Below are 57522 nucleotides of genomic sequence, written 5' to 3' on the forward strand. Positions count from 1 at the left end.
CAGCCATCCCGTCACCCTGGACTTGCACAACTGGCGCCTGTGTTCGGCTGTCCTGCGCTCGGGCGACATCGGCTTTGCCGAAACGTTTATCGGGGCGACGGCAGCGGGGGCGGCGGCAGGGACGGCCGCATCGAGACGGGCCTTGGCCGAGGCCAGCAATTCAGCCTGGGTGCTCGAGGCGATGCCGAACAGCTGGCGGCTGTACGCGAGCACGCTTTCGATATTCGGCTGCGCCTGGCTGGTGCTGTAGCTGAAGAAATCGCGCGGATCCTGCGTTTCCAGCAGGTGCTGCGCGGTTTCCGCCGTCTGCGACAGGGCCGCCTTGCCGGCGTTCAGGTTCAGGGCGATGATCTTTTCGGCGCTTTCGAAGACTTTGCTGGTCAGGGTGCTGAAGATTTGCAGCTGGTTTTCCAGTTGCGATTTGGCGGCGCTGGAAATTTGTTCTGGAAGCGGAAACATATTTACTCCTTTGTACGGATTAAAATGCTGGCAAAACGCTCTGCAAAATCCCGAAAACCAGAGTTGGCCGCGTTTTGTAAAGTGGGTAGCGTGCTGAGTAACGGGTCAGAGCCTGATTATGATGCAACGCAATATGAATATTCTAGCGGTGATTCGAGTTAGTTGAAAGTTATTTTATTTGACCCGTGCGGCGCCTGCCCGCCCTATTCATGGGCCCAGCAGCATTTGCAGGAAGTTTGCGCAGGCGCAAGGTGTTGCCAACGAATCTATGGCTACGCTTTTGGGAGTAGCTCCATTCTTGCACTGCAACATTGTGGGGAAGTGGATAAGATGGCAATCAGCTGGCAGCGCCAGGCACCGTAGTCAACCGAAGGAGTGTCCGCATGGACCTAGTCATCCGCAATGCCAGCCTGCCCGATGGGCGCCGCGCCATCGATATCGCCATCGAGGGCGGCCGCATCGCCGCCGTCGGCCCCGCCTTGCCAGTGACGGGCGCGCGGGAGATCGACGCGGCCGGCGACCTGGTCACGCCGCCGTTCGTCGACGCGCACTTCCACATGGACGCCACGCTCAGCTATGGCTTGCCGCGCGTGAACGCGTCCGGCACCCTGCTGGAAGGCATTGCCCTGTGGGGCGAGCTGAAACCGCAGCTGACGCAGGATGCACTGGTGGAGCGCGCCCTGCAGTATTGCGACTGGGCCGTGGCGCGCGGCTTGCTGGCCATCCGCTCGCACGTGGATATCTGCGACCCGCGCCTGCTGGCCGTGGAAGCGCTGCTCGATGTGAAACGCCAGGTGGCGCCCTACCTGGACCTGCAGCTGGTGGCCTTTCCGCAGGATGGCATCCTGCGCAGCCCCGGCGCCTTCGACAACCTGAAACGCGCGATTGCCATGGGCGTCGACGTGGTGGGTGGCATCCCGCATTTCGAGCGCACGATGGCCGACGGCGCGGAATCCGTGCGCCTGCTGTGCGAATTCGCCTGCGAGCGGGGCCTGATGGTCGACATGCATTGCGACGAGTCGGACGATCCGCTGTCGCGCCACATCGAAACCCTGGCCTTCCACAGCCAGCGCCTGGGCATGCAGGGCAGGGTCACGGGTTCGCACCTGACGTCCATGCACTCGATGGACAATTATTATGTGAGCAAGCTCCTGCCCCTGATCCGCGAGGCGGGCGTAGCGGCGATTGCCAACCCCCTCATCAACATCACCCTGCAGGCGCGCCACGATACGTATCCGAAGCGGCGCGGCATGACGCGCGTGCCCGAGATGCTGGCGGCCGGCATTCCCGTCGCCTTTGGCCACGACTGCGTGATGGACCCGTGGTACAGCCTCGGTTCGGGCGACATGCTGGAAGTGGCGCACATGGGATTGCACGTGGCGCAGATGACGGGCCAGCAAGCGATGCACGACTGCTTCCTGGCCGTCACCGAGACGCCGGCGCGCATCCTGGGCCTGGACGGCTATGGCATCGCACCGGGCTGCCATGCGGATCTGCTGATCCTCGATTGCGGCAGTACCGTGGAAGCGCTGCGCCTGCGCGCGGCGCGGCGCCTGGTGCTGCGGCGGGGGAACATCGTCAGCGAGGCGCCGCGCGCGCAATCGCGCCTGCACCTGCCGGGCCGCCCGGACAGCGTGAATTTCCGCCTGGGGCGTTGACCCATGGATGCGCGTGCCACTGGACGGCCCAGCGCAAATCCCCGACAATCGTTGCACACTTTTGCTGCTGGAGCCGCACCTTGAAAGAAATTGACATCCGTCCCGCCCAGGAATCCGACTTCGAGGCCATGTGGCCCATTTTCCAGACGCTGGTGGCCGGCGGCGACACCTACACCTTCCCCGCCGATACCTCGCGCGAAGAGTGCCACGCCTACTGGTTCGGCCCCGGCGTGCAAAGCTTTGTCGCCATGATGGGCACGGAGCGCCTGCTGGGCATGTACAAGCTGGTGGCGAACCAGCCGGGCCACGGATCGCACGTGGCCAATGCCTCGTTCATGGTCGACCCGGCCGCGCAGGGCGTGGGCGTGGGCCGCCTGCTGGGCGTGCACTGCATGGAAGAAGCGCGCCGCGCGGGCTACCTGGCGATGCAGTTCAACTTCGTCGTCAGCACCAACCTGGCTGCCGTCACCCTGTGGAAAAAGCTGGGCTTCAGCGTGGTCGCCACCCTGCCGCTGGCCTACCGCCACGCGCAGCTGGGCTATGTCGACGCCTACGTGATGTACCAGCTGCTCAGCGATCCGATGCAGTGGCCGGCATGAGCGGCGCCTTGACGGTCATCGAGACGCCCCGGCTGCGGCTGCGCACCGTCGCGGAAGACGACGCGGCGTTCTACTTGAAACTGGTGAACGACCCGTCGTGGGTCGCCAATATCGGCCAGCGCAATCTGCACACCGTGGCAGCGGCCCGCGCGGCCCTGGAGGCGGGCGCGATAGCGCAGTTCCGCCAGCATGGCTATTCCTTCTGCATCGTCGAACGGCGCAGCGACGGCATGGCCATGGGCATCTGCGGCCTGATACTGCGCGCCAGCCTGCCCGGGCCCGACATCGGCTACGCCCTCCTGCCCGACTACTGGGGGCAGGGCTATGCCTACGAGGCGGCTGCCGCCGTCATGCGCCATGCGCAGCACGTGCTGCGCCTGCCCACCGTGTACGGCATCACCTCGCCGCAGAACCAGGCGTCGAACAATCTGCTCAACAAGCTGGGACTGCGTTTCGAACGCTTTGCGCGGCTGCCGCCCGATGGCAAGGATACGAATGTGTACCGGCGCGACTTCCGCCAGCATGGCTGACGGCGCTGGCTGGCGCGTATCGGCAAAGTGCGGAAAAGTATGCGGAAAGGCGCGCTGCCGGCGGCGCCGGGCGATTACCATACGGTGACATCGCCGCCGCGCGCGGCCGCCCATTCACTTTTCATGGAACCATCGTGACCTATCTCGGTATCGATATCGGCACTTCCGAAGTCAAGGCCATCCTCACCGATGACGCGCAGACCATCCTCGCCAGCAGCGGCGTGGCCCTGCGCGTCGCCAGCCCCCATCCCGGCTGGTCGGAACAGCATCCCGAAGACTGGTGGCGCGCCACCCTGGACGTGATCGCCGCCATCCGCGCCGCGCAGCCCGTGGCGTTTTCCGGCTTGCGCGGCATCGCGCTGTCGGGCCAGATGCATGGCGCCACCCTGCTCGACGAGCAGCAGCACGTGCTGCGCCCGGCCATCCTGTGGAACGACACGCGCGCGTTTGCCGAATGCGCGGAGCTCGAGGCGCTGGTGCCCGAGTCGCGCGCCATCACGGGCAACCAGGCCATGCCCGGCTTCACGGCACCCAAGCTGCTGTGGCTGCGAAAGCACGAAGCGGCGCTGTTCCGCGCCACGGCCAAGGTCCTGCTGCCCAAGGACTACGTGGCCTTGCGCCTGACGGGCGAGTACGTATCCGACCTGTCCGACGCTTCCGGTACCCTGTGGCTGGACGTGGCCAGGCGCGACTGGTCCGAACGCATGCTGGCCGCGACAGGCCTGACGCGCGAACACATGCCGCGCCTCGTCGAAGGCAGCGCCGCCGCCGCGCAGGTGCGCCCGTCCCTGTGCCAGGAATGGGGCATCGCGCATACGGTGCTGCTGGCCGGCGGCGCGGGCGACAACGCGGCCGCCGCCGTGGGCCTGGGCGTGGTGGAGCCGGGCGCCGGCCTGCTGTCGCTGGGCACGTCCGGCGTGCTGTTTGCCGGCAGCGACGGTTTTGCGCCCAATCCGGGCCAGGGCGTGCATGCGTTCTGCCATTGCCTGCCCGGGCGCTGGCATCAGATGAGCGTGATCCTCAGCGCCGCGTCCAGCCTCGCCTGGGTGGCGCGGCTGACGCAGTCGGCCGACATCGGCGCACTGGTGACCCTGGCCGAAGGCGTCGAGGCGCGCGCGGCGCCCATCTTTTTGCCGTATTTGAGCGGCGAGCGTACGCCGCACAATGACGCCACGGCGCGCGGCGTGTTCTTTGGCCTGTCGACGGAACACGGGCGCGCGGAGCTGGCCTACAGCGTGATGGAAGGCGTGGTCTTCGCCATGGCCGACGGCAATGCGGCCCTGCGCAGCGCCGGCACGCAGCTGCGCGAAGCGTCGTTCGTGGGCGGCGGTTCGCGCAGCCGCTTCTGGGCGCAGCTGTGCGCGACTGCCTCGGGCTTGCACGTGCTGCGCCACGACCACGGCGTGGCGGGCGGCACCCTGGGCGCGGCGCGCCTGGCGCAGATGGCGGTGACGGGCTTGCCGCCGTCCCAGGTGTGCACGCGGCCTGCGGTGCAGGAAACCATCGCGCCGCAGGCGTCCGGCGTGCTCGACGATCGCCTGGCGCGCTATCGGCGCCTGTATCCGCTGCTGCGCGCGGAGTTCGCGGGCGCAGCCGAGGCGGCGCGCTAGCGCTGCGGCAAGATTGCCGGCCCGACCATGCTGCACGCGTGGCAATATGGCCAGACAGTTAAGCTTTCTGTGTAATTTGTTGTTTCTATGCTGAAAGTGTTTCACTAGCGAAAGCGCCGCTTGGTTTTTCACGGGGCACGCTGCATGATTTCCCCATTTGGTGAGAATTGGATAGTTTTGGCAACCCCTTTGTTGCCATCCTGTTCTTGCCGCAAGGAGAAACACATGCAACTCGCGAATCTGAAAATCTCCGTCCGCCTGGGTCTGTTGGGCGCCTTCTTCTTTCTCGCGCTGGTGTTCGTCGGCGTGCGCGGCTGGAGCGCGCTCGACGCGGCCAGCGTGCGCAGCGCGGACGCCATGCAGCGTTCCGTGGCTCTGACGGAAGCGGTCGACGCGGCGCGCAGTGCGCAGGTGGAGTTCAAGATCCAGGTACAGGAATGGAAAAACATCCTGCTGCGCGGCGGCGATGCGGTCGCCTTCCAGCGCTACCGCGAAGCGTTCGTTGCCAGCGGCGCGCAGACGCGCAAGGAACTGGCGGGCCTGCAAACCATGATGGCCGCGCTGAAGCTCGATACGGCGCCCGTGGCGCAAGCCATGCAGGCGCACGACGCGCTGGGCGTCAGCTACCTGGCGGCGCTGCAAAAGTATGACGGCGCGCGCGCCGACAGCGCGCAGGCCGTCGATGCGCTGGTCAAGGGCATGGACCGTGAACCGACGCGCCAGATCGACGCCATCGTCACGGCCATCGGCAAGCAGTCGCACAGCCTGATGGCGCAGATGAAGGAGCAGGATGACGCCGCGCACCGCAGCGCCAGCATCGCCATGCTGGCCACCGTGCTGGTAACCCTGGTCGTGGGGTCCGTCACCGTGTGGTGGCTGATCCGCAGCATCACGGTGCCGCTGGGCGCGGCCGTGGGCATCGCCCAGCAGGTGGCGGCCGGCGACTTGCGCGCCGTGGTGGCCGACAGCAGCCGCGATGAAATCGGCGACCTGCTGCGCGCCTTGAAAGCGATGAGCGGCAACCTGGCTGCCATCGTGGGACGGGTGCGCGCCGGCACGGACGCCATCGCCACGGCGTCCGGCGAAATCGCCAGCGGCAATATGGACCTGTCGTCGCGCACGGAGGAGCAGGCCAGCTCGCTGGAAGAAACGGCCGCTTCGATGATCGAGCTCACTTCCACCGTGCGGCAGAATAACGACAATGCGGACCAGGCGCGCCAGCTGGCCGGCGGTGCGTCCGACGTGGCGCAGCGCGGCGGCGAGGCCGTGGCGCAGGTGGTGCAGACCATGAGCCATATCAATGCCTCGTCGAAGCGCATCGTCGACATCATCGCCGTCATCGACGGCATCGCGTTCCAGACGAATATCCTGGCCCTGAACGCGGCCGTGGAAGCGGCGCGCGCGGGCGAGCAGGGACGCGGTTTCGCCGTGGTGGCGACGGAAGTGCGCAGCCTGGCGCAGCGCTCGGCAGAGGCGGCGCGCGAGATCAAGCAGCTGATCGGCGAATCCGTGCGCACGGTGGAAGAGGGCAGCGTGCTGGCCGGCCAGGCGGGGCGCACGATGGACGACGTGGTGAGCAGCGTGCAGCGCGTGAACGCCATCATCGGCGAGATCGCCGTGGCCAGCGTGGAGCAGCGCGACGGCATCGAGCAGATCAGCATCGCCATCAGCCAGATGGACGGCGTGACGCAGCAGAATGCGGCCCTGGTGGAGCAGGCCGCCGCCGCCGCGGACGCGCTGCAGCAGCAGGCGGCCAGCCTGGCCGACGCCGTCAGCATCTTCAAGCTGCATGGCACGCCCGGCGCGCCCGCGCCGGCGGGGGCCGCCCTGGCCCGGACGCTGTCGCTGGCGTAACGCAAGCCCTGTCCCGCGCCGCTTGATGCCAGTCAAGCGGTGCCCGATCAGGCAAAAAGTTCGGCGAAATTCTTATACTATTTCCTTTCCGCATGTATCTGCGCCCGGCCGCATGGCGCGCGTTGCAAAGGAAAACCATGTTCCTCACTTTCCGCCTGCCGGGTGACGCATGACGGCGCTGCTGCTGGCACTGTGCCTGAGTCTGGCCGTGGTGCTGAGCGTGCTGCTGGCCTGCCAGTGGCAGGCGGCACGCACGTGGCGCATGCGCCATGCGACCGGCGTGGTGCGGCAGGCGGCGCAGGCACAGGTGGCGGCAGAGGCGCTGGCGCTGCTGCACGCGCTGCCGGCGGCCGTCATCGGTACCGACCAGGAGGGCGTCGTGCGCTACCTCAATCCCCGCGCCAGCGCCATGGGCGGCTTGCCGGGCGGCGATGGACTGGGCCAGCCCGTGATGCAGCTGCTGCCGCTGTTCCACGACGGCACGCCCATCGATGCGGCGCGCCAGGTGCGCGATTGCGTGGCGCAGCAGGAAGTGCTGGAGGTGGCGCGCGGCGCCGTGCTGCTGCGCCACCTCGACGGCAAGCGCATCGACGTGCAATACAGCTGCGCGCCGCTGGCGCAGGGCGGCGCGGTACTGCTGCTGCACGACGTGTCGGCCCGCCGGCGCGCCGAGCAGCAGCTGGAATTCATCGCCCACCACGACGGCCTGACGGGCCTGCCCAACCGGCTGCATTTCCAGATCCGCTTCGAGCACGGCATCGCCTACGCGCGCCGCCACCAGGGCTTGCTGGCCGTGCTGTTCGTCGACATCGACCGCTTCAAGTCCATCAACGACAGCCTGGGACACGACGTGGGCGACCAGGTGCTGACGGAGTTTGCGCGCCGGGTGCAGCAGTGCGTGCGCAAGGTCGATACGGTGGCGCGCCAGGGCGGCGATGAATTCATCATTCTGCTGACGGAACTGCGCACGGCGCACGATGCCGAGCGGGTGGCCGAGAAGATCGTCGCCGCCATCGCCGCGCCCTTCGTCATCGGCGAATACAGCCTGTCGGTGGCGGCCAGCGTGGGCGTGGCCCTGTATCCGGATGACGACGACGATGTCAATGCGCTGATCGAAAAGGCCGACCTGGCCATGTATGCAGCCAAGCGCCACGCGCCGGGCACCTGCCTGCGCTACGCCGCGCGCATGCAGGCGCAATCGTATTCGCGCACCATCCTCGAGACGGCCCTGCGCCATGCGCTCGAGCGCGACGAATTCGCGCTGTTCTACCAGCCGCGCATGGACCTGAAGACGCGCAGGATCACGGGCGTGAAGGCGCTGCTGCGCTGGAAGCACCCGGAACTGGGCCTGATGATGCCGCTCGACTTTTTACCGGTACTGGAGGAAAGCGCCTTGATCCTGCCGGTGGGGGCCTGGGTGATGGCCACGGCGGTGGAACAGGCGCGCAGCTGGATCGCGCAGGGGCAGATGCTGACGGTGTCCGTCAGCCTGTCGGCGCGCCAGTTCTACCAGCGCGATATCGCGCGCAATTTTGCCGCCGCGCTGCAGGCGGCCGGCGTGCCGGGACATTGCATCGAGCTGGAAATCGCTGCCGGCATCCTGATCGACCGCAACCAGAACTGCGAACTGATACTGCGCCAGTTCCGCCAGCTGGGCATGGCGATCGCCATCAGCGATTTCGGCACGGGCGACGCTTCGCTCAATTACCTGAAGCGCTTTCCCACGGATGCCGTGAAGATCGAAAAGTGCTTCGTCGACGACGTGGGCAAGCCGGGCGGCGACGGCGCCATGGTGCGGGCCATCGTGGCGATGGCGCGCACGCTGGGATTGCGCACCATCGCCGGCGGCGTGGAAAGCGGCGAGCAGCTGGAACTGCTGGCCGAGATGGGTTGCGACGAGGCGTTTGGCTATTTCCTGGGCCGCGCCATGGCGCCCGAGGGCGTCGAGGCGCTGCTCAAAAGCAGTGAAGCCATTCAGAACTGATAGCGCAGCGACAGCATGGCGTTGCGCGGATCGCCGTAGTAGCCGCCCATGCCCGTCGAGTAGTACTTCTTGTCGAAGACATTATTCACGTTCAGGGTCGCCACCAGCTGCGGCGTGAGCTGGTACTGCGCCATCAGTCCCGCCACCGCATACGCCTTCTGCGTGAAGCGTTCGCCGTTCGGCCCGCGGTCATCCATGTAGATATCGCTCTGCCAGTTCACGCCGCCGCCCAGCACCAGGCCAGGCACGCCCTGCGCCAGGCGCCACGTGGTCCACAGCTTGGCCATGTTCTGCGGCTGGTTGGTCTGGATGCGCTTGCCGGCGGCGTTGCGGATGCGGTTATACGCATAGCTGGCCGTCAGTTGCCAGTCGGGGCGCAGCTGGCCCGATACCTCCGCCTCGAAGCCGCGCGTGGTGGCGCCCTTCACCGTGTGATAGGCGTAGGAGCCGCCGCCCGTGCCGATGATCCAGATGTTGCCCGGATCGGCTTCGGCCAGGTTTTCCTGCTTCAGCTGGAACAGGGCCGCGCTGGTGGTGAGCTTGCCGCCGAAGAATTCGCCCTTGGCGCCCACTTCGTAGTTCTTGCCTTCCAGCGGCGCCAGGAAGCGGCTGTTGACGTCGCGCTGGCTTTGCGGCGTGAAGATGCTGGTGTAGCTGGCGTAGGCCGACCAGTGCTGGCCCAGGTCGTAGACCACGCCCGCATACGGCGTGATCTTGCCGTTTTCGCGCATGGCGTCGTACAGGTCCGTGTCGTTGAAATAATCGCTGCGGATATCGCGCTTCCAGTACGACAGGCGCGCCCCGACAATCACCGACAGCGCGTCCGTCGGGCGCAGGCGCAGGGTCGAATACACGCCGCTTTCCCGTTCCTTGTCGTACGAGGAGCCCAGGCGCGTGCCGCTGTAGTCGGGCACGGGCATGGCGCCATGCCAGGCGTGGATGTCCGGCACCGTGTAGTCGTAGCCGTCGAGGCGCCAGTTCGGGTAGATGGGGCTATCCGTCTTCAGTTCCGAGGCGCTCACGCCCAGCACCAGTTCATGCTGGCGGCCGAAGGCCTGGAACGGGCCGCTCACGTACGCGTCGAGCGAGGTCTGTTGCGGCTTGCTGTGCCAGTTGGCCAGCCACAGCTTCATGCCGCCGCCCGTCACGCGGTCCGGGTAGCCGTTGCCGGAAAAACCCTGCAGGGCGTCGTACTGGTTGCTGCTGCGGCTGACGGCCACCTTGGCGATCCAGTCGTTGTCGAAATAGTGGTCGAGCGTGGCGAACAGCATGTTCTGTTCGCGGTCATACGTGCTCCACGCGGCCGTGCCGTTCATCGAACGGGAAAAATGGGTCTGCGCGCCGTCGGCGTAGAACACGGGGAATTCACGCCCCGCGCCCTTGAGCTTTTCCTTCTGGTAGTTGATGCCGGCGCTGAGCACCGTCGACGGCGACAGGTCCGCTTCGACGATGGCGTACAGCACATCCTTTTTCTGCTGGTAGCGGTCGATGAACGAGCGCTGGTCTTCATGCGCGGCGACGAGGCGCGCGCGCACCTTGGCGTCCGCCGTCAGGGGCGTCGAGACGTCGCCCTCGATGCGGTAGCGGTCCCACGATCCCAGCTGCGCGCCGGCCGTGGCGGCAAACGTGCGGCCCGGGCGCTTGCGCACCAGGTTGACGGCGGCCGACGGGCTGCCCGTGCCGCTGATCAGGCCCGTGGCGCCGCGGATGATCTCGACGCGGTCGTAGATGGCCATGTCGTAGGTGCGCGCTTCCAGGTTCTTGCTGGTCGGGATGCCGTCGAACATGTACGAGGTCACTTCGAAGCCGCGTGAGAACACCTGGTCGTATTCGCGCGTGCTCGAGGAATGGTCGACGGTGATGCCGGGCGATTGCACCAGCACGTCCTGCAGGGTTTTCAAACCCTGGTCTTCGATCTGCTGGCGCGTGATGACGCTGACGGCTTGCGGCGTTTCGCGCAGCGACAGGTTCAGGCGCGTGGCGCTGGTCAGGCCCGCGTAGCTGCGCTTGCCTTCCGTGGTGCCGTCGCGCAGGGCGCTGGAACTGACGGCGACCTCTCCCAGTGTGGCGGCGATGTGCGCGGCGGGCGATGCGGCGCCCGCCCTGCGCAGCACATAGCTGCGTTCCCCGCTGGGCAGCGCTTCCAGGCCCGTGCCGGCCAGCAGGCGGGCCAGCGCCTGCGGCACCGTGTAGCTGCCGCTCAGGCCCGGCGTGCGCATGCCTTGCAGCAGTTCGGCTGCCGCGCCCACGCTCACCTTTGCCTCGATGGCAAAGCTGGCGATGGCGGCGGACAGTTCGCCGGCCGGAACGTTGAAGGCCGTGTGCGCGGCGGCCGGCGCGGCAGGCATGTCTGCCGCCGTGGCGGGCGCCTGCGCCAGCGACAGCAGGAACACGGCGCTGCCGACGGCGCGCGCGAGGGGAGTCAAACGAGGTTGGTACATGGTCTTGCCTTTCCGGTGGAGTGACGTTGCAATACCCACAGGACAGGCGATGGCGAAAAAAAGGGCCAACTTTTCACGCTTATTTTTTGCGGGCCGCGATGGTGACCCAGTACGGGGTGCGGTACAGCACGTCCACGGGCAGCATGCGCACCAGGCTTTTCAGCACGGCGTCGGTGTCGTCGAGCTGGAAGGCGCCCGACAGGCGCAGGCCCGCCGCCTGCGGCTCCACGCGCAGCAGGCCGGGGCGGTAGCGCGACAATTCGGCAGCGAAGGCGTCGAGGCGCATGTCCTGCACTGCCAGCATGCCGCTCGCCCACGCATCGGCTTGCAGCGGTGCCGGCGTGGGCAGGTTGGCGTGCTTGGCATCGAAGCGGCTTTGCTGGCCTGCCGCGACGGTGCGCACGGTGGCCGAGGGCGCGCGCGGCGTGATTTCCACCGCATGCTCGAGCACCGTCACGCGGCTGCTGTCGTCATCGACGCGCACGATGAAGCGCGTGCCCAGCGCGCGGATGCGGCCATGGCAGGTGGCGACGATGAGGGGCCGGCTGCCCGCGTGGTCCGGGCGCGTCTGCACCAACAGTTCGCCGCGGCGCAGTGTCAGCAGGCGCTCGGCGGCGCCATACGCCACGTCGACGGCGCTGTCCGTATTGAGCACCAGCGTGCCGCCATCGGGCAGGGAGACGTCGCGCCGTTCGCCCACGCCGCTGCGGTAGTCGGCCAGCATCTCGTGGCGCGCCAGCAGCCAGGCGGCGGGCGCCGCCATCAGCGCCAGCAGCACCTGCATGGCCACGCGGCGCTGGGGCCGGCGCAGCACGGGCACGGCCAGGTCCGGCGGCAGCAGGCTGGCCGTCTGGCCCACCTGCTGCACCTTGCTCCAGGCGCGCGCATGTTCGGGGTCGCGCGCGCGCCATTGGGCGCTGGCGGCCAGGTCGTCCGGCGTGGCCTGGCCCGATTGCTCCAGCAGATACCATTCGACGGCCTGGCGCGCCACCTTGCGCGACAGGGGCATGGCCGCGCTCATGCGGGCCGGTCCGGCGCCTGCAGCACGCACTCGGTCAGCGCCTCGGCCATGTAGCGCTTCACGGAGCGCTCGCCCATGCCCAGCAGCGCGGCGATTTCCGCATACGCATAGCCTTCGATCTGCGCCATGATGAAGACGGCGCGCACCTTCGGCTTCAGGCCGTCGAGCATGGCATCGACGGCTTGCAGCGCCTGCAGGATTTCCGCGCGCTGCTCGGCCGATGGCACATGGTGTTCGGGCAGGGCAGCGAGCGCGTCCAGCCACGCGCGTTCCAGCGACTGGCGGCGCAAGTGGTTGATCAGCAGATGTTTGGCGACCGTCGCCAGGTAGGCTTTCGGCGCGCGCAGGGCCGGCGTTTGCGGCTGCATCGGCGCGCCGGCCAGCAGGCGCGCGAAGGTATCCTGCATCAGGTCGGCGGCCTCGGCAGCATTGCCCAGGCGCCGCTGCAGCCAGTGTGCCAGCCAGCCGTGGTGTGCGCTGTAGTAGCTTTCCAGCTGCGTGGGCAGCAGGGGGGAGGGCGCGAACGGACTGCCTGGCATGGTCGAGAAAGCCTTAATGCAAATAAGAATTATTCTCATTTTAGCGCGGCAGCGCGGGCGATGCAATCTGCTGTTGCTATGCCGCCACGCGCTTGCCGCCCAGGTATGCCGCCCGCGCATGCCGTCGCGCATGACGGCATGGCGGCTACAGCACTGCCAGCGCAATGGCGGCCAGCACGGCCGCGCCGCCGACGAGGCGGGCCAGGCGCATGGCCTGGTGCGGCGCATAGGGCAGCAGCCAGATCAGCAGCAAGCCGCAGCCCGTCAGGCTGCCGGTCCAGTAGACGAGGCCATAGCCGCCGCCGGCGATGTGCATGGCCCAGGCCAGGCCGGCCGCCAGCGCCAGCGACCCCGTCCACTGCAAGCGGCGGCGCAGGGGGGCGGGCGGTTCGGCGCCGCGTCCGTGCAGGTCGGCGTAGTGGCGGTCCATGGCCAGGCACAGCGCCGACAGGCCCGCATAGCACAGGGCAAAGACGAGGAAGTTCGACAGCAGCTCCATCACGCGGCCTCCATCGTCGTTGCCGGCTTGGCGGCAGGCGCCGGCTTGGGCGCCTTCACGGGCAGCGGCTTCAATTTGAACGCCGCATACGCGAGGCCCAGGCCCAGCACCAGCACCACCAGGTCGAAGGCGGCCACCGCCACGGGGCCGCGGCCCAGGAACAGGGTCACCCCGAGGTGCGACCCCGTGGTGAAGACGTTCAGCACGGGCAGGGACGCCAGCATGAACGCGCCCACACCCAGCTGCATGCGCCACATGGCGCGCGACGGGCGCAACTGGGCGATGATGGCGGCCAGGGCCCAGGCGCCGAAGAAGCAGGCGATTTCCTCTTTCGGCCGGTCTTCCATCGTCACCGACAGCAGGCGGTTGGCCCAGAAATAGGCGCCGAAGGCGATCGGAATGCCGGCGATGGCGCCGATGTTGAGCGCTTCGACCAGGCGCAGGCCGAAGCTGGGGCGCTTGCCGGCGGCCAGCGCCTTGGCCTGCTTCTGGCGCGTCTTGACGGCCCACAGCAAGGCGCCCGTGGCCACCATGGCGCAGCCGGCCAGGCCGGACAGGAAGAACAGCGCGCGCAGCAGCGGGCCGCCGAAACGGGCGATGTGCAAGCCATACATCACGCCATGCGTGGCGGCCGCACCGGGCAGCGCGTCGCCGTCCGATGACAGCAGCTTGCCCGTGACGCCATCGAATTCCATCGATGGCTGCTTCGACGAGATGTCGCGTCCGGCCGCGCGCGACAGGGTCACGGTGGCGTGGGCGTCGCCCGGATGATTCACGGAGATGCGCTCGACCTTGCCGCCCCACTGCTGCTCCGCCTGGCGCACGAGCGGCGCCAGCGGCGTCAGGGGCGCGGCCACGCCGGCCGCCTTGCGCTCGTCCGAGCGGCCCGGGAAGGCTTCGGCAAAGAAGGCATCCTGGTCTCCCTTGTAGGCGGCCGTGGCGCCGGACGGCATGTACAGGAACATCAGGGTGACGAGGCCCGTGTAGGTGATCATCATGTGATAGGGCAGGGCCAGCACGGCCGTCACGTTGTGCGCGTCCAGCCACGAGCGCTGGCCCTTTTTCGGCCGGAACGTAAACAGGTCCTTGAAGATGCGCTTGTGCGTGACGATGCCGCTGATGATGGAGACGAACATGAACATGGCGCAGAAGCCCACGATCCAGCGGCCCCAGATGGCGGACATGTAGTGCAGGTCGAAATGCAGGCGGTAGAGGAATTCGCCGCCCCGCGTGTCGCGCGGCTTGGACAGCACTTCGCCCGTGGCCGGGTCGGCCGCTTCGCTATGGAAGTTGCCGCGCCGTCCGCGCTTCTTTTCACCCGGTTGCGATGGCTTGCTCCAGCCCAGCTGCAGCGAGGGGTTGCGCTCGCCGGGCAGGCCGATGAACCAGCGCGTGGCGCCCGTGGCCCGCTCCTGCATCGCCTGCTGTGCCACCGTGGCCGCTTCTGGCGTCGTCACCTGGCTGGCGGCGGCGCCATGCAGTTCGGGCTGCATCCACAAGGTGATTTCGTTGCGGTAATAGCTGGCCGTGCCGGCGCAAAACACCAGCAGCAAGATCCAGCAGACGAGCAGCCCGGACCAGGTGTGCAGCCATGCCATCGACTGGCGGAAACCTTCTTTCATGCGAGACTCCAGGATAGTGCGTCCATCCACTGCAGGATGGCGGCGATGACGGCGGCGGGGATCGCGAGGCCCAGCCAGGCGCGCAGGGCGCTGCGCGTGGCGAAGACCCACATCACCACGCAGGTGTAGATGGCAAACGACAGCAAAGTGGCCGTCATGACGGCTTCGGAGCGGGCCATGGGCAGGCTCACCGACAGCAGCATGGTGACCAGCGCGGCCAGCACGTAGCCGCCAACGATGGCGGCCACGCTGCGCGAGGCCACGCCGAGCCGGTACACGGCATTGGCGGACAGGCGCAGGCGCGGCGCTTTTTCAGCGGTATCAGGATGGGCAGGCGCTTGCATGGTCAGTCGTGGTCCTTGCTTGGCGGCAGGGCCGGGCCGGCCGGCAGCGGCGCCACGCCCTGCGGCTGCACCAGGCTCAGGGTGGTGACGTACATGGCCTTGTCATAGTGTTCGGCGCCGCGCTGGCCGGCCGTCTTGTCCGTGTGCTGCACTTCCAGCACATACGTGCCCTTCCATGGCAGCGGGAAGCTGACCAGGCCTTGCGCATCGCTCCACGCTTCCTTGCCCCAGCCCGACTGCACCACGGCGTTGACCTTGGCTTCGGCCAGCGGCTTGCCTTTGTAGCTGACCTGGAACTGGCCCGGTTTGCCCGTCGGCACCAGGTCCAGCGCCAGCGCGGGCGCTTGCGCCTTGCCGTCGGCCACCAGGCGCGCGGCGGGGATCCATACGGTGCGCGTGGCCTTGCCATCCTTTTTCTCTTCCCACGACGGGTAGGCGTTTTCCTCGACGATGATGCTTTCGCCGGCCGCCACCTTGCCGTTCAGCACGAAGGCGCCGGCCGTCTTGTTCGCCTGCAGCGGCTTGCTGCCGGACGGCGCAATCCACGTCGCGCTCTGGATGCGGAACTTGTCGAGCTGGCCGGGCGACGCTTCGCGCAGGTTGTCGCCGAATTCGCCGAAGTACACGTGGGCCGCCTGGCCCTTCTGTTCGAGCCAGATCTGGTGCGCGCCGGCGTTGCCGCAGACGGTGGCCGCGCCCAGCAGGGCGGCGGCGAGGGCGCCGAGGCGCGCGATGGAAGTGAGGTGCATGGTGTATCCCTTGTATTTTTTTATGTGTAAAACAGTCAAAACGGCCGCGCTCCCGAAGAAGGCGGCCGGCACGGTGCATCAGTACTGGTAACGCAGGTTCAGCGCCACGCTGCGCGGTTCGCCGTAATAGCCGCCGTTATAGAAACCCACGCGGCGGAAATACGTCTTGTCGAACAGGTTGTTGACATTCAGGCTGGCCGACAGTTTCGGGCTGATCTGGTAGCGCGCCATCAGGTTGGCCAGCGCATAGCTGCCCTGGCTGACCCGCGTCTTCGTCTTGTTCGGCAGGGTGGCCGTCGTGTAGATCTCGTTCTGCCAGTTCAAGCCGCCGCCGATGGTGAGGTCTTGCCACTGGCCCGGCAGGCGGTAGGTGGTCGAGACGCGCAGCATGTTGCTCGGCTGGATGGTGTTGGTCAGCACGCCCTTGCCCGTCTTCGAGGTGCTGTGGGTAAAGCCGGCGAACAGCTGCCAGCCCGCCAGCGGGCTGCCCGACACTTCCGCTTCGTAGCCGCGGCTTTTCGTGCCCTTGCCCGTCGAGACATATGGACGGCTGCCGTCGGGCAGCAGGAAGGTCAGCGGCACGGAGCTGTCTTCCTCGCCCAGATTGTCCTGCCTGGCTTCATACACGGCGAACGAGGCATTGACGGCGCCATCGAAGAATTCGCTTTTCACGCCGCCCTCGATGTTGCTGCCAGTGATCGGGTCGAGGAAGGCATTGTTCTTGTCCTTCAGGTTCTGCGGCTTGAACAGGTCCGTGTAGCTGGCGTACAGCGAGGTGCTCTTGCTCACGTCCAGCACCACGCCCGCATACGGCGTGACCACATCGTCCGTCTTGTAGGCCGAGCTGCGCTTGGCAAAGCGGCCCTGCGTGTCGTAGCGGTCGTTATACGTTTCCCACTTCGAGATGCGCGCGCCGGCCAGCACCTTCAGATTGTCCGTGACGTTGATGCGCGTGGCGATGAAGGCGCCCGACTGCTTGGTGGTGGCGACGTCGCGCGCGCCCGTGCGCAGCATGGCCGGCTCGGGCACGTCGCCCGTCCAGTGGCGGAAATCGGGAATGGTGGTGGCGAAGGGCAGCGGGTCCTCGAACTGCGTTTCATTCGTCGTGCCCGTGCGCTTCCAGCCGTTGGCGCCCAGCACCAGGTCGTGCCGGCGGCCGAACAGGGGGAAGGTGCCGTTGGCCGACAGGTCGAAGTTGTCCTGCTTTTCATCGTAGGGGAAGGCGCTGCTCCACACGCCCAGGCCGGAGCCGTCGCGGTTCGGGTAGCCGCTGCCGCCGTAGAACAGCTTGCCGTTCGAGGAGCTGTCCAGGCGGCCATACGCGGCCTTGACCTTCCAGTCGTTGGCGAAGCGGTGTTCGAGGTAGACGTATTTGTTTTCGAACGCGCGCTCCCAGCTGCTCCACTTGGCCGCCATGTTGAACGAGCGCGGCATGTTCGCTGGCGTGCCGTCCGAGAAGAACAGGGGCGTGGTGCCCCAGCTCGTGCCTTTCGGCGTGTTTTTCTGGTAATCGATGCCTGCCGTCAGCAAGGTGTCCGGCGTCAGGTCCGCCTCGACGATGACGGCGCCCACCAGCTTGCGCTCCTTGTACAGGTCGAGGTGGGAATGGCGGTTCTGGCCCGCCACCACGACGCGCCCGCGGATGCTGCCATCGGCATTGAGCGGCGCGCCGATGTCGCCTTCGAGCCGGACCTTGCTCCAGGAACCGACGGTCAGGCCGGCCGAGGCGGCGAACTCCTTGCCCGGACGCTTGTGCAGCATGTTGATGGTGGCCGACGGGTCGCCATTGCCGCTGACCAGGCCCGTGGCGCCGCGCACGATTTCGATGCGGTCATAGATGGCCGTGTCGAACAGCGCATTGCTGCCTGAATTGACGGCCACGCCGTCGATCTGGTAATTGCCGATGGAAAAGCCGCGCGCCGAAAAGTTCGTGCGTTCGCTGTCGTTTTCCTGCACCGTCACGCCCGTCGACTGCACCAGCACCTCGGCCAGGCTGTTCAAGCCCATGTCGTCCATGCGCTGGCGCGTCACCACGGAGATCGATTGCGGCGTTTCGCGGATGGACAGGCCCATGCGCGTGGCCGTGGCCATCTCTTTCGTCGTGTAGGAACCCGTGTTTTCCGTCGATGCTTTGTCTTGCTGGCCCAGCACCTTGATCTCGCTCAAGGTGGCGACCTCGGGATTGGCCGGCGCGTCGGCGGCCAGGGCCGCGCCTGCGCCCAGCGCCGCCGTCAGCAGGGCCGAATGCACGGCGCAGGCCAGCGGGCGGATGCGCAATGGGGGGACGGCGGGGGACATCGTGGCGGCAACGGTGCCGGCCAGCGAACGTGTTCGTGCCATGAAGCATCCTTCTTCTCGTGTGCCTGCCGTCATGCGGCAGGCTTGTTATGGGTATGGAATGCTTGCTTGGCGGCGATGCCTGGCTGGCGCAGCGTGTCATCCAGCCGCGTGCCAGTCATGTGGGCCCGGCGGCACATCGTCGATGGGCGCAGGCGGAAGCGGCGTTGTGCGGGCCCTGGTCGAGGCCTAAATGTGAATGAGAACTATTCTTATTATAGTGCGGGGTTGCGAGACATGCAAGAGTGCGATGTTGTAAACGAGCACGGCCACCGCATCGCTGCGGTGGCCGTGCACCGGCCCGGCTGGCGGGCGCTTACAGCTGGCCGCGCAGGGTCAGCATGGCGTTGCGCGGTTCGCCGTAGAAGTTGGAGCCATAGGCGGCCCACACGCGCGTGTAGTATTTCTTGTCGAACAGATTGTTCACCGTCAAGGACAACTCCAGCTTGGGACTGAGGCGGTAGCCCGCCTGCAAGCCCACCGTGGTGACGGGACCCTGTTCGAACTTCACGGGACCGTTCAGGCGGTACATGCTGCTGATGCTGCGCAAGCCGCCGCCCACGCTGACCTTGTCGAGCGCGCCGGCCAGCCGGTAAGTGGTCCACACGTTGAAGTTATGGCGCGGCGCGATGAAGGTGTACAGCTGGGCTTTCTGGTCGTCGCTGCCTTCCAGGGTGCGCGTGCTGGTGTAGGAATAGCCGCTCGTGACGTTCCAGCCCGGCAGGGGGCTGCCGCTCAGTTCGGCTTCCACGCCCTGGCTGCGCATCTTGCCCGCGCCGATCGAAAACAGGGGGTTGGCCGGGTTGGGCATCACGCGGTTTTCGTCTTCCATGCGGAACAGGGCCGCATGCGCATTGACGTTCTTGTCGAACAGCTCCGCCTTCAGGCCCAGCTCGAATTGCTGGCCCGTGCGCGGCTTCAGCGTCTGGCCGGCCGCATCCGTGGTGGACTGGGGCGAGAAGATGCGCGTGTAGCTGCCGTAGGCCGACAATTGCTTGTCGAGTTCGTAGACCAGGCCCGCATACGGCGTGAATTTGGCCTCGATGGTGTTGCTGACGTCGGTGAACTGGTTGAAATACGCGTTGCGGTTGACGGTATGGTTGTCCCAGTGCGTCAGGCGTCCGCCCAGGTTGACGGCCAGCCGGTCCGTTGCCTGCAGGCGGGTGCGCGCGTACAGGCCGAACTGCTTGGTGCGGTTGTCATTGCCGTTGGAAAAGGTATAGCTGGGCTGCGCGATATTGTTATCCGGATGGAAGATGTTGATCGGTGCATTGTCGCCGCCGCCGTACTGGAAATGCTTGTGCACCTGGCGGTAGTCGGCGCCCACGATCAGGTCGTGGCTGCGGCCGAAGGCCTGGAACGGCGTGGCCAGCCAGGCATCGAGTCCCTGCGTCTTCCAGTGGCTGCGGTAGTTCCAGCTGACCAGGCAGCTGTCGCCCGTGACGGGATCGGCCGAGCAGTCGGACCAGCCGAAGTTGCGCGACGGCTCGTCCTGTTCGCGGTACAGGGCCGTCACCTTGAACTGGCCGCCGTTGTCCAGCTTGTGATCGAGTTCGGCAAAATATTCCGTGACCTGTTCCGTGATGTGGTTCCAGGCCGGGTCCAGGTAGGTGGAGCGGGGCACGTCGAGCAGGCGCCCGTCTTCGTACGCGGGCAGGCCGAAGGCGGGACGGCCCCTGTATTGCTGCCAGGTGACGCCGCCCGTCAGCACGGTGCCGGGCGCCACGTCGACGGCGACGGTGCCATACAGCAGCGGTTTTTCCGCATACACATGGTCGACGAACGAGCGCCGGTGTTCGTAGGCGGCCACCAGGCGGCCGCGCACCTTGCCGTCCGCGCTCAGGGGACCCGTGACGTCCGCTTCTGCGTAGTAGCGGTCCCAGGAACCCGTGCTGAGCACGCCGCTGGCGGCAAAGGTGTCGCGCGCGCGCTTGCGCACGAGGTTGATGGTGCCGCCCGGGTCGCCCGCACCCTGGAACAGCCCGGCGGGGCCGCGCAGCACTTCCACCCGGTCATAGATGGCCAGGCCGAAGCCGGCCGACAGGTCGTTGCCCGTGCTGGCCGGCGTCATCACGCCATCGACCTGCACCGCATCGAGCGCATAGCCGCGCGAATAAAAATTGCCGTGGTTGCCGCCCGTGCTGCTGGCCTCGACGGTGATGCCCGTCACGCCGCGCATGGCGTCGTCCAGGCTCAGCAGATTCTGGTCGTTCAGCTGCTGGCGCGTCAGCACGGAAACGGACTGGGGAATCTCGCGCAGGCTTTGCTGGCCCTTGCCGATGCTCACCGCCTGCGCCGCGTACGACTTCGTCAGCTCGGTATCGGTCGCCGCGTCCTGGCGGGCGCTGACGGTGATTTCCGCCAGGGTCGCCACCTTGCCCGTGGCGGCGGGCGCAGGGCGGATGATGACGCTGCTGCCATCGATGCTGGCCGCCAGGCCGCTGCCGGCCAGCAGGCGCTCGAGGCTGTCGGCCACGCTGAACTTGCCGTTGACGGCGGGTGCCGTCTTGCCTGCCACGAGCTCGGGCGCGAACAGCAGCTGCAGATTGGCTTGCCGCGCCAGTTCATTGAGGGCCGTTCCCAGCGGCTGGGCGGCGATGGCCAGTGCGACGGTGGGGGCCGTTTGCGCCTGGGCCAGGGAAGGAGTGCCGAGGGCCAGCATGGCGGCCAGGGCGATGGGGGCGGGTGTCGGATTGAAGCGGGGGGACCACATGCTGCATTTCTCCAGGTTAATTTATTGCCGATTAACTTGGTAGACGCGGCAGCGGGGAAAATCCTCACCTGCGAATGCGAATTATTTTCATTTATTTTTTGGGAGCTGCATGGCCGGCGGCTGCGCAGCGGCTTTCGGCGCCATGCTGATGGTGCTGGTGGCGCCGCTGCGCACTATCTGCACGGGCAACAGCTGCGGCAGGGCGGCGGCGAAGCGGTCCAGCTGGGTCAGGCTGAAACTGCCGCCGATGCGCAGCCGCGCCACGGCGGGATCGCGCACGACCAGGCCCGTGTCGCCGTAGCGCTCGAATTCGGCCAGCGCCGCGCCCAGCGGCACATTGCCGAAGGTGACCCTGCCGGTGCGCCAGGGCGCCACGCTGTCCGGCGCCAGGCTGGCGACCGCAGACAGGCGGCCGCCGGCGTCGGCAGTGACGCCCTGGCCGGCCGTAAGCGCGACCTGCTCCTGCCGCGCGCCCGCCACGCGCACATGGCCGTGCTGCACGGCCACGCGCAGCTGGCCATCGTGCGCCAGGGTGTTGCGTACGGAAAACTGCGTGCCCACCACCGTCACCGTCACGGGACCGCTGAGCACGTTAAACGGCTGGCCCTGCTTCGACTGCACCTGGAACAGCGCCTCGCCGTGCGCCAGGCGCACTTCGCGGCGCTGGCGGTACAGCGTGACATGCAGCTGCGTGGCCGTGTCGAGCTGCAGCGTGCTGCCGTCGGGCAGCGCGACGGCCAGGCGCTGGCCGCGCGCGCTGGCATACGACTGGCTGAACACGGGTTGCTGCCGCCACTGGTAGCCGCCCGCGCCCACGCCGAGTACCAGCATGGCGGCCGCCGCATATGGCAGCAGGGAGCGCAGAAACGGGCGGCGGGGCGCTTGTGCTGGCGCTGGCGCCGGCTGCGGCACGGCCCAGCGCGCGGCGATGTGCGCAGGAATCCGGCGCGCCGCGCCGTGCGCGTGCTGCAGTTGCGCATACGCGTGGGCGTGCAGCGGGTCGGCCGCCAGCCAGGCGGCCAAGTTGGCCTGTTCCTGCGCATCGAGATGCTGGCGGCGGCTGAACCAGGTGGCGGCCGCCAGCGCCACGCCGTCCTGTGTGGCGGCAAAGTCGGCGTACTCGCGCAAGTCTGCCTGCTCCTGGGCGGAGGGGCCGAAAGCGTGGCGGGACGGGAGAGCGGTCATGGGCGCCATTATGTGGCTTTCCGCAGGGAATGCAACTGCGCCTGGCAACTGAGCATGCCGCGCGCGATATGCTTTTCCACCATGCTCACGGAAATGCCCATGCGCGTGGCGATCTGCGCGTGCGGCAATTCCTCGAACACGTGCAGCACGAACGCGTCGCGGCAGCGGGGCGGCAGGGCGTCGATGGCGGCCACGCAGGCTTGCCAGTCCTGGCGCTGTTCCAGCGCCTGTTCCGGCTGCAGATGCCATGGCGCGGCCGGATGCGCCGCGTCGGGCAGGGCGTCGAGTTCCTCGTGCTGGCGCACGGCGGCGCGGCGGTGGCTGTCGACCAGCAGGTTGCGCGCCGTGTGGTACAGCAGCGCGCGCGGTTCGCGCACGGCCTGTTCGCCCAGCACGCGCACATAGCTTTCCTGCACCAGGTCGGCAGCAGCCTCGCGGTTGCGCAAGCTGCGCCAGCAAAAGTTCAACAGTTCTTGGTAATAGCGTGCAACCACGGCGTCCGATGTTCTTGTGATCCTGCAGCCTGGGAGCGCCACATATGAGAATGATTCTCATTATATTGCAAGAGTTGTCCCGGTGGGATGCCTTGCTAAGCGGTTTGGCGCACCGTGGCAGGCGTACAACGCTTTGTCCGGCGGCCCGCATCGATTAGCATTGGAAGTTAATGGGGAGATAACATGGCTATTCAAATCATCAATACGGCGCCGATTGCCGGCCAGCGGCCCGGCACCTCGGGCTTGCGCAAGAAAGTGGCGGTCTTCAGCGCGCCCCAATACCTGGAAAACTTCGTCCAGAGCGTGTTCGATACCGTGGGCGACTGCCGCGGCCAGACCCTGGTGCTGGGCGGCGACGGCCGCTTCTACAACCGCGCGGCCATCCAGACGGTGCTGCGCATGGCGGCCGCGCACGGCTATGCGCGCGTGCTGCTGGGGCAGGGCGGCATCCTGTCGACGCCGGCCGTCAGCTGCGTGATCCGCAAGCATGGCGCCAGCGGCGGCATCATCCTGTCGGCCAGCCATAATCCGGGCGGCCCCGACGGCGATTTCGGCATCAAGTACAACATCGCCAATGGCGGACCGGCGCCCGAAAAGGTCACGGAAGCCATGTTCGCGCGCACGCAGGCCCTCACCGAATATCGCATCAGCGATGCCGCCGACATCGACCTCGACCAGCTGGGCACCGTACGCATCGAGCAGATGGAGGTCGAAGTGATCGACCCGGTTCTCGATTACGCGGAACTGATGCAGCAGCTGTTCGATTTCGACGCCATCCGCGCCCTGTTCGCGGGCGGTCTGCGCATCTGCTTTGACGGCATGCACGCCGTCTCCGGACCGTATGCGACGGCCATCCTGGAAGGCATGCTGGGCGCGCCCAAGGGCAGCGTCATCAACGGCGTGCCCCTGGAAGACTTCGGCGGCGGCCATCCCGACCCGAATCCCGTCAACGCGCAGGAATTGATCGCCATCATGGCGGCGGACGATGGGCCGGACTTCGGCGCCGCCTCGGACGGCGACGGCGACCGCAACATGATCGTGGGGCGCCGCTTCGACGTCACGCCCTCGGACAGCCTGGCCATCCTGGCCGCCAACGCGGCCGTGGCGCCCGGCTACCGCGGGGGATTGGCGGGCATCGCCCGTTCCATGCCCACGTCGGGCGCGGCCGACCGGGTCGCTGGCGCGCTGGGCATTCCCTGCTTCGAGACGCCGACGGGCTGGAAATTCTTCGGCACCCTGCTCGACGCGGGCATGGCGACCTTGTGCGGAGAGGAAAGCTACGGCACGGGTTCGCACCACGTGCGCGAAAAGGATGGCGTGTGGGCCGTGCTGTTCTGGCTCAACCTGCTGGCAGCGAAAGGACAGTCCGTGGAAGCCATCGTGCGCGCCCACTGGGCCGCCCATGGCCGCAACTACTATTCGCGCCACGACTACGAAGACATCGACAGCGCCGGTGCGCAGCAGCTGATGGAGGCCGTGCGGGGCCGGTTGGCCGCCTTGCCGGGCCAGGTGTTCGACGGCTACACGGTGGCGCTGGCCGACGATTTCAGCTACACGGACCCCGTCGACGGTTCCGTGGCCACGCAGCAGGGCATCCGCATCGTCATGACGGATGGCGCGCGCATTGTGCTGCGCCTGTCCGGCACGGGCACCGAAGGCGCCACCCTGCGCCTGTACCTGGAGCGCTACGCAGCCGATCCGGCGCAGCACGCCATTCCCACGCAGGACGCGCTGGCGGGCTTGATCGGCGTGGCGGAAACCGTGGCGCAGATCCGCGCGCGCACGGGGCGCGACGCACCCACGGTGACGACGTAAAAAAGGCGCCCGAAGGCGCCCTTTTGCGTCAGCTCACACCGGCATCACGCTTTTGCCGGGATGGCTGCCTGGCGGTAGTTGTCGACCATCTTGTAGCGCTTCGCATACAGGCCGAAGGCCAGCATGGCGACGGCGGCAAACGCGGCGAAGAAGAACATCTGGAAGGCCGTCACGCTGATGCCGCTCTCGGCGATCTTGCCGATCACGCCTTCGTTCATGACGCTGCGGTTGACGATCAGCACCCACAGGTTGCCCACCGTGGTCGACAGGTTCCAGAAGCTCATGATGGCGCCTTTCATGGACACGGGCGCCTGGCTGTACGCAAACTCCAGGCCCGTGGCCGAGACCAGCACTTCGCCGAACGTCAGCAGCGCATACGGCAGGATCTGCCACATGATGGAGACGGCATTGCCGCTGTCGAGGGCCAGCTGCAGCAGACCGATGACGATCCAGGCCAGCGAGGAAAAACCGATACCGGCCGTCATGCGGCGCAGGGCCGTCGCTTCCAGACCGAAGCGGTTCAGCATCGGGTACAGCACCAGGTTGTTGAACGGGATCAGGAGCATCACCAGCATCGGGTTCAGCGCCTGCATCTGCGCCGGCAGGAACCAGCTTGGTTTTTCCATGGTGTTCGCCTGCACGATCCACGTCGAGGCTTTCTGGTCGAACAGCGAGAAGAACGGCGTGACGAGGGCGAAGATGACGAGGATGCGCAGCACGGCGCGTACGCCTTCGACGGCTTCGTCCGGGTGGATGCCGCGCGCGCGTTCCAGCTGCATGGCCGTGCCGATGCTGCCGAAGGCCAGCAGCAATACCAGCGCCGTACACGCGGAAATCACGAAGCCCCATTCGGGAATGCTGTAGAACGCATACAGGGCGCCGATCACGCCCACATACGCCACGTACAGGCCGGGACGCGAGCCGCCGTCGACGCGGGCCAGCAGGGCCGTGCGGGCCACGCGGGTGAACGAGTCGGGATTGGGCGGCGCCGGCGGCACGTGCACGTATTTCTTGGCGCCCATCCAGAAGACGACGGTGGCGGCCAGCATCATCAGGCCGGGGATGCCGAAGGCGATCGACGGACCGTAGTCGCGCAGGAATATCGGCATCAGCAGCGAGGCGAAGAAGGAGCCGAAGTTGATGATCCAGTAAAACATGTCGAAGACCAGCTTGGCCTTGTGCTTGTTGGTCTGGTCGAACTGGTCGCCGACAAACGAAGCGACGAGCGGCTTGATGCCGCCGGAGCCGAAGGCGATCAGGAACAGGCCGAAATAGAAGCCGTTGACGCTGTTTTCAAAGATGGCCAGGCAGGCATGGCCGGCGCAGTACACGAGGCTGAGCCAGAAGATGGTGTTGTATTTGCCAAAGAAGCGGTCGGCCAGCCAGCCGCCCAGCAGCGGGAAGAAATACACGCCGATGACGAAGGTGTGGAACACATGCTTGGCTTCGCCCGTGCGCTGGTCGATCGGGATCATCAGCAGCAGGGTGCTGATGAGGAATGGCGTCAGGATGTTGCGCATGCCATAAAAGCTGAAGCGTTCGCAGCCTTCGTTGGCAATGATGTACGGTATTTGCCGGGGCATTTTGCCCGTGGCGGTTTGTGTCTCGGCCGATGACATTGGCTCTCCCCAAGTTTTTTTTGTAAGCCGCGATGCTAAGGCCTGCCGCGTTTGCTTGCAACAGAAAAAACGGCCTGTCCGCTATTTCGCAGGGATTTGTAAGGTATTGATTTTCATAAAGACATTACTTTCGGCACTTGCGCTTGCACTGGCACGCGCCGGGCGGGGCAGCATCAGCTGCATTTGCAGCATGCCGTCCGTTGCGGGACTGTCCTCCAGGGTAAAACCGCAGCTCAGGTACAGGGTCAATGCGGCCAGGTTGTCCTGCGCCACGGCCAGGCGCACGCGGCCCAGCTCGGGGATGGTGCAGGCATGGGCGATGGCCGCCTGCACCAGCTGCCGTCCCGCGCCGCGTCCGCGCGCCTGCGGCGCCACGTACACGCCCCACAGGCTGGCTTTGTCATGCACGACGGCGATCGGTTCGCGGCGCAGGCCGGCAATGGCGATCAATTGTTCCCCGTCGAAAACGCCAAATATTATTTGGTGCGGAGTGGTGCGCAAGCGCTGGGCTATCTGTGCCAGCGGCAAGCCGCTTTCCGCTGCGTGCGTGGTGCAGAAGGTGGCGGGCAGTTCGGCGATGCCGGCCAGGCGCAGCGCGCGGTAGGCGCGGGCGTCGTCAGGCGTGAGGGGGCGGACAGTGGTGGCGGGCATGTGGGCGAGTATCGGGCTTCGATGCCATAAAGTAAAGCTTGCGCTGCAAGGCAAGCGTCCCTGGCCATCGCGTCCGCAGATGGCGCAGGAGCGTTACTGGGTGGCGACGCGCTGCATGGGCGCATTGTCCTTGCGCCATTGTTCCAGGCTGATCAGTTCAGCGCTGACGATGTCGTCGACGAGGATGCGCTTGCCGTCTGGCGAGACGACAAAGCTTTCCCAGCGGTGGGCGGCGTCCGGCGTGTTTTCGAAAAAGCTCAGCTGATAGTAGGCGGCGCCATCGACGAGGCGCGTCTCGGGCGACGTTTCCATCACGGCGCCATGGGCGCGGCCGCCCGACGCCTTTTCGATATGCGCGGACCACGCCTTGATTTCCGGCAAGGCCATCAGCGCATCGATGGCGCGCGCGTTCTGTTCCGGCGCCGCCGTCTGGCTGCTCGCGGCCGGCGCTTTGTCTGCCTGCGGCGCGGACTGCTGGTGCAGGTAGAAAGCGCCGAGCCCGGCGGCCAGCAAGCCGGCCAGAATGCCGGCGATGACGGTGGTTTTGGAAGAGGAAGCGCGTGGCGGCATGATGGTGGCGTGAGAAAGAGGGACGATGGCGGCCATGCTAAAGCAAAACGCCCAGGCCGGCAATCGGCAGGCTTGCCACATGGGCTTGCCACACGGGCCAGCCTGGCGGGCAGGCTAGATCGACAGGCGAAAAAAAAGCTACCTTCCGTAGAAGATAGCTTTCGGGGCCGCCGGGCAGGTGCACGCAGCTTTTGGTCTGCCTGTCCTGTCCCGGCGTAGGCGTCCCTGCGCGCCGTCGCCTGCGCGCGGGGACGCCGGACATTACATCATGCCGTCCATGCCGCCCATGCCGCCCATACCACCCATGCCGCCGCCCATGCCGCCGGCTGCCTTGTCGTCAGCGATTTCGCAGACCATGCAGTCGGTCGTCAGCATCAGCGAAGCGATCGAAGCGGCGTTTTGCAGCGCCGAACGGGTCACTTTGGCTGGGTCCAGGACGCCCATTTCAACCATGTCGCCATACGTGCCGTTGGCAGCGTTGTAGCCGTAGTTGCCCGAGCCAGCCAGTACGGCTGCCACGACGACCGAAGCTTCTTCGCCAGCGTTTTGCACGATCATGCGCAGTGGCTCTTCCATTGCGCGCAGGACGATCTTGATACCAGCGTCTTGATCAGGATTGTCGCCCTTGACCGTGATGTTGGCGCGTGCGCGCAGCAGGGCTACGCCGCCGCCTGGCACGATGCCTTCTTCCACGGCAGCGCGGGTTGCGTGCAGTGCATCTTCAACGCGGGCTTTCTTCTCTTTCATTTCGACTTCGGTGGCTGCGCCAACCTTGATCACGGCAACGCCGCCAGCCAGTTTGGCTACGCGCTCTTGCAGTTTTTCACGGTCGTAGTCCGAGGTCGCTTCTTCGATCTGTACACGCACTTGTTTCACGCGTGCTTCGATCGAGGCAGCTTCGCCGGCGCCATCGATAACGATGGTGTTTTCCTTGCCCACTTCGATGCGTTTCGCTTGGCCCAGTTCGGCCAGGGTCACTTTTTCCAGGGTCAGGCCGACTTCTTCAGCGATCACTTGGCCGCCGGTCAGGACAGCGATGTCTTCCAGCATGGCCTTGCGGCGGTCGCCGAAGCCAGGGGCTTTCACTGCGCAGGTTTTCAGGATGCCGCGGATGTTGTTCACAACCAGGGTGGCCAGCGCTTCGCCTTCGATGTCTTCTGCGATGATCAGCAGTGGACGGCCAGCTTTGGCGACTTGTTCCAGTACCGGCAGCAGGTCACGGATGTTCGAGATTTTCTTGTCGCACAGCAGGACGAATGGGCTGTCCAGTACGGCAACTTGTTTCTCTGGGTTGTTGATGAAGTATGGCGACAGGTAGCCGCGGTCGAACTGCATGCCTTCAACGATGTCCAGCTCGTCGTTCAGCGACTTGCCGTCTTCTACGGTGATGACGCCTTCCTTGCCGACTTTTTCCATCGCTTCAGCGATACGCTCGCCGATCGATGCATCCGAGTTGGCCGAGATCGAACCGACTTGGGCGATTTCCTTGGTCGTGGTGCAAGGACGGGCGATTTTCGCCAGTTCTTCGACGGTGGCGGCAACGGCTTTGTCGATACCGCGCTTCAGGTCCATCGGGTTCATGCCGGCGGCAACGAACTTCATGCCTTCGCGCACGATGGCTTGTGCCAGCACGGTGGCGGTGGTGGTGCCGTCGCCGGCGTTGTCGCTGGTGCGGGAAGCAACTTCCTTGACCATTTGCGCGCCCATGTTCATGAGCTTGTCTTTGAGTTCAACTTCTTTCGCTACCGACACACCATCCTTGGTGACGGTAGGGGCGCCGAACGAGCGCTCCAGGACCACGTTGCGGCCTTTCGGGCCCAGCGTTACTTTGACTGCGTTGGCGAGGATGTTGACGCCTTCGACCATCTTGGCGCGCGCTGCGTCGCCGAATACTACTTCTTTAGCTGCCATGTTCAATTCTCCTGAGTTTCGGGATGTATCTGTCTACAACGTGGAAACAATTACTTGACGACGATCGCCATGATGTCTTCTTCGCGCATGACCAGCAGCTCATCGCCGTCAACTTTGACGGTTTGGCCGGCGTACTTGCCGAACAGGACGCGGTCGCCCACTTTGACATCCAGAGGACGGACTTTGCCGTCGTCGAGAATCTTGCCATTGCCTACGGCAAGGACTTCGCCTTGATCCGGTTTTTCAGCAGCTGCATCAGGAATGATGAGGCCGGACGCAGTCTTGGTTTCCTGGTCGAGGCGTTTGACGATGACGCGATCGTTCAATGGGCGCAGATTCATACAAAACTCCTTAAAGTTCAATGGATAAGTGTTGCTAAATGAATACATGCCTGGCACAGCGCCAGACGTGCTTTCACTGACCGCCGTTGAAAGCAGCCCGCAACGGTCAAGCAAACCCCCGGTCATCCTGTCCTTGCCCGTATCCGGCAGTGGTGCATCGCGGCGTCGCCCGCCGCGTAGCGTTCCCTGCAGTTGCCTGGCAAGCACCATCAGTCCTGAGGATTGCTACGAAAGAGTTTGTTAGCACTCTCTACTAACGAGTGCTAATTATAGGGACGGTAGGGGGCTTATTCAAGGGCTTATTCTCCGGGGAGATATGCATAGACGTTCTGCGCAGCCTGCATTTACGCAGGGTTTGCGCTGGCGCAAGCCAACTCCCCGGGCGTCAGCAACAGGCGCGACTCTAGCATGTCGTCCGGCAGGGGGGCGTTCCTGTACGCACGGGAAACAGAGTTTTACTATGGGATTTGATAAGATGATTGTAATTGCATATCAATATCGCCACACATCACCACTTGCACGAGAAAGCACACCATGCCACTCCCCCTTTCCCATCCCGCGCTGCGCCTGCTGGGCGCCACCGCCATCGGCCTGGCCTGCCTGGGCAATGCCGCCGCACAGGCGCCCACCATCGTCGACGAGATCACCGTGGCGGCCCTGACGCCGCTGGAAAAAGAAATGCTGCTCAATGACTTGTTCAACGATTTGAACAAGGATGACGACGACCAGCAAGCCCATGTGTGGGACAACGGCGGCGACCGCGGCGTGCTGGTGAAAGTCACGTATAACTTCAGCAACTCCGGCATGACGGAGCACAGCCTGAAGGCGCATGTCTGCCGCGACCTGACATTCGTCGTCACGGCGGGCGGCAAATCGCAGGACCTGAGCCGCCGCACCTGTTCGCAGAACAGCGGCCGCTGGGATGTGCAGGGCAAGGATCCGGCGCCCGTCGTATCTCCGCCTTTCCTGTCCGACGTCACCATCGCCAAGCTCAATGTCAAGGAAAAAAAAGCCTTGCTGACGGCTGCCGTGCGCACCTTGAAGGATGAAGAGGATGGCAAGACGCGCCAGTGGAGCAACAAGGGTCTGGGCAATGCGGTGCCGCTGGCAGTGCGCCTGACGCCTTCGGGGACGGACGCCAAACCCGGCAGCTACCGCCAGACTTGCCGCGACTTGACGATGGTGCTTGACGGCAAGGGCGGACAACAGACGCTGACGCGCCGCTCGTGCGAAAACCGCTATGGCGGACTCGATATCGAACCCGATTACGTCGACGAGTAAAACGCTGCCATCGCGGCGCTGGCGGATGCGCGCAGATGGCGAAAAGCGCCGGAAAAAGCGTGTATTGTCCGCCAACTGCCCTGCATTGATGTAAATATGTGTGACAGCGGCGTGATTCGATTGACGCCCATGGAGCGTCCGCCCTATAGTGGCGGGATGATTTCCGAATTCAACGAATTATCCGACAAAATAGGCCTGCTGGCCGAAATGACCCATGCGCTGCGCCGTGAAAACGCGCAACTGCGCAAGGACAATGCCGCGCTGGCCGCCGACAACGCCCTGTATGTGCAACGCATGCGCGAGGCGCAGGAGCGGGTGGAAGCGTTGCTGGAGAAAATTCCCGAACTGGTGCAAGCCGGCCTGGAGCAAGCCGCTTCGGAAGCGGGCGCCTATATTGCCGAGAACGAGAAGGAAGCGTAATGCCGCGTGTCGATGTCAATATCATGGGCCAGTCCTACAGCATGGTGTGCCGCGACGGCGAAGAGCGCGCGCTGCGCGAAGCGGCGATCTATCTCGATAGCAAAATGAAAGCCATCCGCGACGCGGGCAAGGTCAAGGGCAATGACCGCATCGCCGTACTGGCCGCCCTAGGCGTGGCCGCGGAATTCCTGTCCGTGAAGTCGCCGCAAGGTCCGCTGTCGGAATTGACGATACTGGAAGTGAAGCAGAAAATCTCGGCCATGCACACCGTCCTGGACAGCGCGCTGACGCCCCAGGAAAATCTTTTTTAAACACCGAACCAAACCTGCGGCGCGTCGCGACTTGCGGCCTGCGATGCTCTCTGTGCATTCGCACAGTTGCGCTTCTCGACCACAATTCACTTCCGCTCGCTACGGTTTTGTTCGGTGTTATTAATTGGATTTTAAGCGGGCACGGTACGATTTGTCTTTGCGATGCGCGATCAAAGGAGTAAACTTGCGTCTACCCTGCGGTGTTCGCGATTGCCATATATTCCTTGAACCATTTATGCGCATCGGTTGCGAATTTTGTTTGATGGGAGTGAGCGTCGCTCGTTCGACGAACCCGAAATTGAACTAACGTGACCACCTTGAACCGTTTGGTTCGGGATGCCGGCATAGCGGCACAGGCGGGGCCCAATTTGCAGTACAAAGAAAACGGTTGCAGCATCATGCTCAACCGTTTTTTTACGCCTGTTGCTTTTGATAGGGAGTGAACATGAAACAATACTGGCTGATGAAGTCCGAACCCGATGAAGTGAGCATCGACGACCTGATGGCCGCGCCCGCGCACACCATGCCCTGGTTCGGCGTGCGCAACTACCAGGCGCGCAACTTCATGCGCGACGACATGCGCGTGGGCGATGGCGTGCTGTTCTACCATTCCAGCTGCCCGCAGCCGGGCGTGGCGGGCGTGGCCGAAGTGGCCAGTGCGGCCTATCCCGATCACAGCCAGTTTGAAGCGGGCGGTAAATATTTCGATGCCAAGGCCACGCCGGAACAGCCGCGCTGGATCAGCGTCGATGTGCGGGGCGTGAAAAAGACGGCGCTGCTGCCCCTGTCCGAGATGCGCCAGATGCCGGAGCTGGAAGACATGCTGCTGCTGAAGAAGGGCAGCCGCCTGTCCATCACGCCCGTGACGCCGGCGCAATGGAAGGTCATTACCGGCAAGTTGAAGGCCTAGTTCAGGCCGAGTCCTCGATCCGGTTGCGGCCGTTCTGCTTGGCCCGGTACAGGGCCTGGTCGGCGGCCGCCAGCAGCTGTGCCGGCGTCGGTACGCCGTCGCTCAGGGCCAGGCCGATGCTGGCCGTCACCAGGCCGCCGCGCGACGGCGCGTGGGCGATGGCGGCAGCGGCGATCGCTTCCTGCATCTTGTGCGCCACGGCCAGCGCGCCCGCGCGGTCGGTGGCGGGCAGGATGGCGGCAAATTCCTCGCCGCCGAAGCGTCCCACCAGGTCGCTGGCACGGGGCAGCGCCGAATTCAGGGCCGCCGCGATCTGCACCAGGCAGGCGTCGCCATATGGGTGGCCGAAGGTATCGTTGAGGCTTTTGAAGAAATCGATATCGATGATCAGCAGCGCCAGCGCTTGCTGGTTGCGCACGGCGCGCTGCCACTCGGCCTGCAAGGCCTGGTCCAGGCAGCGCCGGTTGGCGATGCCCGTCAAGCCATCCGTCAGCGACAGCTTTTCCAGCTTGTCGTGCGCCGCGCGCAAGGCCAGTTCGCTTTGCATGTAGCGGCTTTGCAGGGTGGCCGAGCGCAGCGCGTGGACGGCCAGCGCGACAAACAGGGCGCTGGCCGCCAGGTAGAAATGCTCGCGCAGCACGACGAATCCCAGACCCAGCAGGGCCGCCGTGAAGAAGATGGGACTGAAGTTGTCAATCAGCAAGGTCAACGGCCGCGGCGGCCGCGTTTCTTCCTCGCCCGGCTGCACGCGCATGGCCAGCACCGCCAGCAGCAGGAAGGGCAGGCTGGGCAGTACCTCGCTGGGGCCGGCTTCGGCCAGCGCATGCAGGGTCAGGTAATTATAGGCGCCCGCGCAGGCCGCGTAGCACCACAGGAACACGCTGAGCAGCAGGTAGAAACGCCCTTGTGCCCCATCGCGGCGGTGCGCCAGCAGGCGCAGCGAGGCGCAGCAGGCCAGTACGAGGTTTTCCACGTTGTACGTCGTCACCAGCAGGCTGGCGGGTATCGGCGCGATCGAGCGCTGGTCGAAGGGCGAGACGGAAAAGATGGCCGTATAGGTCAGATAGGCGGCCAGCAGCACTTGCACGGCGTCCAGCCACTGCAGGGTGCGCGAAGGGTGGCGGTCGCTGACGGAGGAAATGGCCAGCAGCAAGGGCGCGCCATACATGAAGTAGGCAAAGTCGGAGAAATACGTCGTGTCGGAAGCCACATGGCCGCTCAGGTCTTGCCAGGCGGACAGCGCCATGCCCCCGCTCCAGAACAGCATGGCGGCCGCAAACAGGCCCCAGCCCGTGCGCACGACGCCGGGCGCGCTCAGGCAGGCGTTGCGGCAGCAGGCGGCCAGCGCCAGCAGCGGCGCCGTCACGCCGAACAGATAGCTGACGGCGGGACCGTGCTTCCCGGCCCAGGCCGTCAAGGCCAGCTGCGCCAGCACGTAGCCCCCCGCCAGCGCCAGCCAGAATGTCGTGGTCTTCCTCGCAAATTGCATGGATGGGACTCCCCGGCTCGAATTGCCAACACAGCATGAACGCATGCCCTGCTCTTGCTGCAGGGTAAAGCGATCATCGCGCTATCGCAAGCGAAGATTCATTCCGCAAGGAAATTATGCTGCTTTGAGGGAAAGGTTGCCAGGGGAGCGAGGATGGCGCGCCTGCCTGGCGCGCCATCGGGGGAGTGGCGGTTTACGTGTTGGCCGGGCGGGCCTTGGTGGGCGGCGTGCCCATCACCTGGCTTTTATACGCCCACACGAGCAGCGCGATGGCGCCGACGATCATGGGCAAGGACAGCATCTGGCCCGACGTGATCGGCACGCCCAGCCACACGACTTCCCAGTCCGGCGTGCGGAAGTATTCCGTGAAGAAGCGCGCGCAGCCGTACAGCAGGGTGAACATGGCGCCCACGGCCATGCGCGGACGCTGCTTGCGCGCATACAGCCACAGGATGATGAACACCAAAATGCCGTCGACCAGCATCTGATAGATAGGCGACGGGTGCACGGGATACGGAATGCCCGGCCATTGCATGGCCCAGGGCAGGGTGTCCGGCGCGATGCGGCCCGGCAGTTCGGCGTTGATGAAGTTGCCCAGGCGGCCCGCCGCGTAGCCGAGCGGCACCAGCGGGGCGATGAAGTCGAGCACGTCGAACAGGTTGCGGCCCGCCTTGCGGCTCCACAGGTACATGGCCAGGATGACGCCGAGGAAACCGCCATGGAAGGACATGCCGCCATGCCACACCATGAAGATCTCGAGCGGATTGTGCATGAAGTACTCGGGGCGGTAGAACAGCACTTCGCCCAGGCGTCCGCCGATCACCACGCCCAGCATGCCGTAGAACAGCATGTCGTCGAGGTCTTCCTTCTTCCAGCCCAGCACGGCGATGTGCGGCTGCTTGATGCGCACGCGGCCCAGGATAATGAACAGGGCGAAGGCCAGCACATACATCAGGCCGTACCAGTGCACGGCGAGCGGGCCGATCTGGATGGCTATCGGATCGGGCATCGGGTGTATCAGCATGGGGTTTCTTTCTTTGTTTAAAGCTAAGGTTGCGTAGTATGGCGGCGCTGGCGGTTTTTTGCCTTAGCGGCCACTTAATTTAAGGGGCAGTACCGCCGATCTGCTTGCGCAGCAGCGCCAGAAAGCCCTGCAGCACGGCGGACGGATTGTCGCGGCGCCAGGCCAGGCCCGTTTCCACCAGCGGCGTAGCGTCTTGCAGCGGCCTGTATTCTACGCCCGGGCGCATCAGATTCGATACCGATTGTGGCACAAGCGCGATGCCCATGCCAGCCGAGACGAGGCTGACGATGGTTTGCATCTGGATCGCTTCCTGGCCGATCTGCGGCGTGATGCCGGCCGCGCGGAACACGCCGAGGATGGCGTCGTGCAGGGCGGGCGAGATTGCGCGCGGGAAGATGATCAGGGGCAGCGCCGGCAGGTCGCGTAGGCGCACGGGCCCCGGTGCCGCCAGGATGGCCAGGCCGGACGGCGCCGCCAGTACCAGCGGTTCGGCCAGCACGGGCAGGTAGTCGAGCGCCTCCTTTGCTTTTTCGGGCAGGGGCGGGATCAGCAGGCCCGCATCCGTGCGCCCGGCCAGCAGTTCGTCCAGCTGCAGGTCGGACGTGGCTTCCTGCAGGGCGATCTGCACCTGCGGATAGGCCGTGCGGTAGGCGCGCAGCAAGGGCGGCAGCACGCTGTAGTCGGCCGAGGACACGAAGGCCAGGCTCAGACGGCCCGCCTCGCCCTGCGCGGCCCGCTGCACCAGCGCGGGCAAATCGTGCGCCTGCGCCAGCATCCGGCGCGCCTCGGGCAGCAGGGCGCTGCCGGCCGGCGTCAGCTGCACTTCGCGCCGCGTGCGCACGAACAGGGGCGCGCCCAGCAAGTCTTCCAGCGCCATGATGGTCTGCGACAGAGGCGGCTGCGTCATGTGCAGGCGCGCGGCGGCGCGGCCGAAGTGCAATTCCTCGGCGACGGTGACGAAATAGCGCAGCTGGCGCAGCTCAAGATTCATATGCGTTTCCATGTGGAATAAGTCCTGTGATACATAAAACGACTCACAGACACGTGCATCATATATTTGACAGTGGGGCGCGCGCAAGGCAATCTGGCGTACCCCCACTGTACGCAGGGTTTTGCCCTGGGCTCCCCGCCGCAGTCAGGCATCATTCATTTCTTGGAAGGTCCCCATCATGCCGCAATACCGCTCCCGCACCACCACCCACGGCCGCAACATGGCTGGCGCCCGCGCCCTGTGGCGCGCCACAGGCATGAAGGATGGCGACTTCGACAAGCCGATCATCGCCGTCGTCAACTCGTTCACGCAATTCGTGCCCGGCCACGTGCACCTGAAGGACCTGGGGCAGATGGTGGCGCGCGAAATCGAAGCGGCCGGCGGCGTGGCCAAGGAATTCAATACCATTGCCGTCGATGACGGCATCGCCATGGGCCACGGCGGCATGCTGTATTCGCTGCCGTCGCGCGACCTGATCGCCGACTCCGTCGAATACATGGTCAACGCCCACTGCGCCGACGCCATGGTGTGCATCTCGAACTGCGACAAGATCACGCCGGGCATGCTGATGGCCGCCATGCGCATCAATATCCCCGTCGTGTTCATTTCCGGCGGGCCGATGGAAGCGGGCAAGGTCGTCAAGGTGGTCAACGGCACGCAGAAGATCATCAAGCTGGACCTGGTCGACGCCATGATCAAGGCGGGCGACAGCACGGTGTCCGATGCCGACGTTGCCGAGATCGAGCGTTCGGCCTGTCCGACCTGCGGTTCCTGCTCCGGCATGTTCACGGCCAATTCGATGAACTGTCTGACCGAGGCGCTGGGCCTGGCCCTGCCCGGCAACGGCACCATCCTGGCCACGCACTCGGACCGCCAGCAGCTGTTCCTGCGCGCGGGCCGTCTGATCGTCGACCTGGCCAAGCGCCACTACGAGCAGGACGACTATTCGGTGCTGCCACGCTCGATCGCCACCAAGGCCGCGTTTGAAAACGCGATGGCGCTCGACGTCTCCATGGGCGGCTCGACCAACACCGTGCTGCACTTGCTGGCCGCCGCGCACGAGGCGGAAGTGGCATTCACGATGGCCGACATCGACCGCATCTCGCGCAAGGTGCCATGCCTGTGCAAGGTGGCGCCGATGACGGACAAATACCATATCGAGGACGTGCACCGCGCGGGCGGCATCGTGGGCATCCTGGGCGAACTGGCGCGCGCAGGCCTGCTTAACACGACCCTGCCGACCATCCACGCGCCCACCCTGGCCGACGCCATCGCGCAGAACGACATCATGTGTACGGACAATCCGGCCGTGCATGAACTGTTCCGCGCCGCGCCGGGCGGCGTGCCCACGCAGACGGCGTTCTCGCAGTCCGAGCGCTTCGCGGCCGTCGACACGGACCGCAGCACGGGCTGCATCCGCGACAAGGCCCACGCGTATTCGCAGGATGGCGGCCTGGCCGTCTTGTACGGCAACCTGGCGGAAAAGGGCTGCATCGTCAAGACGGCGGGCGTCGATGAAAGCATTTTGAAATTCTCGGGCAAGGCGCGCGTGTTCGAAAGCCAGGACGCGGCCGTCGCAGCCATCCTGGAAGACACCGTGCATGAAGGCGACGTCGTCATCATCCGCTACGAAGGCCCGAAAGGCGGTCCCGGCATGCAGGAAATGCTGTACCCGACGTCGTACATCAAATCGAAGGGCCTGGGCAAGGCGTGCGCGCTGTTCACGGACGGGCGCTTCTCGGGCGGTTCCTCGGGCCTGGTGATCGGCCATGCGTCGCCGGAAGCGGCCGAAGGCGGCGCCATCGGCCTGGTGGAAGAGGGCGACTTCATCGACATCGACATCCCCGAGCGCACCATCAACCTGCGCGTCACGGATGCCGAGCTGGCCGCGCGCCGCGCCGCCATGGAAGCGAAGGGCGATGCGGCCTGGCTGCCCGTCAACCGCGACCGCTACGTATCGCAGGCGCTGCAGGCGTATGCGGCGCTGACGACGTCGGCCGACCGGGGCGCCGTGCGCGATCTCTCCCAGCTGAAGAAGCAGAAACGCTGATTTGTTGCATAAGTGCGACGGCCGGCCCCGTTTGACTGGACGGGGCCGGCCGTCGTTACATCACCTTACAAACAACATGGTCATGGCCGCGCAGTTGGGGCAGAATAGGACTGCCTGCTGACTACATTGCGTTACTACATTGAAACGCTTGATCTGGGCTCGTGGTGCATCTGCGGAAACACAGTAAAATGCCGCAGGAAGTAACTTTGGAGAAAAGACAATGAAACGTTTTATGTTGGTGAGTGTATTGGCCGTGTCGGCCCTGGCATCGCAAGCAGCGTTGGCCAATCCTGACCTGGCGAAAGCAAAGAACTGCATGGCATGCCACGCAGTGAGCACGAAACTGGTGGGCCCGGCGTTCAAGGACGTGGCTGCCAAGTATGCCGGTCAGAAAGACGCGGAAGCCAAGCTCGTGGCGAAAGTCATGAAGGGCGGTTCCGGCACCTGGGGCGCGATCCCGATGCCAGCCAACCCGCAAGTGAGCGATGCGGAAGCCCACACCCTGGTCAAATGGGTACTGGCACAGAAATAATCTGTGCCGCAGTACCTGCAATTAGCGCGCCGGCAATCCCGGCGCGTTTTTTTTGTCCGCCGCCTGTTGCAGATTGCCCATGCCCTGCAGTGTCGCCCGCACCGCCTCGTCGAGCGGCGTATGCGGCTCCTGCCCCAGCACGGCCAGCAGGTGCGCGTTGTCCATGGACAAGGGCGTCTGCCATAAATAGCGCATCTCGCGCATTTCGCGCAGGGTCGCCACGAACGGCGACGCCAGCGCCATCAGCCACCACGGAAAGCGCCGGATGACGGGGCGCGTGCCCGACGCCTGTTCCACCACGCGGGCAACCGCCCCCGTCATTTGCCGGCCGTCGTGGTCCCAGTGGCCCGCCATGTGAAAGCGCGCAAACGGCGGCAAGGCGGCGCGCATGGCCAGCAACTGCACCATCGTGCGCGCCACATCGGGCAGGTAGGACCACTGGTGGCCCACGCCGGGCGCGCCCGGATACAGGATGCTGCGCACGGGCTGGCCAGGCTTGACGAGGCCTTGCGAAAACCAGTTATTGCCGGCGCGGGGACCGAAGAAGTCGCCCGCGCGCACGATCAGGACCCTGGCGCCCTGCGTGGCGGCCTTTTCCAGGCGCGCTTCCAGTTCCACGCGGATGGCGCCCTTGCGCGTCAGCGGGCGCTGCGGCGCGTCTTCCTTTAGCACGGGGAAGGCGTCGGGGCCGAAGTTGTACACGGTGCCGGGCAGCACGATGGTGGCGCCTTCGGCGATGGCCGCGGCGATGGTATTGTCCAGCATGGGCAGCACCAGCTGGCCCCAATGTCGGTAGCCGGGCGGGTTGACGGCGTGCACGATGACGGCGCAGCCCCGGGCGGCCGTCAGCACGTCCGCGCGCGACAGCGCATCGCCGCGCAGCCATTCGATGCGGTCGCCCCGCGGCGGCGGCGTTGCTCCCCGCGTCAGGGCGCGTACCTGCCAGCCCGCCGCCAGCAACTGGCGCACCATCTCGCCGCCGATGCCGCCGGTGGCGCCCAGTACCAATGCCGTGTTTTTCGTGTTTTCCATCATGACCTCCGTGTGGTTGATGGCGCCAGTATCTGCCGCGCAAGGCTAATTGGGAATTGACGAGCATCGCGTACAGGCTATACATTTATGTATGACAAATTCGATTGCCTGGGAATATTACCGTTCGCTGCTGGCCGTGCTGAGGCACGGCTCGCTGTCCGGCGCCGCTCGCGCGCTGGGCATCACGCAGCCCACTGCGGGCCGGCATATCGCCGCGCTCGAGCAGGCGCTGGGGGCGACCCTGTTCACGCGCTCCCAGTTGGGCTTGCTGCCCACGGAAGTGGCCCTGGCGCTGCGGCCCCATGCGGAAACCATGGAGCATACGGCAGCCCTGATGGAGCGGGCTGCCAGCAGCCAAGGGCAGGGCGTGGCCGGCGTGGTGCGCATCGCGGCCAGCGAAGTGGTGGGCGTGGAAGTGCTGCCGCCTATCCTGGCCCGCCTGCGCGCGCGCCATCCGGGCTTGGTCATTGAATTGGTATTGAGCAATAAAGTACAGGATTTGCTGCGCCGGGAAGCGGACATTGCCGTGCGCATGCTGCGTCCCCGCCAGGAGCAGCTGGTGGCGCGCAAGGTGGGCGACATCGAACTGGGCCTGCATGCGCACGCGGACTATCTGGCGCGGCACGGCACGCCGCTGGCATTGGCGGATCTGGCGCACCACGCCGTCATCGGCTACGACGAGGCGAGCCCTTTCGTGCGCAACGCGGGCGCGGCCTTTCAGGAATTTGCGCGGGAAAACTTTGCCTGGCGCAGCGACAGCGACCTGGCGCAACTGGCCCTGCTACGCGCGGGCGCGGGCATCGGCGTGTGCCAGGCGGGACTGGCGGCGCGCGATCCATCGCTGCGGCGCGTGTTGCCGCAAGCGTTTGCGCTGCCCATGGAAACGTGGGTCACCATGCATGAAGACTTGCGCGGCAGCCTGCGCTGCCGCGCCACCTTCGACGCGCTGGCCGAAGGGTTACTGGCTTATGTAGCCGGACAGCAAGAACCGTAGCGAGCGGATGTGAGTTGTGGCCGAGAAGCGGAGCTGTGCGAATGCACAGTGAGCATCGCAGGCCGCAAATCGCGCCGCGCAGTAGGTTCTATTATTTGACCACTTCCATCTTGGTCTTCTTGCCATCGCGATAGGTGAACAAGGTCAGTGCGCCATCCTTGATGTCGCCGTTGGCATCGAACGCAATCGGGCCCGTCACGCCCTGGTAGTGCACCTTGGCCAGGAAGGGCAGGTAGACGGACGGCTTCGACGATTTGGCGTCGGCCATGGCAGTGGCCATGGTCATCACGGCATCGTAGACGTAGGGCGCATACAGCTGTACTTCCATATTGTATTTCTGCTTGTAGCGGGCGCGGAAATCGTCCATGCCTTTTTGCTGCGCGCCCGTCACGCCGCCCGCTTCCGCGCAGGTGACCATGTTTTCGCCCACGGCATCGCCCGCCAGCTGGCCCAGCGGTTCCGTGCACAGGCCGTCGCCGCCCATGAACTTGGCCTTGATGCCCAGCGCCTTCATCTGGCGCAGCATGGGGCCGCCCACGGAATCCATGCCGCCAAAGAAGATCAGGTCGGGATTCTTTGACTTGATGCTGGTGAGAATGGCATTGAAGTCGGTCGCATTGGCATTGGTAAATTCCTTGCCGACGATTTGCACGCCGGGCGCCGCCTTCTTGGCGCCCTTGACGAACTGCTCCGCCACGCCCTGGCCGTAGGCCGTGCGGTCATCGATGACGGCGATTTTCTTTGCTTGCAGCTTGCCCACGGCATACGCGCCCAAGGTTCCTCCCAGCTTGTTGTCGTTGGCCACCACGCGGAAGGCCGTGTTGAATTTCTGCTGGGTATAGGTCGGGTTGGTGGCGGCCGGCGAAATCTGCGGAATGCCCGCATTGAAGTAAATGCGCGAGGCGGGTATCGTCGTGCCCGAATTCAGGTGGCCCACCACGCCATTGACCTTGGCGTCGACCAGTTTTTGCGCCACGGCCGTGCCCTGCTTGGGATCGGCCGCGTCATCTTCGGGCACCAGCACGAATTTCACGGCCTTGCCGTCGATCTTGAAGCCTTTGGCGTTCAAGTCCTCGATGGCCATCTTGGCCGCGTTCTCATTATCTTTGCCCAGGTGGGAGCTGGCGCCAGAGACCGGGGCGACGTGGCCGATCTTGATGATTTCCTGTGCGCCCGCATGGCCGGCAAAGGCGAGGGCGAGGGCGAGAGGAAGGACTTTGGTCTTGAGCAGCATAAACATTCTCCAATGGATAAAGATACGGCGGCGTCTCGTGAAAACCGCTTCGAGGGGCGGTACGTGTGAAGAAGGTACAACAAAAAACAGGCGGCGCAAAGCCGCTTTTCGGGCTTTTTGCATTTTGTCGCAACAATCACCAAAGTGAGGCGCGATGCACCGATTTCGCAGGCGCGAGCGCACCAAAGAATGGCGTTGCAAGGGGGAAGGGTGTAAGAAAATCTGCGTTCTTCTACCCCAAAACGACATCCGGGGTCAGACCCTGAGGGTCTGACCCCAGCCGTTCGCTGTTTGGGGGGGGACGTGAGGGGATTACAGCAAGGGGATTACGGCGCCGGCGGGTGCAAGTGCCCCAGCTCATGGCTCACCGCATGCGCGACGATCTGTTCCAGCGATTGCTGCAAGTCTTCGCGCAGGGCACCGCGCATGCCGATCAGGGCATTCTGCAGGGCCGTCTGCAGGACGTGGGCGATGCGTTCTTCCAGCAGGTGGTCGATCTTGCCCTGGACTTGATGCAGGATGCGCTGCGTCAGCCGCTGTTCGATGGCGTCCCAGTCGGGCTGCACGATGCTGGGCGGCAACGCTGGCGCTTGCCCGGCAGGCGGCGCTGCCGGGACAGGGGCCGCCGCTGGCACAACGGGTACCGCGGGCGCCGGCTCCGGCACATCCGGCCCCAGCAGCACTTCCGTCAGCAGGGGGATGCCCTGGTCGAATGGCGGCTGGTTCATGTCTTACCTGCAACGAAGTGCGTCGGCTGCACGTCCTGCTGGCGGTAGTGCAGGAAGCGCTGGCGGCCCGCCTGCGCATCTTGCTCATCCATGGAGACGATTTCGAAGATGCGCTGGAACTGCGCATAGTTGGGCGGCGGCAACTGCGACAGGTTGACGAGGATGTCGTGGTGCGGCACCTCCGCCGTCCCGTCATCGGTGAGGATGATGGGCGTCTGCGCGGCCAGCGGATCGCCGGCCAGCACGTGCGGCAGGAAATCCGTGGCGGAAAACGTCCACATGGCGCGGTTCAAGGCGTCGAGCTGGGCGCCGTCTTGCGCCAGCACGACCACCTTGTTGCCGGCCATATAGGCCTTGCGCGCCAGGCGGCAGGCGTAGGCCAGCTTGTCCGGCACGTTGCTGTGAAAATCGACGCGGCTCATGGCGGACTCAGGCGGCCATGCCGCTGTGGCGCAGCAAGGCGTCGATCGACGGTTCGCGGCCGCGGAAGGCCGTGAACGATTCCAGCGCGGGGCGCGAGCCGCCGACGGACAGGATTTCCTGCAGATAGCGCTTGCCCGCTGCCGTGGTGGCGGCCGGTCCCAGCGCGCGGGCTTCCTCGAACGCCGCATAGGCGTCGGCGGACAGCACCTCGGCCCATTTGTAGCTGTAGTAGCCGGCTGCGTAGCCGCCCGCGAAGATATGGCCGAAGGCATTCTGGAAGCGGTTGAAGGCAGGCGGGATCAGCAGCGCGAACCTGGCGCGCACGCCGTCGATCAGCTGCTGCACGCTCTGGCCCGTGGCCGCGTCGTAGTCGTAGTGCAAATGCATGTCGAGCAAGGAAAATTCCACCTGGCGCAGGGTTTGCAGGCCGGACTGGAAATTTTTGGCCGCCAGCATCTTGTCGTACAGCGCGCGCGGCAGCGGTGCGCCCGTGACGGCATGGGCCGTCATGTGTTCGAGCACTTCCCATTCCCAGCAGAAGTTTTCCATGAATTGCGATGGCAGTTCCACGGCATCCCACTCAACGCCGGCAATGCCCGACACGCCCAGCTCGTCGACCACCGTCAGCATGTGGTGCAGGCCGTGGCCGAACTCGTGGAACAGGGTGATCACTTCATCGTGGGTGAACAGCGCCGGCTGGACCTGGCCGTCGACGATGGCCGGCTGCGTGAAATTGCAGGTGAGATAAGCGATCGGCGTTTGCACGTGGCTGGCGTCGGCGCGGCGGCCGCGCGCGTCGTCCATCCAGGCGCCGCCGCTCTTGCCCGCGCGCGCATACAGGTCCAGGTAGAACTGGCCCACCAGCTTGCCGTCGCGCTCGATGCGGTAAAAGCGCACGTCCGGATGCCAGACGGGCGCCGTATCGAGCTTGATCTCGACGGCGAACAGGTTCTGGATCTGGCGGAACAAGCCGTCGATCACCTTGTGTTCAGGAAAATATTGCTTCACTTCCTGGGCCGAGAACGCGTAGCGACGCTCCTGCAGCTTTTCGGAGGCATACGGCACGTCCCACGCCTGCAGCTCGGCGATGCCCAGCTCTTCGCGCGCGAACTGTTTCAGTTCGGCCAGGTCCTTTTCGGCGAATGGACGCGCGCGTTTGGCCAGGTCTTCCAGGAAAGCGATGACCTGTGCGGGCGACGTGGCCATTTTCGACACCAGCGACACTTCGGCGAAATTGCCGTAGCCGAGCAGTTTTGCCTCTTCGTCGCGCAATTGCAACAGGGTGACGATGTTGTGCGTGTTGTCCCAGTCGTCTTTTTTGCTGAAGGCCTCGCCCTGGTCCGACGCCTTGGTGGCGTTGGCGCGGTAGATGGTTTCGCGCAGCGCGCGATTGTCGGCAAACTGCAGGATCGGGTAGTAGGACGGGAAGTGCAGCGAGAATTCATAGCCTTGCTTGCCTGCCTTGTCGGCGGCGGCGCGCGCGGCCGCCTTGACGTCGTCGGGCAAGCCGGCCAGTTCAGCTTCGTTCTCGACCAGCAATTTGTAGTCATTGGTGGCGTCGAGCACGTTTTCGGAAAAGCGCGTCGACACGGCCGCGTGCTCTTCCTGGATGGCGCCAAAGCGCTCTTTCTTGTCTTCGGGCAATTCGGCGCCGCCCAGGCGGAAGTCGCGCACGGCATTGTCGACGATGCGCCGGCGCGCGGGCGACAGGCTGGCGAAATCGGCGCGCGCCTGCAACTGCTTGTATTTGCCGAACAGGATTTCGTTCTGGCCCAGTTCGGTCCAGAATTCCGTCACCTTGGGCTGGTTCGCATTGTAGGCGGCGCGCAGTTCGGGCGTATCGACCACGCTGTTCAAGTGGTTGACGATGCTCCAGGCGCGGCCCAGGGTTTCGGCGATCTGGTCCTGGGGCGCGACGAAATTGTCCCAGCTCACTTCTTCCATGGGCGCTTCCAGCTGCGCCACCGTGGCGCGCGCCTGTTCCAGCAAGGTGTCGATGGCAGGCGTGACATGCTCGTGCGTGATCGCGTCGAAGCGTGGCAGGCCGGAAAAATCAAGCAGGGGATTGGTATTCATCGTCGGTTCGTCCATTCTGTCTTCATATATGGAACGCCTGAAAAACGTTCAGGGCAAGGCGCGGTGCCGAAGGCAGTACGAATAGTACGGCGAGGCACTGCAACGCAGCCATGGACGTTTTCTCAGGTGCTCCTCTTAAATGCGCTCTGCGGCCTCGACGGTATTCATTAGCAACATGGTGATCGTCATCGGTCCCACGCCGCCTGGTACGGGGGTGATGTGGGAGGCGATGTCTTTCACTCCGGCAAAATCCACGTCGCCGCACAGCTTGCCGTCATCGTCGCGGTTCATGCCCACGTCGATGACGATGGCGCCCGGCTTGACCATGTCGGCCGTCAGGGTGTTGCGGCGGCCGACGGCAGCCACGACCACGTCCGCCTGGCGCGTGTACAAGCCCAAGTCCGGGGTCGCACTATGGCAGATGGTGACGGTAGCGTTCGCTTGCAAGAGCAGCAGGGCCATCGGCTTGCCGACGGTGTTGCTGCGGCCGATGACGACGGCGTGCTTGCCGCGCAAGTCCACGCCCGTGCTTTCGATCAGTTTCATGCAGCCATACGGCGTGCACGGGCGGAAGCCGGGCAAGCCCGTCATCAGTTCGCCTGCGCTCAGCACGGAATAGCCATCGACGTCTTTCGTTGTGGCGATCGCTTCGATGACCTTGTGGGGGTTGATGTGCTTGGGCAAGGGCATTTGCACGAGGATGCCGTGGATGGCCGGGTCGGTATTCAGGCTGGCGATGCGGGCCAGCAAGTCCGCTTCGGACAGGTCCGCTTCATATTTTTCCAGCACCGAGTGAAAACCCACGTCGCCGCACGCCTTGACCTTGTTGCGGACATACACCTGGCTGGCCGGGTCTTCGCCGACGAGGATCACGGCCAGGCCGGGCTGGGTGCCCTTGGCTGTGAGGGCGGCGGCGCGGGTAGCGATTTCGCTGCGCAGTTTTTGGGAGAGGGCGATTCCGTCGATCAGTTGTGCTGGCATGGTAGGGAGGCTGAGAGCTGTGGGAGGGAAAAGACAGATTATAAAGCCGGGCGGCGCAAAGGGGCGGTTTTGGCTATGCAAAGGCGCGACAACAGCGGGCCGGAGACGCGAGCCCGAGAAAATGCCGATGGCGGCGTTGCAGCTCCTTGCCGTACTGGCGTACTGTCTGCGTCGCCGCACCTTGCCCTCGACATTTTTCAGGCCCGCTTGGCCCGAACAACAGCGGGCCGGAGACGCGAGCCTGAGAAAATGCCGATGGCGGCGTTGCAGCTCCTTGCCGTACTGGCGTACTGTCTGCGTCGCCGCACCTTGCCCTCGACATTTTTCAGGCCCGCTTGGCCCGGTATGCCTGTGCGGACGACTGGGGTGGTAATTCGCTTTGCTGGTGTGCTCGTGGAGCAGGGGCGGCCAGGGTATGCAAGTTTTCCGGTTTCGCCGCTATTTGCTACTCTGCACATCCTAGTTTCCAAGCGGAATTTGCGGCACTGCAGCATAAATTTCATAGGGTAATTTCACAATGCGAAATGCTATATCGTAATTTGAAAAATAGTAAATACGCTGTTAGAATCCCCACACTAAACCGACTTAATAGTAAATAATCAGCGAAATACCGTCCGACAGCGATCCGGAAAATCGGGGTGGGGCGCTCACAAAGGAGACTCAACAGATGTCAGCTCAACTGAACCAGGTAACGACACAGATCGGCACCGACCCGGATATGCAGGAAACCAAGGAGTGGCTGGACGCGCTCGAAGCCGTACTGGAAAATGAAGGTCCGGAACGTGCGCATTACCTGATGGAGCGCCTGGTTGACCTGGCCCGCCGCCGCGGCGCCCAGATTCCGTTCTCCAGCACCACCGCCTACGTCAATACCATCCCGACCAAACAAGAAGCACACTGTCCCGGCAACCTGGAATACGAAGAGCGCCTGCGCTCGTGGATGCGCTGGAACGCCATGGCCATGGTGGTCAAGGCCAACCGCGCCGACGGCGACCTGGGCGGCCACTTGTCCTCGTTCGCGTCGCTGGCGAACATGCTGGGCATCGGCTTCAACCATTTCTGGCATGCGCCAACGGCCGACCACGGCGGCGACCTGCTGTACATCCAGGGCCACTCCTCGCCCGGCGTCTACGCGCGCGCCTTCCTCGAAGGCCGCTTGACGGAAGAGCAAATGCTGAACTTCCGCAAGGAAGTCGACGGCAAGGGCCTGTCCTCGTACCCGCATCCGAAGCTGATGCCTGACTTCTGGCAGTTCCCGACCGTGTCGATGGGCCTGGGCCCGCACATGGCGATCTACCAGGCGCGCTTCCTGAAGTACCTGCACGCACGCGGCATCGCCAAGACCGACAACCGCAAGATCTGGGCCTTCTGCGGCGATGGCGAGATGGACGAGCCGGAATCGCTGGGCGCGATCGGCCTGGCCGCGCGCGACATGCTCGACAACCTGGTCATCGTGGTCAACTGCAACCTGCAGCGCCTGGACGGCCCTGTGCGCGGCAACACCAAGATCATCCAGGAACTGGAAGGCGAATTCCGCGGCGCCGGCTGGAACGTCGTCAAGGTCATCTGGGGCCCGGGCTGGGACGCCCTGCTGGCACAGGACAAGGAAGGCATCCTGCAGCGCGTGATGATGGAAACCGTCGACGGCGAATACCAGAACTACAAGGCAAAAGACGGCGCCTACGTGCGCAAGCACTTCTTCGGCAAGCATCCGAAGCTGCTGGAAATGGTTGCCAACATGACGGACGACGACATCTGGCGCCTGACCCGTGGCGGCCACGATCCGCACAAGATCTACGCGGCCTTCAAGATCGCCCAGGAACACAAGGGCCAGCCAACCGTCCTGCTGGTGAAAACCATCAAGGGCTACGGCATGGGCAAGTCGGGCGAAGCGCGCAACACGGCGCACCAGACGAAAAAACTGGACGACGAAGCCATCCGCGAAATGCGCGACCGCTTCTCGCTGCCGATCCCGGACGACAAGCTGGCCGACATCCCGTTCTTCAAGCCTGCCGACGATGCGCCGGAAATGGTCTACCTGCACGAGCGCCGCAAGGCCCTGGGCGGCTACCTGCCGCAGCGCCGCCAGAAGTCGGAAGAAACCCTGCCCGTGCCTGGCCTGGACGCGTTCAAGAACGTGCTCGAAGCCACGCCTGAAGGCCGTGAAATCTCGACCACGCAAGCATTCGTGCGCGTCATTTCGACCCTGCTGAAAGACCCGAACCTGGGCCAGCGCGTCGTGCCTATCCTGGTCGACGAGTCGCGTACCTTCGGCATGGAAGGCCTGTTCCGCCAGATCGGCATCTACAACCCGAAAGGCCAGTTGTACGAGCCGGTCGACAAAGACCAGGTCATGTACTACCGCGAAGACAAGGCTGGCCAGATCCTGCAAGAGGGCATCAACGAAGCGGGCGGCATGAGCTCGTGGATCGCCGCGGCGACGTCGTATTCGACCAACGACCGCATCATGATCCCGTTCTACACCTTCTACTCGATGTTCGGCTTCCAGCGCATCGGCGACCAGGTATGGGCTTCGGCCGACATGCGCGCCCGCGGCTTCCTGATGGGCGGCACGGCTGGTCGTACGACCCTGAACGGCGAAGGCTTGCAGCACGAAGATGGCCACAGCCATATCTTCGCCGCGACCATCCCGACCTGCATGCCGTACGATCCGACCTTCAGCCATGAAGTCGCCGTCATCATCCAGGACGGCCTGCGTCGCATGATCGCCAACCAGGAAGATGTGTTCTACTACATCACGATCATGAACGAGAACTACGCCCAGCCAGGCATCAAGCCAGGCCAAGAAGAAGGCATCCTGAAAGGCATGTACAAGCTGCAGGAAGGCCCGGCGGACGCCAAGCTGCGCGTACAGCTGATCGGTTGCGGCACCATCCTGCGCGAATCGATCTTCGCCGCCGAATTGCTTGCCAACGACTGGGGCGTGGCTGCGGACGTGTGGTCGGCGCCGTCGCTGACCCTGGTGGCCCGCGATGGCCAGGATGCGGAACGCTGGAATATGGTCAACCCGTCGAAAGAGCAGCGCGTGCCGTACGTGACGTCGCTGATGCAGGACACGGACGGCCCGATCGTCGCCACGACCGACTACATGCGCGCGTTTGCAGAACAGATCCGCGCCTTCATGCCGAAGGGCCGCACTTATAAAGTGCTGGGCACCGATGGCTTTGGCCGCTCGGACAGCCGCGCCAAGCTGCGCGAGTTCTTCGAAGTGAACCGTTATTATGTCACCGTGGCCGCGCTCAAATCGCTGGCTGACGAAGGCAAGATCGACGTGTCGGTGGTGGAGCAGGCGATCGCCAAGTACGGCATCGACGCCAACAAACCGAATCCGGTGACCCAGTAATCGTTGTGCGGACCCGATGATGCCAGGGCGGTGCGAAAGTGCCGCCCTGGCGTGTGTGCGGGTCCATCTGACAAATAAAATAACGGAGCAAGCTATGAGCATTGTGGAAGTCAAAGTCCCGGATATCGGCGATTTCAAGGAAGTCGAGATCATTGAACTGATGGTCAAGCCAGGCGATACGGTCAAGGTCGACCAGTCCCTGATCACGGTCGAATCGGACAAGGCCAGCATGGAAATTCCATCGAGTCACGCCGGTGTCGTCAAGGAATTGAAAGTCAACGTGGGCGACAAGATCGCCGAAGGTTCGCTGGTCCTGCTGCTGGAAGTGGCGGACGACGCCTCGGCCACGGCTGCCCCTGCGGCCGCACCGGCGCCAGCCGCTGCCGCCCCTGCACCGGCTGCCGAAGCTGCCCCTGCGGCCGCGCCAGCCGCCGCCCCTGCCGGCGCGCCAGCGCTGGTCGAAGTGACCGTGCCCGATATCGGCGACTTCAAGGAAGTCGAAGTCATCGAACTGATGGTCAAGGTGGGCGATGCGATCAAGGTCGACCAGTCGCTGCTGACGGTCGAATCGGACAAGGCCAGCATGGAAATCCCATCGAGCCACGCCGGTATCGTCAAGGAATTGAAAGTCAAGGTCGGCGACAAGGTCGCCAAGGGCTCGCTGGTGCTGGTCGTGGAAACGACCGGCGGCGCTGCCGCTCCTGCTGCAGCACCTGCCGCCGCACCGGCGCAAGCTGCCGCCGCGCCAGCCGCCGCCGTCGCGTCGGCGCCGGTCGCCGCTGCTGCCCCGGCGCCAGTGGCCGCCGCCCCTGCCGTCAATGGCAAGCTGGCGCACGCATCGCCGTCGATCCGCAAGTTCGCGCGTGAACTGGGCGTGGACCTGGCCCGCGTGGGCGGTTCCGGTCCGAAGGGCCGCATCACCCAGGAAGACGTGCAGAATTTCGTCAAGGGCGTGATGTCGGGCGCCGTCGCCGCGCCGAACGCTCCTGCCGCCAAGGCCGGTTCGGGTGTGGGCCTGGACCTGCTGCCATGGCCGTCGCTGGACTTCAGCAAGTTCGGCACGACCGAACTGCTGCCGCTGTCGCGCATCAAGAAAATCTCGGGTCCGAATTTGCACCGCAACTGGGTCATGATCCCGCACGTCACGCAGTTCGACGAAGCGGACGTGACGGACCTGGAAGCGTTCCGCGTCGACACCAATGCGGCCAATGCGAAGAACAAGGATGCGGCCAAGCTGACCATGCTGGCCTTCGTCATCAAGGCGTCCGTCGCCGCGCTGAAGAAATTCCCCGCGTTTAACGCTTCGCTGGATGCCAAGGGCGAAAACCTGATCCTCAAGCAGTACTACAACATCGGCTTCGCGGCCGACACGCCGAATGGCCTGGTGGTGCCCGTGATCAAGGGCGCGGACCAGAAGTCGGTCTCGCAGATCGCCCGCGAAATGACGGAACTGTCCTTGCAGGCACGCGAAGGCAAGCTGAAACCGGCCGACATGCAGGGCGCCAGCTTCACGATTTCGTCCCTGGGCGGCATCGGCGGCACGCACTTCACGCCTATCGTCAATGCGCCGGAAGTGGCCATCCTGGGCCTGTCGAAAGCCTCGATCAAGCCGGTATGGGATGGCAAGGCCTTCCAGCCGCGTTTGATGATGGGCACCTCGCTGTCCTACGACCACCGCGTGGTCGATGGCGCGATGGGCGCGCGATTCTCCGTGTACCTCGGCGAAGTCCTGGCCGACATGCGCAAAATTCTGCTGTAAGGAGCGATTGATGAGCACAGTAGAGGTAAAAGTACCGAATATCGGCGACTTCAAGGAAGTCGAAGTCATCGAACTGATGGTCAAGGTGGGCGATACCATCAAGGTGGACCAGTCGCTGATCACGGTCGAATCGGACAAGGCCAGCATGGAGATTCCATCGACCCACGCGGGCGTCGTCAAGGAATTGAAGGTCAAGGTCGGCGACAAGATCGCCGAAGGCAGCGCGCTACTGGTGGTGGAAGCGTCGGAAGGCGCGGCTGCTGCTCCGGCTGCTGCCGCTGCGCCAGCTCCGGCCGCAGCACCTGCCGCCGCTGCGGCCCCGGCACCGGCGGCCGTCACCGCCATCCCGGCCGGCAATTACAGCGGCCAGGTCGACATCGACGTCGACATGATGGTGCTGGGCGGCGGTCCTGGCGGTTATTCGGCGGCGTTCCGCGCGGCCGACCTGGGCATGTCCACGGTCATCGTCGAACGCTACGCGACCCTGGGCGGCGTGTGCCTGAACGTGGGCTGCATCCCGTCGAAGGCGCTGCTGCACGTCGCTTCCGTGATCGACGAAACGGCGCACATGTCCAACACGGGCGTGACGTTTGCCAAGCCGACCATCGACATCGACCAGGTACGCAAGTACAAGGAAGGCGTGATTTCGAACATGACGGGCGGCCTGGCCGGCATGGCCAAGGCGCGCAAGACGCAAGTGGTGACGGGCGTGGGCCAGTTCCTTTCCGCGAACCACATCGAAGTGACGGCCAATGACGGTACGAAGAAGGTCGTGCAGTTCAAGCAGGCCATCATCGCCGCCGGTTCGTCCGTGGTGAAACTGCCTTTCGTGCCGGAAGATCCGCGCATCGTCGATTCGACGGGCGCGCTGGAATTGCGCCAGATCCCGAAACGCATGCTGGTCATCGGCGGCGGCATCATTGGCCTGGAAATGGCAACCGTGTATTCGACCTTCGGCGCGCGCATCGACGTGGTCGAAATGATGGATGGCCTGATGCAGGGCGCGGACCGCGACGCCGTCAAGGTGTGGCAGAAGTTCAACGAGAAGCGCTTCGACAACATCATGACCAAGACCAAGACGGTAGCCGTCGAGGCACTGCCGGAAGGCATCAAGGTCACGTTCGAAGCAGCCGAAGCGGGTGCCACGGCGCCGGCGCCGCAAGTCTACGACCTGGTGCTCGTCGCCGTGGGCCGCAGCCCGAACGGCAAGAAGCTGGCTGCCGACAAGGCGGGCGTGCAAGTGACGGACCGCGGCTTCATCAACGTCGACAGCCAGATGCGCACCAACGTGCCGAACATCTTCGCCATCGGCGACCTGGTGGGCCAGCCGATGCTGGCGCACAAGGCCGTGCATGAAGCCCACGTGGCTGCCGAAGCGGCCGCCGGCCAGAAGTCGCACTTCGACGTCAAGGTGATCCCGTCGGTCGCCTACACGGACCCGGAAGTGGCATGGGCCGGCATCACGGAAGACGAAGCGAAAGCCAAGGGCATCAAGGTCGAGAAGGGCCACTTCCCGTGGGCCGCTTCCGGCCGCGCCGTGGCCAATGGCCGCGCCGAGGGCTTCACCAAGCTGCTGTTCGACGCGGAAACGCACCGCATCATCGGCGGCACCATCGTCGGCACGCATGCGGGCGACATGATCGGTGAAATCGCGCTGGCCATCGAGATGGGCTGCGACGGCACCGACATCGGCAAGACCATCCATCCTCACCCCACCCTGGGCGAGTCGATCGGCATGGCTGCGGAAGTGTACGAAGGCGTGTGCACGGACTTGCCGCCGCCGCGCAAGCGCTGATAAAGAGTCAATCCTCAGTACAAAAAAACCCGCAAGCGATTGCGGGTTTTTTTCATCCAACATATCCGCTGTGGCACCATCGCCAGCATCGGCAAGACCACCGACCCGCACCCGACCCTGGGCGAGTCGATCGGCATGGCCGCCGAAGTGTACGAAGGCGTGTGCACGGACTTGCCGCCGCCGCGCAAGCGCTGATAAAAAGTTAATTTTCAGTACAAAAACCCGCAAGCGATTGCGGGTTTTTTTTTATTTCCCTTGATCGCGGCAAGGTAAACCGCAGATGCAGCGTGGCGTATCCGCCCTATGTGAAAATTGGTGAGTATTGCCGTATGGAAAAAGTGGCAGAATGGAAGTCTGTAACCATGTTTTGCTTTTTGCTTCAACAGAAGCGTGTGATTTTTCCAGGAATGTTGCCAGCGTGGGTTTCGGTCAAGTTCCGCTGTACTGAGAGAGTTTTGCAACAATGAAAAAGTTTACCGCCCTTCATATTGCCGATGTCCGTCTGCGTCGGGCTGATGAGCAAGAGCAAGCCGTGATGCTGCATGCCTTGTACCAGGATGTGGCCGCTATCCTGGCCGCCGGCAAGCAGATCGATGCGATTTTCTTCACGGGCCAGCTGGTGGCGCCCGACGCCTGCGCCGGCACGACGCCCGTGTATGTCTACGAATATTTCCTGCGCCCCCTGCTGCAGGCGGCCAGCTTGCCCGGCGCGCGTTTCTACCTGGTGCCGGGCAGCCGCGTGCAGGGTGTGGCGGCCGCGGCGCTGGGCAATGCCGGCTTCAGCTTTTTCTCCGCCGATGAGCACGCCAGTGCCGAGCAGCGCGCGCACTACAAGAATATCCACGCCGTCTTCCATGGCCACCAGCATACGGGCGATGCCAGTTCGCTCATGAAGTCGCTGGGCATCCTGTTCAAGAGCAATCCTGGCAGCCTGTACGGTACGCATGGCCAGATGGCGGCGTTTTCCGTGCTCGAGTTCGGCACAGGCGCGGTCGATGGCGACGCCGCAGGCACGCAGTGGACCGTGTCCCTGCGCGAGTTCGACGAAGTGAGCAAGAACTTCGCCCTGTCGGTGCTGTACACGCCGAATGGCCAGGAAACGGGGCAGGTGGATGCCGAGTATGTGTTTGCCACTCTGCTGCCGGAACTGGCAGCCGAGCCCGCCTATTTCGATGGCTTGCTGGGCAGGGCGGGCGTGCCACCGCGCGCGGACGCCGGCACGGCTGCCGATGCGCGCGAATTCCTGATCGAGCTGGCGTTCGTGATGTTCGAAGCCAAGACCCTGTTCCTGGGCGAGGCGGAACTGGAGCGTTTTGCCAGCGATTATTGTGGCGTGAAGGGCTGGACCATGGGTGCCGGGGACTGGCTGGCGCCGCTGTATGCGCACGGCTTGCTGCTGCGTGCCGATGGGCAGGTGGCGTTTGCCTTCGATTATTTCCGCACCTATTTCCTGGCGCAGCGTTTTGAAACCTCGTTCGACCTGATGCGCTATGGTCCGGAGCGGTATGATGGCAGTGAGCCTTCACTCAGCCTCGAAGGCCCGTCGGCAGCCCAGCCTTTCCTGCGTGCGCTGGGCTTGGGCGATGGGCGTGCCGAAACGGTGTTGCAGGAAGCGGGCAGCCACCCTGGCTGAACCGCGCGTCAGTTCCCGAGCGGCTGGCGCAGGGTGCCGCGCAGGAACAGGTCGAGGCTGACCGCCACCTTGGCGCGCAGTTGCGCCACATCCGGTTGCGCCTGCGGCGGGAACAGCAGGCGCGACATCTGATCTCCCAGCAGGCAATTGAGCAGGTGCAGCGCCAGCATGGACGGCGTCAACTCGGCGCGGAACAGCGGCGCGATGTCGGGGCGGCTGAAAAACTTGACCAGCATCTCGCGCGTCTGTCCCGGTCCCACCTTGTAGAACGTTTCCGCCAGTTCCGGGTGCGTGGCCGCTTCGGCCACCACCATGCGATTGAGGCGGATGGCGGCCGGCATCGTAACGAGCTGCACGAACAGCAGGCCGAACTCGCCCAGGATGGTGGGCAGGGGCCGCATATCCGTTTCCAGCGCCGGCATGGTCGAGAAGTAGGCGGCGCGGCGCAGTTCCACCACGGCATTGAACAAGCCCGACTTGCCGCCAAATTTCACATAAATCGTGCGCACGGCCACATGGGCTTCGCGGGCGATCATTTCCAGGCTGACCTTTCCATACCCTTTTTCCAGAAACAGGCAACCGGCCGTGTGCAGCAGGTTTTCCATGCGCGCCTCCATGTCGGCTGCGCGCGGCCGGCCGGCTGGCTTGCCGCAGCAGGAAAGCTCCTGGGCGGCATCGCTGGATTCTTTATCGGTTGGCAAGGTATCGCTGAGGCCGGGATCTGGCATGGTCTGGGTCTCTTTATAAGTTGGAAGGTAAGTGATGGCTCACACTGTAGTGCAAATTAAAATGAAATGCAATCGTTTCATTTCTTGACTTTGGCTTTTCTTTGACCAATAATGAACCTATATCATTTCATTTTCGGAGCGAGTATGTCCAACCAGCCAGGCCAAGCAGAGCACAAGGTGCTTAGCGCCGTCCCACCCGCGGCCCCAGCCGCACCTTCCACGCCCGCCGCTTCCGCCAGCTCCGCCCCGCCGAACAACCGCGTGAAAATCATCGCCGGCCTGATCGTCCTTGTCGCCTTGGGCGCCGGCGCGCGCATGTGGTACCGCAGCCACTATTTCGTGGAAACGGAAAACGCCTATGTCTCGGGCCACGTGCATCCCGTGTCGGCGCGCATTTCCGGCGTCGTCACCAAGGTTTTCATCGATGACAATCAAATGGTGAAAGAGGGCGACGTGATCGCCGAACTCGATCCGTTCGACCAGCGCGTGAAGACCGAACAGATCGCCGCGCAGATCGCCAGCGCCGAGCAGCAAGTGCTGCAGGCCGACGCGCAGATCGCGCAAGTGCAGGCGCAAGCGAGCGCCGCCCAGGCGCAAGTGGCGCAGGCGGACGCGCAGCTGCTGCGCGCAAAACAGGATGCGGAGCGCTATGGCCAGCTGTACACGAGCCAGATGAAAGCCGTCTCGAAAGCGGAAGTCGATGCGGCCAATGCGGCCCGCTCCAGCGCCGTGGCCGACCTGGCCGCCCGCCGCGACAGCGCATCGGCCGCCAAGGCGCAGATCGGTGCGGCGCAAGCTGCGCGCGACGTCGCCAGGGCCCAGGTAGCTGTGCTGCGCGTGCAATTGAAGGACGCGGAACAGCAGCTGCAATACAACCGCATCCTGGCTCCCGTCGCCGGCCGCATCGGCAAGCGCAACGTGGAAACGGGCATGCGCGTGCAGCCTGGCCAGCAACTGACGGCCATCGTGCAGGACAACGTCTGGGTCACCGCCAACTTCAAGGAAACGCAGCTGGCCGACCTGCACCGCGGCCAGAACGTGCACGTGACGATCGACGCCATGCCGGGCAAGAAACTGGTGGGCACGGTCGACAGCTTCGCCCCTGCCTCGGGCGCGCAATTCGCGCTGCTGCCGGCCGATAACGCCACCGGCAATTTCACGAAGATCGTCCAGCGCGTGCCGGTGAAGATCGTCTTCCAGCCGGCAGACATCAAGGCCATGAACGGCCGACTGGTGCCGGGCATGTCGGTGATCGCCGAAGTGGAAGTGAACCAGCCCGCGTCGGAAAATACGCAGCGCCACGCCGCCGCGCCAGCCGCTCCAGCCGTGCAGACCGCCGCCCGCTAAGCTTCCATGAGCAGCCCTTCCACCACACCGGCGGCATCGCCGGCGTTTCCCGTGATCAGCGAGAAAGTCTCCGGGCGTACCTGGCTGGCCGTCGCCGCCGGCATGCTGGGCGCCTTCATGGCGGTGCTCGACATCCAGATCACGAACTCCTCGCTCAAGGATATCCTTGGCTCGCTGTCGGCCACCCAGGAAGAGGGCTCGTGGATTTCCACGGCCTACCTGGTGGCGGAAATCATCGTCATCCCGCTCACCGCGCTGCTGGCGCGCGTGTTCGGCCTGCGCACCTACATGATAGGCACCACCGCTTTCTTCCTGCTGTTCTCCACCCTGTGCGGCACGGCCTGGAACCTGGAAAGCATGATCGTCTTCCGCATGCTGCAGGGGTTCACGGGCGGCGCCCTGATCCCCATGGCGTTCACCCTGGTGATGCTCAAGCTGCCCGCCTCGAAGCGCGCCGTCGGCATGGCCATCTTCGGCCTGACTGCCACCCTGGCGCCGGCCATGGGCCCGACCCTGGGCGGCTACCTCTCCGAGCTGTATGGCTGGCCCTCGATCTTCTACATCAACTGGGTGCCGGGCGTGCTGCTGATCGCCGGCATGATCTATGGCCTGGACAAGGAGCCGATGAAGCTCGAGATGTTCTGGAAAGCGGACTGGCTGGGCATCTTCTTCATGGCCCTGGGCCTGGGCTGCCTGACCATCTTCCTGGAAGAGGGCAATTCGAAGGACTGGTTCGACTCGGGTTTCATCATCACCTTCGCCGCACTGGCCCTGGTGGGTATCCTGGGCTGGGTCGTCACCAGCGCCACGCGCGCCGAACCGTTCGTCAACCTGGGCCTGTACGGCCAGCGCAACTTTCTGGTCGCCACCGTGCT

General features: G+C 64.8%; 48 protein-coding genes and 1 other RNA gene (1 of these 49 only partly in view). 22 read left to right on the forward strand and 27 right to left on the reverse strand.

Going from position 1 to position 57522, the window contains the following annotated elements; genetic code table 11:
- Positions 1-459 (reverse strand): phasin family protein (locus GCN75_RS15490; protein WP_193317523.1); only part of this gene is annotated, 459 nt, incomplete at its 3' end.
- Positions 460-842: 383 nt separating this feature from the next.
- Here GCN75_RS15490 and GCN75_RS15495 point away from each other — a divergent pair.
- From GCN75_RS15495 to GCN75_RS15520, 6 genes are all read left to right on the forward strand, one after another.
- Positions 843-2117, forward strand: a complete 1275-nt coding sequence (locus tag GCN75_RS15495; protein WP_152283284.1) for an amidohydrolase family protein — start codon at positions 843-845, stop codon at positions 2115-2117.
- Between the two features lie 80 nt (positions 2118-2197).
- Positions 2198-2716, forward strand: a complete 519-nt coding sequence (locus GCN75_RS15500; protein WP_152283285.1) for a GNAT family N-acetyltransferase — start codon at positions 2198-2200, stop codon at positions 2714-2716.
- Positions 2713-3246 (forward strand): GNAT family N-acetyltransferase, encoded by a 534-nt coding sequence (locus GCN75_RS15505; protein WP_152283286.1) that lies wholly within the window; start codon positions 2713-2715, stop codon positions 3244-3246. The genes GCN75_RS15500 and GCN75_RS15505 overlap by 4 nt, the downstream gene beginning before the upstream one ends.
- Before the next feature lie 134 nt (positions 3247-3380).
- Positions 3381-4856, forward strand: coding sequence for a xylulokinase (gene xylB, locus GCN75_RS15510; RefSeq protein WP_152283287.1), 1476 nt, complete (start codon positions 3381-3383; stop codon positions 4854-4856).
- A 225-nt stretch (positions 4857-5081) separates the two neighbouring features.
- Positions 5082-6710: a methyl-accepting chemotaxis protein gene (locus tag GCN75_RS15515; protein ID WP_226941414.1), complete on the forward strand. Its 1629-nt coding sequence runs from the start codon at positions 5082-5084 to the stop codon at positions 6708-6710.
- A 169-nt stretch (positions 6711-6879) separates the two neighbouring features.
- Entirely contained in the window at positions 6880-8694 is a 1815-nt protein-coding gene (locus GCN75_RS15520) for a putative bifunctional diguanylate cyclase/phosphodiesterase (protein WP_152283288.1), read from the forward strand.
- On the opposite strand, the gene GCN75_RS15525 is transcribed toward GCN75_RS15520, so the two are convergent.
- From GCN75_RS15525 to GCN75_RS15575, 11 genes are all read right to left on the reverse strand, one after another.
- Positions 8685-11135, reverse strand: coding sequence for a TonB-dependent siderophore receptor (locus tag GCN75_RS15525; protein WP_152283289.1), 2451 nt, complete (start codon positions 11133-11135; stop codon positions 8685-8687). The genes GCN75_RS15520 and GCN75_RS15525 overlap by 10 nt on opposite strands.
- A gap of 79 nt (positions 11136-11214) precedes the next feature.
- Complete coding sequence (locus tag GCN75_RS15530) at positions 11215-12156, reverse strand: FecR domain-containing protein (RefSeq protein ID WP_152283290.1); 942 nt, start codon at positions 12154-12156, stop codon at positions 11215-11217.
- Positions 12153-12695, reverse strand: coding sequence for a sigma-70 family RNA polymerase sigma factor (locus GCN75_RS15535; RefSeq protein WP_226941415.1), 543 nt, complete (start codon positions 12693-12695; stop codon positions 12153-12155). The genes GCN75_RS15530 and GCN75_RS15535 overlap by 4 nt, the downstream gene beginning before the upstream one ends.
- 145 nt (positions 12696-12840) lie before the next feature.
- Positions 12841-13194 carry a DUF3325 domain-containing protein gene (locus tag GCN75_RS15540; RefSeq protein ID WP_152257559.1) on the reverse strand — a complete coding sequence of 118 codons (354 nt, stop codon included), beginning with the start codon at positions 13192-13194 and terminating at the stop codon, positions 12841-12843.
- Complete coding sequence (locus GCN75_RS15545) at positions 13194-14816, reverse strand: PepSY-associated TM helix domain-containing protein (RefSeq protein ID WP_152283292.1); 1623 nt, start codon at positions 14814-14816, stop codon at positions 13194-13196. The genes GCN75_RS15540 and GCN75_RS15545 overlap by 1 nt, the downstream gene beginning before the upstream one ends.
- Positions 14813-15160, reverse strand: coding sequence for a DUF3649 domain-containing protein (locus GCN75_RS15550; RefSeq protein ID WP_152283293.1), 348 nt, complete (start codon positions 15158-15160; stop codon positions 14813-14815). Before GCN75_RS15550 ends, GCN75_RS15545 begins: the two co-directional genes overlap by 4 nt.
- A gap of 2 nt (positions 15161-15162) precedes the next feature.
- The gene (locus GCN75_RS15555; protein WP_152283294.1) at positions 15163-15909 is read right to left on the reverse strand and encodes a DUF4198 domain-containing protein; all 747 of its coding nucleotides are present in this window, start codon (positions 15907-15909) and stop codon (positions 15163-15165) included.
- Between the two features lie 78 nt (positions 15910-15987).
- Entirely contained in the window at positions 15988-18249 is a 2262-nt protein-coding gene (locus GCN75_RS15560; protein WP_193317524.1) for a TonB-dependent siderophore receptor, read from the reverse strand.
- Positions 18250-18562: 313 nt separating this feature from the next.
- Entirely contained in the window at positions 18563-20959 is a 2397-nt protein-coding gene (locus tag GCN75_RS15565; protein WP_152283296.1) for a TonB-dependent siderophore receptor, read from the reverse strand.
- An 87-nt stretch (positions 20960-21046) separates the two neighbouring features.
- Positions 21047-22144 (reverse strand): FecR family protein, encoded by a 1098-nt coding sequence (locus GCN75_RS15570; RefSeq protein ID WP_152283297.1) that lies wholly within the window; start codon positions 22142-22144, stop codon positions 21047-21049.
- An 8-nt stretch (positions 22145-22152) separates the two neighbouring features.
- Complete coding sequence (locus GCN75_RS15575) at positions 22153-22638, reverse strand: sigma-70 family RNA polymerase sigma factor (RefSeq protein ID WP_152283298.1); 486 nt, start codon at positions 22636-22638, stop codon at positions 22153-22155.
- 183 nt (positions 22639-22821) lie between these two features.
- On the opposite strand from GCN75_RS15575, the gene GCN75_RS15580 reads away from it, so the two are divergent.
- A complete protein-coding gene (locus tag GCN75_RS15580) occupies positions 22822-24453 on the forward strand; it encodes an alpha-D-glucose phosphate-specific phosphoglucomutase (RefSeq protein ID WP_152283299.1) in 1632 nt (543 codons plus the stop codon).
- Between the two features lie 44 nt (positions 24454-24497).
- On the opposite strand, the gene GCN75_RS15585 is transcribed toward GCN75_RS15580, so the two are convergent.
- From GCN75_RS15585 to groES, 5 genes are all read right to left on the reverse strand, one after another.
- On the reverse strand, positions 24498-26036 hold the full coding sequence (locus GCN75_RS15585; protein WP_193317525.1) for a POT-type proton-dependent oligopeptide transporter: 1539 nt from the start codon (positions 26034-26036) through the stop codon (positions 24498-24500).
- A gap of 117 nt (positions 26037-26153) precedes the next feature.
- Positions 26154-26723 carry a GNAT family N-acetyltransferase gene (locus GCN75_RS15590; RefSeq protein ID WP_152283301.1) on the reverse strand — a complete coding sequence of 190 codons (570 nt, stop codon included), beginning with the start codon at positions 26721-26723 and terminating at the stop codon, positions 26154-26156.
- Between the two features lie 93 nt (positions 26724-26816).
- A complete protein-coding gene (locus GCN75_RS15595; protein ID WP_226941416.1) occupies positions 26817-27329 on the reverse strand; it encodes a hypothetical protein in 513 nt (170 codons plus the stop codon).
- 225 nt (positions 27330-27554) lie between these two features.
- Entirely contained in the window at positions 27555-29204 is a 1650-nt protein-coding gene (gene groL, locus GCN75_RS15600) for a chaperonin GroEL (RefSeq protein WP_152283302.1), read from the reverse strand.
- Positions 29205-29254: 50 nt separating this feature from the next.
- Positions 29255-29545: a co-chaperone GroES gene (groES, locus tag GCN75_RS15605; protein ID WP_010400979.1), complete on the reverse strand. Its 291-nt coding sequence runs from the start codon at positions 29543-29545 to the stop codon at positions 29255-29257.
- 534 nt (positions 29546-30079) lie between these two features.
- On the opposite strand from groES, the gene GCN75_RS15610 reads away from it, so the two are divergent.
- The 5 genes from GCN75_RS15610 to GCN75_RS15630 all read left to right on the forward strand — a co-directional run bounded on the left by GCN75_RS15610 (position 30080) and on the right by GCN75_RS15630 (position 32467).
- Entirely contained in the window at positions 30080-30826 is a 747-nt protein-coding gene (locus GCN75_RS15610) for a hypothetical protein (RefSeq protein WP_152283303.1), read from the forward strand.
- Between the two features lie 129 nt (positions 30827-30955).
- Positions 30956-31246, forward strand: coding sequence for a DUF904 domain-containing protein (locus GCN75_RS15615; RefSeq protein ID WP_306558416.1), 291 nt, complete (start codon positions 30956-30958; stop codon positions 31244-31246).
- Positions 31246-31557, forward strand: a complete 312-nt coding sequence (locus GCN75_RS15620) for a cell division protein ZapA (RefSeq protein ID WP_034747344.1) — start codon at positions 31246-31248, stop codon at positions 31555-31557. The genes GCN75_RS15615 and GCN75_RS15620 overlap by 1 nt, the downstream gene beginning before the upstream one ends.
- Positions 31558-31746: 189 nt before the next feature.
- A non-coding RNA gene (gene ssrS / locus GCN75_RS15625) (6S RNA) lies at positions 31747-31924 on the forward strand.
- Between the two features lie 78 nt (positions 31925-32002).
- Positions 32003-32467, forward strand: a complete 465-nt coding sequence (locus GCN75_RS15630) for an EVE domain-containing protein (RefSeq protein WP_152283304.1) — start codon at positions 32003-32005, stop codon at positions 32465-32467.
- A 1-nt stretch (position 32468) separates the two neighbouring features.
- On the opposite strand, the gene GCN75_RS15635 is transcribed toward GCN75_RS15630, so the two are convergent.
- From GCN75_RS15635 to GCN75_RS15645, 3 genes are all read right to left on the reverse strand, one after another.
- Positions 32469-33956, reverse strand: coding sequence for a GGDEF domain-containing protein (locus tag GCN75_RS15635; RefSeq protein WP_193317526.1), 1488 nt, complete (start codon positions 33954-33956; stop codon positions 32469-32471).
- A gap of 193 nt (positions 33957-34149) precedes the next feature.
- Entirely contained in the window at positions 34150-34980 is an 831-nt protein-coding gene (gene lgt / locus GCN75_RS15640; RefSeq protein WP_152283306.1) for a prolipoprotein diacylglyceryl transferase, read from the reverse strand.
- Between the two features lie 79 nt (positions 34981-35059).
- Positions 35060-35971: a LysR family transcriptional regulator gene (locus GCN75_RS15645; protein WP_152283307.1), complete on the reverse strand. Its 912-nt coding sequence runs from the start codon at positions 35969-35971 to the stop codon at positions 35060-35062.
- 178 nt (positions 35972-36149) lie between these two features.
- On the opposite strand from GCN75_RS15645, the gene ilvD reads away from it, so the two are divergent.
- Positions 36150-38021, forward strand: a complete 1872-nt coding sequence (gene ilvD, locus GCN75_RS15650) for a dihydroxy-acid dehydratase (protein WP_152283308.1) — start codon at positions 36150-36152, stop codon at positions 38019-38021.
- A gap of 220 nt (positions 38022-38241) precedes the next feature.
- Positions 38242-38553 carry a c-type cytochrome gene (locus GCN75_RS15655; RefSeq protein WP_034786554.1) on the forward strand — a complete coding sequence of 104 codons (312 nt, stop codon included), beginning with the start codon at positions 38242-38244 and terminating at the stop codon, positions 38551-38553.
- Positions 38554-38574: 21 nt separating this feature from the next.
- On the opposite strand, the gene GCN75_RS15660 is transcribed toward GCN75_RS15655, so the two are convergent.
- Complete coding sequence (locus GCN75_RS15660; RefSeq protein ID WP_152283309.1) at positions 38575-39585, reverse strand: NAD-dependent epimerase/dehydratase family protein; 1011 nt, start codon at positions 39583-39585, stop codon at positions 38575-38577.
- 91 nt (positions 39586-39676) lie between these two features.
- Between GCN75_RS15660 and GCN75_RS15665 the strand changes: the two genes are divergently transcribed.
- Positions 39677-40579, forward strand: coding sequence for a LysR family transcriptional regulator (locus tag GCN75_RS15665; RefSeq protein WP_152283310.1), 903 nt, complete (start codon positions 39677-39679; stop codon positions 40577-40579).
- A gap of 91 nt (positions 40580-40670) precedes the next feature.
- Here GCN75_RS15665 and GCN75_RS15670 read toward each other — a convergent pair whose 3' ends face one another.
- The 5 genes from GCN75_RS15670 to folD form a co-directional block, all read right to left on the reverse strand.
- The gene (locus GCN75_RS15670) at positions 40671-41813 is read right to left on the reverse strand and encodes a branched-chain amino acid ABC transporter substrate-binding protein (RefSeq protein ID WP_152283311.1); all 1143 of its coding nucleotides are present in this window, start codon (positions 41811-41813) and stop codon (positions 40671-40673) included.
- A gap of 326 nt (positions 41814-42139) precedes the next feature.
- A complete protein-coding gene (locus GCN75_RS15675; RefSeq protein ID WP_152283312.1) occupies positions 42140-42541 on the reverse strand; it encodes a hypothetical protein in 402 nt (133 codons plus the stop codon).
- Positions 42538-42963 (reverse strand): DNA polymerase III subunit chi, encoded by a 426-nt coding sequence (locus GCN75_RS15680; RefSeq protein WP_152283313.1) that lies wholly within the window; start codon positions 42961-42963, stop codon positions 42538-42540. Before GCN75_RS15680 ends, GCN75_RS15675 begins: the two co-directional genes overlap by 4 nt.
- 7 nt (positions 42964-42970) lie before the next feature.
- Complete coding sequence (locus GCN75_RS15685; RefSeq protein ID WP_405002818.1) at positions 42971-45055, reverse strand: M3 family metallopeptidase; 2085 nt, start codon at positions 45053-45055, stop codon at positions 42971-42973.
- A gap of 120 nt (positions 45056-45175) precedes the next feature.
- A complete protein-coding gene (folD, locus tag GCN75_RS15690) occupies positions 45176-46021 on the reverse strand; it encodes a bifunctional methylenetetrahydrofolate dehydrogenase/methenyltetrahydrofolate cyclohydrolase FolD (protein ID WP_152283314.1) in 846 nt (281 codons plus the stop codon).
- Between the two features lie 667 nt (positions 46022-46688).
- Between folD and aceE the strand changes: the two genes are divergently transcribed.
- The 5 genes from aceE (at position 46689) to GCN75_RS15710 (ending at position 54572) form a co-directional block, all read left to right on the forward strand.
- Entirely contained in the window at positions 46689-49385 is a 2697-nt protein-coding gene (gene aceE, locus GCN75_RS15695; protein ID WP_152257524.1) for a pyruvate dehydrogenase (acetyl-transferring), homodimeric type, read from the forward strand.
- A gap of 94 nt (positions 49386-49479) precedes the next feature.
- Positions 49480-51144 (forward strand): dihydrolipoyllysine-residue acetyltransferase, encoded by a 1665-nt coding sequence (gene aceF / locus GCN75_RS15700; protein WP_152283315.1) that lies wholly within the window; start codon positions 49480-49482, stop codon positions 51142-51144.
- 10 nt (positions 51145-51154) lie between these two features.
- Positions 51155-52939, forward strand: a complete 1785-nt coding sequence (lpdA, locus tag GCN75_RS15705; RefSeq protein ID WP_152283316.1) for a dihydrolipoyl dehydrogenase — start codon at positions 51155-51157, stop codon at positions 52937-52939.
- 39 nt (positions 52940-52978) lie between these two features.
- Positions 52979-53134, forward strand: a complete 156-nt coding sequence (locus tag GCN75_RS29200; protein WP_193317527.1) for a hypothetical protein — start codon at positions 52979-52981, stop codon at positions 53132-53134.
- Positions 53135-53474: 340 nt separating this feature from the next.
- The gene (locus GCN75_RS15710) at positions 53475-54572 is read left to right on the forward strand and encodes a hypothetical protein (protein ID WP_152283317.1); all 1098 of its coding nucleotides are present in this window, start codon (positions 53475-53477) and stop codon (positions 54570-54572) included.
- Positions 54573-54580: 8 nt separating this feature from the next.
- Here the strand turns inward: GCN75_RS15710 and GCN75_RS15715 are convergent, their stop codons facing one another.
- Positions 54581-55300 (reverse strand): TetR/AcrR family transcriptional regulator, encoded by a 720-nt coding sequence (locus GCN75_RS15715; RefSeq protein ID WP_152283318.1) that lies wholly within the window; start codon positions 55298-55300, stop codon positions 54581-54583.
- A gap of 144 nt (positions 55301-55444) precedes the next feature.
- Here GCN75_RS15715 and GCN75_RS15720 point away from each other — a divergent pair, with 144 nt between their 5' ends.
- Together GCN75_RS15720 and GCN75_RS15725 are read left to right on the forward strand one after the other, a co-directional pair.
- On the forward strand, positions 55445-56647 hold the full coding sequence (locus tag GCN75_RS15720) for an HlyD family secretion protein (RefSeq protein ID WP_152283319.1): 1203 nt from the start codon (positions 55445-55447) through the stop codon (positions 56645-56647).
- 6 nt (positions 56648-56653) lie between these two features.
- Positions 56654-57522, forward strand: the 5' portion of a protein-coding gene (locus GCN75_RS15725) for a DHA2 family efflux MFS transporter permease subunit (protein WP_152257518.1). It continues 730 nt past the right edge of the window; 869 of the gene's 1599 nt are visible here — the first part of the coding sequence; the start codon lies at positions 56654-56656; the stop codon falls past the right edge of the window.

This window comes from Janthinobacterium violaceinigrum (assembly GCF_009208555.1).
Classification (GTDB): domain Bacteria; phylum Pseudomonadota; class Gammaproteobacteria; order Burkholderiales; family Burkholderiaceae_D; genus Janthinobacterium; species Janthinobacterium violaceinigrum.

What these genes read in the sequence shown, in the direction of transcription:
- GCN75_RS15495 (WP_152283284.1), top strand. Translation starts at nt 843, where the DNA reads ATGGACCTAGTCATCCGCAATGCCAGCCTGCCCGATGGGCGCCGCGCC.
- GCN75_RS15505 (WP_152283286.1), top strand. Translation starts at nt 2,713, where the DNA reads ATGAGCGGCGCCTTGACGGTCATCGAGACGCCCCGGCTGCGGCTGCGC.
- GCN75_RS15515 (WP_226941414.1), top strand. Translation starts at nt 5,082, where the DNA reads ATGCAACTCGCGAATCTGAAAATCTCCGTCCGCCTGGGTCTGTTGGGC.
- GCN75_RS15520 (WP_152283288.1), top strand. Translation starts at nt 6,880, where the DNA reads ATGACGGCGCTGCTGCTGGCACTGTGCCTGAGTCTGGCCGTGGTGCTG.
- GCN75_RS15525 (WP_152283289.1), bottom strand. Translation starts at nt 11,135, where the DNA reads ATGTACCAACCTCGTTTGACTCCCCTCGCGCGCGCCGTCGGCAGCGCC.
- GCN75_RS15530 (WP_152283290.1), bottom strand. Translation starts at nt 12,156, where the DNA reads ATGAGCGCGGCCATGCCCCTGTCGCGCAAGGTGGCGCGCCAGGCCGTC.
- GCN75_RS15535 (WP_226941415.1), bottom strand. Translation starts at nt 12,695, where the DNA reads ATGCCAGGCAGTCCGTTCGCGCCCTCCCCCCTGCTGCCCACGCAGCTG.
- GCN75_RS15540 (WP_152257559.1), bottom strand. Translation starts at nt 13,194, where the DNA reads ATGGAGCTGCTGTCGAACTTCCTCGTCTTTGCCCTGTGCTATGCGGGC.
- GCN75_RS15545 (WP_152283292.1), bottom strand. Translation starts at nt 14,816, where the DNA reads ATGAAAGAAGGTTTCCGCCAGTCGATGGCATGGCTGCACACCTGGTCC.
- GCN75_RS15550 (WP_152283293.1), bottom strand. Translation starts at nt 15,160, where the DNA reads ATGCAAGCGCCTGCCCATCCTGATACCGCTGAAAAAGCGCCGCGCCTG.
- GCN75_RS15555 (WP_152283294.1), bottom strand. Translation starts at nt 15,909, where the DNA reads ATGCACCTCACTTCCATCGCGCGCCTCGGCGCCCTCGCCGCCGCCCTG.
- GCN75_RS15560 (WP_193317524.1), bottom strand. Translation starts at nt 18,249, where the DNA reads ATGGCACGAACACGTTCGCTGGCCGGCACCGTTGCCGCCACGATGTCC.
- GCN75_RS15565 (WP_152283296.1), bottom strand. Translation starts at nt 20,959, where the DNA reads ATGTGGTCCCCCCGCTTCAATCCGACACCCGCCCCCATCGCCCTGGCC.
- GCN75_RS15570 (WP_152283297.1), bottom strand. Translation starts at nt 22,144, where the DNA reads ATGACCGCTCTCCCGTCCCGCCACGCTTTCGGCCCCTCCGCCCAGGAG.
- GCN75_RS15580 (WP_152283299.1), top strand. Translation starts at nt 22,822, where the DNA reads ATGGCTATTCAAATCATCAATACGGCGCCGATTGCCGGCCAGCGGCCC.
- GCN75_RS15585 (WP_193317525.1), bottom strand. Translation starts at nt 26,036, where the DNA reads ATGCCCCGGCAAATACCGTACATCATTGCCAACGAAGGCTGCGAACGC.
- GCN75_RS15590 (WP_152283301.1), bottom strand. Translation starts at nt 26,723, where the DNA reads ATGCCCGCCACCACTGTCCGCCCCCTCACGCCTGACGACGCCCGCGCC.
- GCN75_RS15595 (WP_226941416.1), bottom strand. Translation starts at nt 27,329, where the DNA reads ATGGCCGCCATCGTCCCTCTTTCTCACGCCACCATCATGCCGCCACGC.
- groL (WP_152283302.1), bottom strand. Translation starts at nt 29,204, where the DNA reads ATGGCAGCTAAAGAAGTAGTATTCGGCGACGCAGCGCGCGCCAAGATG.
- groES (WP_010400979.1), bottom strand. Translation starts at nt 29,545, where the DNA reads ATGAATCTGCGCCCATTGAACGATCGCGTCATCGTCAAACGCCTCGAC.
- GCN75_RS15610 (WP_152283303.1), top strand. Translation starts at nt 30,080, where the DNA reads ATGCCACTCCCCCTTTCCCATCCCGCGCTGCGCCTGCTGGGCGCCACC.
- GCN75_RS15615 (WP_306558416.1), top strand. Translation starts at nt 30,956, where the DNA reads ATGGAGCGTCCGCCCTATAGTGGCGGGATGATTTCCGAATTCAACGAA.
- GCN75_RS15620 (WP_034747344.1), top strand. Translation starts at nt 31,246, where the DNA reads ATGCCGCGTGTCGATGTCAATATCATGGGCCAGTCCTACAGCATGGTG.
- GCN75_RS15630 (WP_152283304.1), top strand. Translation starts at nt 32,003, where the DNA reads ATGAAACAATACTGGCTGATGAAGTCCGAACCCGATGAAGTGAGCATC.
- GCN75_RS15635 (WP_193317526.1), bottom strand. Translation starts at nt 33,956, where the DNA reads ATGCAATTTGCGAGGAAGACCACGACATTCTGGCTGGCGCTGGCGGGG.
- lgt (WP_152283306.1), bottom strand. Translation starts at nt 34,980, where the DNA reads ATGCTGATACACCCGATGCCCGATCCGATAGCCATCCAGATCGGCCCG.
- GCN75_RS15645 (WP_152283307.1), bottom strand. Translation starts at nt 35,971, where the DNA reads ATGAATCTTGAGCTGCGCCAGCTGCGCTATTTCGTCACCGTCGCCGAG.
- ilvD (WP_152283308.1), top strand. Translation starts at nt 36,150, where the DNA reads ATGCCGCAATACCGCTCCCGCACCACCACCCACGGCCGCAACATGGCT.
- GCN75_RS15655 (WP_034786554.1), top strand. Translation starts at nt 38,242, where the DNA reads ATGAAACGTTTTATGTTGGTGAGTGTATTGGCCGTGTCGGCCCTGGCA.
- GCN75_RS15660 (WP_152283309.1), bottom strand. Translation starts at nt 39,585, where the DNA reads ATGGAAAACACGAAAAACACGGCATTGGTACTGGGCGCCACCGGCGGC.
- GCN75_RS15665 (WP_152283310.1), top strand. Translation starts at nt 39,677, where the DNA reads ATGACAAATTCGATTGCCTGGGAATATTACCGTTCGCTGCTGGCCGTG.
- GCN75_RS15670 (WP_152283311.1), bottom strand. Translation starts at nt 41,813, where the DNA reads ATGCTGCTCAAGACCAAAGTCCTTCCTCTCGCCCTCGCCCTCGCCTTT.
- GCN75_RS15675 (WP_152283312.1), bottom strand. Translation starts at nt 42,541, where the DNA reads ATGAACCAGCCGCCATTCGACCAGGGCATCCCCCTGCTGACGGAAGTG.
- GCN75_RS15680 (WP_152283313.1), bottom strand. Translation starts at nt 42,963, where the DNA reads ATGAGCCGCGTCGATTTTCACAGCAACGTGCCGGACAAGCTGGCCTAC.
- GCN75_RS15685 (WP_405002818.1), bottom strand. Translation starts at nt 45,055, where the DNA reads ATGGACGAACCGACGATGAATACCAATCCCCTGCTTGATTTTTCCGGC.
- folD (WP_152283314.1), bottom strand. Translation starts at nt 46,021, where the DNA reads ATGCCAGCACAACTGATCGACGGAATCGCCCTCTCCCAAAAACTGCGC.
- aceE (WP_152257524.1), top strand. Translation starts at nt 46,689, where the DNA reads ATGTCAGCTCAACTGAACCAGGTAACGACACAGATCGGCACCGACCCG.
- aceF (WP_152283315.1), top strand. Translation starts at nt 49,480, where the DNA reads ATGAGCATTGTGGAAGTCAAAGTCCCGGATATCGGCGATTTCAAGGAA.
- lpdA (WP_152283316.1), top strand. Translation starts at nt 51,155, where the DNA reads ATGAGCACAGTAGAGGTAAAAGTACCGAATATCGGCGACTTCAAGGAA.
- GCN75_RS15710 (WP_152283317.1), top strand. Translation starts at nt 53,475, where the DNA reads ATGCTGCATGCCTTGTACCAGGATGTGGCCGCTATCCTGGCCGCCGGC.
- GCN75_RS15715 (WP_152283318.1), bottom strand. Translation starts at nt 55,300, where the DNA reads ATGCCAGATCCCGGCCTCAGCGATACCTTGCCAACCGATAAAGAATCC.
- GCN75_RS15720 (WP_152283319.1), top strand. Translation starts at nt 55,445, where the DNA reads ATGTCCAACCAGCCAGGCCAAGCAGAGCACAAGGTGCTTAGCGCCGTC.